This is a genomic window from Nocardioides alkalitolerans (assembly GCA_038184435.1).
GTDB lineage: Bacteria > Actinomycetota > Actinomycetes > Propionibacteriales > Nocardioidaceae > Nocardioides > Nocardioides alkalitolerans_A.
The window spans coordinates 1428676-1484959 of record CP116227.1; the positions used below are offsets into that span (position 1 = coordinate 1428676).

Here is a 56284-nt window from a genome sequence, read left to right on the forward strand (position 1 = left end):
GGCACCTCGCGCGGGGTGCTGCCGGCGACCGCGCGCGCGATCGCGCCGATGTGGGCCGGGGTCGTGCCGCAGCAACCGCCGACCAGGTTGACGAGGCCCGCCTCCGCGAACTCCGCGACGATGGCGGCGGTCTCCTCGGCGGCCTCGTCGTACTCGCCGAAGGCGTTGGGCAGGCCGGCGTTCGGGTACGCCGAGACGAAGGTGCCCGCCACCCGCGAGAGATCGGCGAGGAACGGCCGCATCTCCTTCGCGCCGAGGGCGCAGTTGAGCCCCACGAGGAGGGGCTGGGCGTGCTTGACCGAGTACCAGAACGCCTCGGTGGTCTGCCCGGACAGCGTGCGCCCCGAGGCGTCGGTGATGGTGCCGGAGATGATGACGGGCCACCGACGGCCGAGCTCCTCGAAGACCGTCTCGACCGCGAAGATCGCCGCCTTCGCGTTCAGCGTGTCGAAGATGGTCTCGATGATGATGATGTCGGAGCCGCCGTCGAGCAGACCGTGCGTGGCGGTCGTGTACGCCGCGACCAGCTCGTCCCACGTGACGTTGCGCGCACCGGGGTCGTTGACGTCGGGGCTGATCGACGCGGTCCGCGTGGTCGGGCCGAGCGCGCCGGCGACGTAGCGCGGGCGGTCGGGCGTCGCGCACGCGTCGGCGGCAGCGCGGGCGAGCCGCGCCGACTCCAGGTTGAGCTCGTAGGCGAGCTCCTGCATCCCGTAGTCGGACAACGAGATCGCGTTCGCGTTGAACGTGTTGGTCTCGATGATGTCGGCGCCGGCCTCGAGGTACTCCCGGTGGATGCCCTCGATGATGTCCGGCTGCGTCAGCGTCAGCAGGTCGTTGTTGCCGACGAGGTCGCTGGGCCAGTCGGCGAAGCGCTCGCCCCGGTAGCCCGCCTCGTCGGGACGGTCGCGCTGGATCGCCGTACCCATGGCTCCGTCGATGACGAGGATGCGCTCCCGCAGGGCGCGCGTGAGCTCGGCGGTGCTGTCGGGGCGGTGCTGACGGTCCGGCACGTGGTCCACCTTCCTCCTCGCTGTCCGGTTCGCGGACACCTGTGTCAGATCGTGACACTCGGCGCGACGCGACCGAAATCCGCGCGCACCCCTCGGCGGTACCCGATCCGCGGCCCCGGGAGCGCGGACTAGGCTGGAGCGGTGATCGAGTTCGACGACGTGGAGGGTCTGGTCGACCCGGTGGTGATCGCGGCCTTCGAGGGCTGGAACGACGCCGCCGATGCCGCGAGCGGCGTGGTCGACCACTTGATGGACGTCTGGAGCGCCCGCGTGGTCGGGGCCCTGGACCCCGAGGACTTCTACGACTTCCAGGTCAACCGTCCGGTCGTGGGCACGGACGAGAACGGGATGCGGCAGCTCACCTGGCCCACCACCCGGATCGCCGTCGCCTCGCCCCCGGGCTTCGACCGCGACGTGATCCTCGTGCGCGGCATCGAGCCCAACATGCGGTGGCGCCAGTTCTGCGGCGAGCTGCTCGCCGCCTGCGACGAGCTCGGCGGCACGATGGTCATCACCCTCGGCGCCCTCCTCGCCGACTCGCCCCACACCCGCCCCATCCCCGTCACCGGCTCGGCGTCCGAGCCCGACCTGGCGGACCGGCTCAAGCTCGACGAGTCGACCTACGAGGGGCCGACGGGGATCGTCGGGGTCATCCAGGACGCGTGCCAGCGCCTCGACGTGCCGTCGGTGTCCTACTGGGCCGCGGTCCCGCACTACGTCGCGCAGCCCCCGTGCCCGAAGGCGACCCTCGCCCTCATCGGCCACCTCGAGGACCTCCTCGGCGTCTCCATCCCGCTTGGCGACCTGCCCGAGGACTCCCGTGCCTGGGAGCGCGGCGTCGACGAGCTGGCCGAGGAGGACGAGGAGATCGCGGACTACGTGCGCGCGCTCGAGGAGAGCCGCGACACCGCCGACCTGCCCGAGGCGAGCGGCGAGGCCATCGCGCGCGAGTTCGAGCGGTACCTCAAGCGCCGCGACGACGACGCCTGAGCCCCCGCCTGGGGACGGTGGGCGGGCCGGTCGGGCTGGTCGGTTCCCCGGCTGACCGGGGAACACGCCACTTAGACCATCAAATTTGATGGTCTAAGTGGTTGGTTCCCCGGCTGACCGGGGAACCGACCGCTCCCTCCCAGACCCACCTGTGGAGGACGAGCGGGCCGGGGCCGGGTCAGAGCTGCAGGCCGAGGGCGGCGTCGACGAGCTCGCGTACGACGCGGCCGGCGTCCGGGTCGGACGTGTCGGCCAGGCCGGTCGAGCCCAGGGTGGCCTCGGCCCACGCCTGCACGGACGCGAGGGCCGTCGGGGCGTCGAGGTCGTCCGCGAGGGCCGTGAGCACCTGCTCGACGACCGGGCCCGACGGGGCGCCGGCGCCCAGCGAGACGGCCTTGCGCAGCAGGTTGAGGCGCTCGCCGGCCGACCACAGGAGCTCGTCGGTCCACTCCCAGTCGGAGCGGTAGTGCTGGCCGAGCAGCACGAGGCGGATCGCCATCGAGTCGACCTCGGAGAAGCGCAGCTGCGAGACGAAGACGAGGTTGCCCTTCGACTTCGACATCTTCTCGCCGTCGTAGGCCACCATCCCGGCGTGCACGTAGGCCTTCGCGAAGCGGTGGTCGGGCACGGCGGCCTGGGCCTCGGCGGCGCACATCTCGTGGTGGGGGAAGACGAGGTCGCTGCCGCCGCCCTGCACGTCGAAGGCCGCGCCGAGGTGCTTGAGGGCGATCGCGGTGCACTCGATGTGCCAGCCGGGGCGGCCCCGGCCGAAGGGGCTCTCCCAGGACGGCTCGCCCGGACGCTCGGCCATCCACACCAGGCAGTCGAGCGGGTCCCGCTTGCCGGGACGCTCCGGGTCGCCACCGCGCTCGCCGAAGATGGCCCGCATCGTCTCCCGGTCGGCGCCGGACACGGAGCCGAAGGTCGGGTCGGCCGCGACGGAGAAGTAGAGGTCGTCGTCGACGTGGTAGATCGCGCCCGTCTCGGCCAGGCGCTCGACCAGCTCGATGACCCACGGGATCGACTCGACCGCGCCGACGTAGTGCGCCGGCGGGAGCACCCGGAGCGACTCCATGTCGTCGCGGAACAGCTGGGTCTCCCGCTCGGCGATCGTCACCCAGTCCGTGCCCACCTTCGCGGCGCGCTCCAGCAGCGGGTCGTCGACGTCGGTGACGTTCTGCACGTAGGTCACGTCGTGCCCGGCGTTGCGCCAGGCGCGGACCAGGAGGTCGAACGCGACGTACGTCGCCGCGTGGCCCATGTGGGTCGCGTCGTACGGCGTGATGCCGCAGACGTAGAGCCGGGCCGCACCCTGCGGGTCGGTCGGCACGAGGCGGCCGGTGGCGCTGTCGTGGAGCGACACCTGCGGGCCCCGGACGGGGAGGGAGGGGACGTCGGGGGCGGACCAGGCGCGCATGGGAGCGAGCCTAGCCAACCGTCACGTCAGAACGGCGGCCAGGGGATGGCGGGCCACTCCCCCGACGGCACCGGGAGCTCCCCGGCTGCCAGGAGGGCGCGGCAGCGGTCGGCCGTCGCCCCGACCTCCTCGTCGGTGACGAGCTCCGCCAGCCGGTCGCCCAGCGCGCCGGCGAGCTCGACCACGAGGCGCTCGAGCACGGCGACCTCGTCCGCGGCGAGCCCGCGGCCCGCCCAGCCCCACAGCACCGTGCGCAGCTTGGGCTCGGTGTGGAACGTGAGGCCGTGGTCGACGCCGTACCGGTGTCCCGAGGCCATCTCCAGGACGTGCCCGCCCTTGCGGTCGGCGTTGTTGGCGACCACGTCGAAGACGGCCATGCGGCGCAGCGCGGTGGAGTCCTCGTGGACGAGCGCCACGGGCTGGTCCTGGGCGTCGAGCCCGTCGAAGACGTGGCACCAGCCCGACGGCACCTCGCCGGCGGGCACGATGTCGACCGCCGACTGCTCGGGGTCGGTGTGCTGCCAGAGCTGCACCATGCCGGGCCCGTGGGGACCCTCGCGCAGGATCGTCGGGGGCACGACGTCCCACCCCGTCGCCACCGACAGCTCGTAGGCCGCCACCTCGCGGCCCGCGAGGCTCTCGTCGGGGAAGTCCCACAGCGGCCGCTCGCCGCGGATCGGCTTGTAGACGACCTCGACACCGTCGACGTCGCCGACGAAGGTCGCGTTGGAGGCCGGCATGACGCGCCCGCGCAGGGTGAGCTCACCCCGGGCGAACGCGGCGGGGTCCGTCACGGATCCCGCCGACGGAAGCCGTTGGCGCGCACGCAGAGGTGACCGTCGGGATCGATGGGCTGCGCGCAGAACGGGCAGGCGGGACGACCCGCCTCGACGACGGCCAGCGCGCGGTGCACGAACGCCCGCGCGACCCCCGCGGGCATGCGCACGAGGAAGATCTCCTCGGGCTCCGGCTCGTCGATCTCCTCCTCGGGCTGTCCCGGGGAGATCACGGCCTCCTCGGTGAACGGGAAGACCTCGACGACCACGCGGTCGTCGGAGGGGTCCCACGACAGCGTCATGGTGCCGGCGCGGAACTCCTCCTCGATGGGCTGCTCGAGCGGCGCGTCGTCGCGCAGGTCGACGGGCGCGATCGCGGGCACGAGGTCGGAGTGCTGCTCGGTCTCCATGACCTCGTCGAGCAGCTCGTCGACGCGCTCGGCGAGCGCGATCACCTGCTGCTTCTCGACGCCGACCGAGACGAGGCGCGCGCCCGAGCGGGCCTGGAGGAAGAACGCCCGCGACCCGGGCTCGCCGACGGTCCCCACGACGAAGCGGTCGGGCGGGTCGAAGCGGTGCACGACGGGAGGCATGGTCGACAGCCTAGGACGTGGCCGTAGCCGGACCCGCCGGGGCGGCCGGGCCGCCCGGGCCGGCGCCACCCCCGACGTCGCCGACCGCCGGGGGACGGTCGAGCCACGACAGGTCGCCGGCGTGGGAGTTCGCCTGCAGCACGACGGGACGGGTGTCGCCGTACCGGATGATCGTGAGCGAGGCGGGGTCGGCGTGCAGCCGCTGGAACAGGTCGAGGTGCATCCCGAGGGCGTCCGCCAGGACGGCCTTGACGATGTCCCCGTGCGTGACGGCCAGCCACACCGCGTTCTCCCCGTGCTGCGCCTCGACGGCCGCGTCACGCTCGCGCACGGCGTCGACCGCCCGCCGCTGCATCGTGCGCAGCGACTCGCCGCCGGGGAACGCGGCCGCCGACGGCTGTCGCTGCACGACCTTCCACAGGTCCTCGCCCGCCAGGTCCTTGAGCAGCCGTCCCTGCCAGTCGCCGTAGTCGCACTCCGCGAGGCGGTCCTCCGTCTCCACCGTCAGCGCCCGGCCGCCCGCGGCGAAGGCCTCGACGACGTACGCCGCGGTCTCGGCGCACCGCTCCTGCGGGCTGGAGGCGATCGCGACGAGCGGTACCGCGCTGAGACGGGCCGCGGCGTCGCGGGCCTGGCCCTGACCGGTCTCGTCGAGGCGGACGCCGGGGAGGCGTCCGGCGAGCACACCGCCGGCGTTGGCGGTGGTGCGCCCGTGGCGCTGCAGGATCACGGTGGCCATGGGCCGAGCGTACGGCGTGGCGCCGCCGCCGCCGGCGCCCCGGCGGCGTCTATGTTGCACCCGTGATCGTCGACAACGCGCTCTACCGCGACGGGCGCCGGATCGACCCGGGCTGCGCGTCCCACGACCTGGCGGGCGTGCTGGCCGCGCGCCGCGACGGCGACGTCGTCTGGGTCGGGCTGTTCGAGCCCACCGCGGCCGAGATGGACTCCGTGGCGCAGCACTTCGGGCTGCACCACCTCGCGGTCGAGGACGCCGTGCACGCCCACCAGCGGCCGAAGCTGGAGCGCTACGGCGACCAGCTCTACTGCGTGCTCAAGACGCTCTGGTACGTCGACGCCTCCGACGACGTCGAGACGGGCGAGATCGGGATCTTCCTCGGCCCCGGCTTCGTCGTCCACGTGCGCCACGGCGAGGGCTGCGACGTGCGCGCGGTCCGTGCCGGGCTCGAGGACCGTCCGGCCGTGCTCGCGCACGGACCGGCGGCGGTGCTCTACGCCATCGCCGACCACGTCGTCGACGCCTACGGCGACGTCGCGGCGAGCCTCGAGGTCGACGTCGACGAGGTGGAGACCTCGGTCTTCTCCCCCGCCCGCACGGACGACTCCCCCCGGATCTACCGGCTCAAGCGGGAGCTGGCGGAGGTACGGCGCGCCGTCCTCCCCCTGCGGGAGCCGATGCGCCGCATGGCCTCCGGCGACGTGCCGGGCGTGCCGGAGCGCTCCGCGCCGTACTTCCGCGACGTGGCCAGCCACCTGGCGTCGGTCGCGGAGATCGTCGAGGGCCTCGACAACCTGCTGGCGGCGGCGTTCGAGGCGCAGGTCGCGCGCATCTCCGTCCAGCAGAACGAGGACATGCGCAAGATCTCCGCCGGGGTCGCGCTCGTGGCCGGGCCGACGCTGGTGGCCGGCATCTACGGCATGAACTTCACCCACATGCCCGAGCTGCACTGGACGTTCGGCTACCCGATGGCGCTGCTGCTCATGGTGCTGTGCTCCGGCGGGCTGTGGTGGTTCTTCAAGCGCTCCGGCTGGCTGTGAGCCGGGTCCCGGCCGAGGCTGCTGAGGGGGCCGCTCAGGTGGCGGTGAGCACGCCCGCGCCGAGCAGCCCCATGACGCCGAGGCCGAGGATCACCCGGTAGGTCACGAACGGCAGGTAGGACCGGGTCGAGACGTAGCGCAGCAGCCACGCGATGACGGCGTAGCCCACGACGAACGCCACCAGGGTGGCCGCGATCGTCGGGCCCCAGCCGTAGGGGTTGTCGCCGCCGGGCACGTCCTTGAGCTTGTAGACACCGGCGCCGACGACGGCGGGGATGGCCAGGAGGAAGGCGTACCGCGTCGTCACCGCGCGCTCGTAGCCGAGGGCGCGCCCCATCGAGATCGTGGCACCCGAGCGCGACACGCCGGGCACGAGCGCCGCCGCCTGCGCCACACCCATGAGCAGCGAGTCGCGGAGGGTGAGGTCCTTGAGGGTGCGCGAGGACGCGCCGTACCGGTCGGCCAGGCCGAGCACGATGCCCATCACCACGAGGGTCGAGGCGACCACCCACAGGCTGCGCAGCGCGCTGTCGATCGCGTCCTCGAACAGCAGGCCCAGCAGCACGATGGGCAGCGACCCGGCGATGATGAACCAGCCCATCCGCGCGTCGAGGCTGCCGCGGAGCTCCGGCTTGACCAGCGAGCGGAGCCACGCCGAGGCGATCCGCCAGATGTCCTTGCGGAAGTAGAGGAGCACCGCGACCTCCGTGCCGATCTGGCAGACGGCGGTGAACGCCGCGCCCGGGTCCTCCCACCCGACCAGCTCGGGGAAGATGCGGAGGTGGGCGCTCGAGGAGATCGGGAGGAACTCCGTGAGGCCCTGGATCACGCCGAGCACGACGGCTTGGAGGTAGTCCCACACGGGCGCCGACAATAGGCCACCGCCACCGTGCCGGGCGCCAGGACGGCCCGCCACGCCCGCGCGATGTGCGACACGTCCGGGGCCGGCCGCTAGGTTGACCCGCATGCAGCAGCGATCGGTCGGGGCCAGCGGCCTGCGGGTCTCGCGCCTCGGGCTCGGCACCATGACGTGGGGGCGCGACACCGACGAGCACGAGGCGCGCGACCAGCTCGTCGCGTTCGTCGGCGCCGGCGGCACGCTGCTCGACACCGCCGCGGCGTACGGCGACGGGGTCTCCGAGCAGCTGATCGGCAGCCTGCTGGGCGACGTGGTCGCCCGCGAGGACGTCGTGCTGGCCACGAAGGCCGGGCTCGGCCAGCGGCGCGCCCCCGGCCGACCCGGTGGCGGGGCGACCGGAACGTCCGGCGGGTCCGGGACCCGCGGTGCCGCCCGGGACACGTCGCGCCGCTCGATCCTCGCCTCGCTCGACGGCTCGCTGCGGCGCCTCGGCACCGACCACGTCGACCTGCTGCAGGTGCACGTGTGGTCCGACGCCACCCCGCTCGAGGAGACGTTGGCGACGCTGGACCACGTCGTGGCGACCGGCCGGGCGCGCTACGTCGGGGTCTCCAACTACACCGGCTGGCAGACCGCGCAGGCCGCGACCTGGCAGCGCGCGGTCCCGGGGCGGGCGCCGCTGGTGTCGACGCAGGTCGAGTACTCGTTGCTCAACCGCAACGTCGAGCTCGAGGTGCTCCCGGCCGCCGGGGCGCTCGGGATGGGCGCCCTCACCTGGTCGCCCCTGGGCCGGGGGGTGCTCACGGGGAAGTACCGCACCGGCACGCCGTCCGACTCGCGCGCCGCCACCTCCCACCTCGGCTCCTTCGTCGAGCCCTACCTCGACGAGCGCTCGCACGGCATCGTCGAGTCCGTGGTGAAGGCCGCCGACGGCCTGGGATGGACTCCGGCCGAGGTGGCGTTGGCCTGGGTGCGCGACCGCCCGGGCGTCGCCGCACCCGTGGTCGGGGCGCGGACGGCCGCACAGCTCCGGGCCCTCCTCAGCGTCGAGGAGAAGGCCCTCCCGATCGAGATCGCCGACGCGTTGGACGACGTCTCGGCGGTCGACTGACCCGCCCCGGAGGTGACCATCCGATGAGCAGGACCCGCACCGCCCTGTCCCGCGGCGTCGAGTGGGAGTTCCGCGACGTCGTGCTCTCCCGGCACCTGTCGCGCAACGCCGTGCGCCAGGCCCTCGTCGAGATGGCCGAGCACGGCGGCTGGGAGCTCGACCGGCTGCGCATCGGCAACGACGGCGTGCGCCGCGTCATCGTGCGCCGCAAGATCATCCGCCAGCGCCCGACGCTCTGGGCCAGCTGAGCGGCCGGCCGGCCGTCAGGCCGACCGTCAGGCGTCGCCCAGGAACCGGTCGAACACCCGCGCGCCGAACTGCAGCGCGTCGACGGGCACCCGCTCGTCCACGCCGTGGAACAGCGCGGTGAAGTCGAGGTCGGCGGGCAGCCGCAGCGGCGCGAACCCGTAGGAGCGCATCCCCAGCTTGCGGAAGTGCTTGGCGTCGGTGCCGCCACTCATGAGGTACGGCGCGACGAGCGCCCCCGGGTCCTCGGCCAGGAGGCTGCGGGTCATGGCGTCGACGAGGTGCCCGTCGTACGGCGTCTCCCACGGCTGCTGGTGCGAGACGAAGTCGATCTCCACGTTCTCGCCCGTCAGCTCGGCGAGCGTGGCGAAGAACTCGTCCTCGAAGCCGGGCAGGAACCGACCGTCCACGTGGGCGGTCGCCTCGGTGGGGACGACGTTGACCTTGTAGCCCGCCTGGAGCATCGTCGGGTTGGTCGAGTTGCGGATGACGTTGCCGAGCATGCGCGCCGCGCCGCCGAACTCCTCGACGAGGGCCGGCGCGTTCTCGGGGGTGGCCGGCGTGCCCGCCAGCTCGCCGATGGTCGCGAGGAGCACCTCCATGGTCGGGGTCAGGCGCACCGGCCACTCGTGGGCGCCGATCCGCGCGACCGCGGCGGCGAGGTCGGTGACGGCGTTCTCGGTGTTCACCATGGAGCCGTGGCCGGCACGGCCCCGGGCCGTGAGGCGCATCCACGCCATCCCCTTCTCGGCGGCCTCGATGAGGTAGACGCGACGCCCGCGGACCGTGGCGCTGAAGCCGCCGACCTCACCGATCGCCTCGGTGCAGTCCGCGAGCTCGTCCGGGTGGTCCTCGACGAGCACCTCGGCGCCCTGGTGGCCGCCGGCCTCCTCGTCCGCCGTGAAGCACAGCACCACGGGTCGCTTCGGCATGACGCCCGCGCGGGTGCGGGCGCGCACGACCGACAGCAGCATCGCGTCGAAGTCCTTCATGTCGACGGCGCCCCGGCCCCAGACGTACCCGTCCTGGACCTCTCCGGAGAACGGGTGCACCTGCCAGTCCTCGGCGGCGGCGGGCACCACGTCGAGGTGGCCGTGCACGAGGAGGGGGTCGCCCTCGGTGCCGCCCCAGCGGGCGATGACGTTGGTGCGCCCCGGTGCGCCCTCGTAGAGCCGCGACTCGATGCCGACCTCGTCCAGCAGGGCAGCGACGTGCTCGGCCGCCTTCCGCTCCCCCGGCCCCGAGTCGTCGCCGTAGTTCGAGGTGTCGATGCGGATCAGGTCGCGGCACAGCTCGACGACCTCGGCGGCGGGGTCGTAGGACGGCCCGTCCCCGCGTGCGGCGTCGGCTCCCGGAGTGCTCGTGTCCTCGCTCATGGGGCCATCCTGGCAAAGAGGCGGTGGGGTCAGTTGAGGGCACGCACGGAGTCGGGAACCCCGCCCCCCGCCTGCACGGACTCGACGAGCTCGGCCAGTGCCGTGAGGGCGACCCGCTGGGACATCGGTCCGTAGGACACCCGGGCCACCCCCAGCTCCTGCAGCCGCGCGAGCGACGGCGTGCCCGGCAGCCCGATGAGGGTGAGGCGCTGGGGCCCGAAGGCGTCGACCAGGGTGGCGACCTGCTCCTCGTCGAGACGTCCGGGGACGAACACGACCGGCGCGCCGGCGTCGAGGTAGGCACGGCCCCGCTCAAGCGCCACCTGCAGCGGGTCGTCGGCACCCTTCACGAACGCGTCGGTGCGGGCATTGAGCACGAAGTCCGGGACGCCCTCGGCCGCGGCCGCCCGCATGATGGCCTCGACCTGCGCGGCGGCCTCCGCGACGGGACGGAGCTGGTCCTCGATGTTGGCCCCGACGACCCCGACCCCGATGGCGCGGCGGACGGTGTCGGCCGCGTCGCCGTACCCGCCCTCCAGGTCGGCCGACACGGGCAGCGTCGTCGCCGCCACGATCCGGCGGACCTCCTCGAGCATCTCCTCGACGGGGATGTTCTCGCCGTCCTCGTAGCCGCGCGAGGCAGCGATCGAGTGGCTCGCCGTGGCCAGCGCCGTCGTGCCGGGGAGGTCGGTGACGACCTTCGCCGAGATCGAGTCCCAGACGTTGACGACCGTCAGCAGATCGGGCGCCCGGTGGAGGTCGAGGAGGGTGCGGGCGGTGTCGGCGAGGCTCATGGGAGCGAGCATGCCGCACCTCCGCACGGCGTGGAAAGCACTACGGCCCCGGGTCCCTGACCTGCAGGGACTCGGGGCCGATCGGTGTCCGAGGGGGGACTTGAACCCCCATGCCCAATAAGGGCACTAGCACCTCAAGCTAGCGCGTCTGCCAATTCCGCCACCCGGACGAGTGCGGGTGAAACAGTAGCAGGGGTCGGCCGGAACGACCGCATCGGGGGTCGGCGTCCGTTCACCCGCCGCCCAGGGCCTCGTCGAGCAGCGCCTGCGCGTCGCGGATCGCGCCGAGACCACGCGCGTACTGCTGCGACACGGCCGACGCACTCACCCCGACGGCGGCCGCCACGTCCCGCTGCGAGGACCCGTCGAGCCCCGCCAGGAGCATCGGGTGGGCGGTCGGGCCGACACGGTCGACGAGGGCGTCGCGGCAGAGCAGCAACGCGTTGACGACGTCGGGCGGGCAGGGCGGCGTGGTGCCCTCGGCCGCGACGAACCAGGTGCGCCGCCGTCGGGTCGCCGGGCGGCCGAGCTCGTCGATGGCCGCGCGTGCGCTCCACCAAGCGGAGCCGTCCTCGAGGGGCGGGGTGCGGCTCGCGTCGAGCACCGCCCGCTCGCCGTGGCCGAGGCCGTATCGCGTGTCGACCACGGGGCGCAGCAGCAGGCGCACGACGAGCGTGGCACGCAGGGCCGCCCCCAGGGACGGGTAGACCCCCTGGAACTCGTCCCCTACCGTCGGGTGGAGGCCGTCGAGCGACGGGACCCGCCGGTCGGCCTCGGCCAGCGCGTCCGCCAGGGCGGCCTGCACGGCGCCGCGGTCGTCGGATCGTCGAGACCCGACGAGGTCACCGATCAGGGCGTAGACCGTCATCACTGAAGCATATACCTTCATTTCGTCGAAATGAAGCATATCGCTGATGTCGTGCCCCAACGGGTCAGGCCAGCGCGATGAGACCGACGCCCGCGAGCGCCACCGACCAGCTCGCCAGGCTGCCGACCAGGAAGTACTCCGTCACGTCGCTCGGACCGCCGAAGCCCGACGCACCGTCCCGGGGCGCGCGCAGCTCGGGGAAGCGCAGCAGCGCCTTGGCCGCGACCACGAGGGAGGCGCCCGTCAGGCTGCCGGCGCCGCCGAGACCCACCACCAGGAGCCGCTCCATCGGACCAAGGACCCGGCCGCCCCGCAGCTGCTTCTCGTTGTCGTGCGCCGGGACGCCCACCAGGTCGAGCAGCAGCCGCACCAGGATGTTGGCGGTCGCGAGCTGCGCCACCGCCACGGCGAGGACGACGAGGAGCGCGTCGCCGTCGAACCGGCCGAGCACGCTGGCGTCGACGACGTCGTCCACGAAGACCGGCGCCCCCATCGCCGGTCCGCAGACCACGGTCGCCGCGATGCCGGTGCCGAACGCGCCGTACGCCGCCGCGAACCGCCACCGCCCGTGGAGGAGCGGCTGGCCAGGCGGTTGGACCTGGCCGCGCGCGAGGCCGGCGGACGACGCGGGGATCCACACGGCGACGGCCGCGGCGGCGAGGACCCAGCCCCACCAGCCGCGACCCGTGGGGTCGGACAGGAGGGCCGCGCCCACCACGGCGACGACGCCGACCACGGTCAGGACCCGCCGACGCAGGCGACTGGTGACGTCCCCGTCGGCGCGGAAGAGGTCGCAGAGACCCAGCACGAGCAACCACCACGCGACACCGGCCACGTTCCCACCCCTCCCGAGATCCGCCGGGGTCCACCCTGCCGTACGCCACCGACAGTCCTGGGCCACGCCCGGGCCGGCGCGGCGGCGGGGTGGGGACGTGATGTGCTGGCCCCGTGCCCACCACCTTCCGCCTCGCGTTCGTCACCGGAGCCACCCCCGACAAGTGGGCGGCGCGGTGGCGCGAGCGCCACCCGAAGGACCGCCTCGAGCTCGTCCCCGTCGAGCAGGCCGACCAGGAGCGCGTGGTGCGCGACGGCACGGTCGACATGTGCCTCGCGCGCCTCCCCGTCGACACGACGGGCCTGCTCGTCGTGCGCCTGTACGACGAGGCGCAGGTCGTCGTCGTCGACCGCGAGCACGTCGTGTCCGCCGTCGACCAGGTCGAGCTCGCCGACCTGGCCGACGAGCAGCTCGTCACCGACCCCGCCCGGGTGCCCGGGTGGACCGAGGTGGCGCGTGCCGACCGCCTCGACTGGCCCGCGATGACGGACCGCGAGGCGGTCGAGGTGGCCGCCAGCGGCGCGGGCGTGGCCGTGCTCCCCGAGTCCGTGGCGCGGGTGCTGCACCGCAAGGACGCCGTCCACCGGCCGGTCGTCGACCTGCCCCCGACCACCGTCGCGCTGGTGTGGCTCGCAGAACGCGACGACGAAGCGACCCAGGAGATGGTGGGCATCACGCGGGGTCGCACGGCCCGCAGCAGCCGCGGCTGAAGTTGCAGGACACAACCAACCTGCGGCAGGGTCGGACGGTTGCGTGTCGGTCCTCCCACGGCCGGCACGGCACCCGAACCGAGAGGAACACGTGACCGCACTCGACCCGAAGCACCCCGTCGACGCGCATCCCGACGAGACCCCCGAGGCGTTCGACGCCCCGGTCGAGGACTCGTCGACCCCCACCGACACGGGCGGCCACCCCGCCCTCGACGTGCCCCCACCCGTCGAGAGCCGGCCCCCGACGTCCACGCTCGACCCGGTCGTCTTCGGCGTCACGGCCGTCATCGCCATCGCGTTCCTCGTCTGGGGCTTCGCGAGCACCGACAGCCTGCGCGACACGTCCACCACGGCCCTCGGCTGGATCATCGACAACCTGGGCTGGCTGTTCGTCGTCTCCTCGAGCGGCTTCGTCGTCTTCGTCCTGTGGCTCGCACTGAGCCGGTTCGGCTCGATCCCCCTGGGCCGCGACGACGAGCAGCCGGAGTTCTCGACGACGTCGTGGATCGCCATGATGTTCAGCGCCGGCATGGGCATCGGCCTCATGTTCTACGGCGTGGGCGAGCCGGTCTCCCACTTCGCCACCGCGCCCCCGGGGACCGGCGGCGAGGAGGCCCAGAAGACGGCACTGGCGACCACGATCTTCCACTGGGGCCTGCACCCGTGGGCCATCTACGCCGTGCTCGGCCTCGCGGTGGCCTACGGCGTCTACCGCAAGGGCCGCCTGCAGCTCGTCAGCGCGGCGTTCGAGCCGCTGCTCGGTCGCCACGCCCACGGGCCGGCCGGCCGCGTCATCGACATCCTGGCCATCTTCGCCACCCTCTTCGGCTCCGCCGCCTCCCTCGGCCTGGGCGCGCTCCAGATCAGCAGCGGCCTCCAGATCGTCGCGGGCATCGGCGAGATCGGCAACGGCGTGCTCGTCGCCATCATCGCGGGCCTGACGGCGGCGTTCATCGCCTCCGCGATCTCGGGCATCGCGCGGGGCATCCAGTGGCTCGCCAACATCAACATGGTGCTCGCGATCGGGCTCGCTGTCTTCGTCTTCGTCGCCGGCCCGACCGTCTTCATCCTCGACATGCTGCCGAGCATGCTGGCCACCTACGCGGGCGACCTCGGCGAGATGGCCGCGCGCGTGCCGTCCGACCAGGCGACCACCGTGCTGCCCGACGGCACGGAGCAGACGACGGCCGAGTGGCTCTCCGGCTGGACCGTCTTCTACTGGGCCTGGTGGCTCTCCTGGACCCCGTTCGTCGGCCTCTTCATCGCGCGCATCTCGCGCGGTCGCACGATCCGCCAGTTCGTCGCCGGCGTGCTGCTCGTGCCGACCGCGGTGAGCCTCGTCTGGTTCGCCATCTTCGGCGGGGCCGCCATCCACCTAGAGGAGGCGGGACGCGACATCGCCGGGGCGGCCGGCATCGAGGACCAGCTCTTCACGGTGCTCGACAACTTCCCGTTCGCCACCGTCACCAGCGTCGTCGTGATGGTGCTCGTCGCCATCTTCTTCGTCTCGGGCGCCGACGCGGCCTCGATCGTCATGGGCACGCTCTCGGAGCGCGGCGCGTCCGAGCCGCGCCGCTTCACCGTCATCTTCTGGGGCGCCGCCACCGGCGCCGTGGCGGCGGTCATGCTCATCGTCGGCGGGAGCGACGCCCTCACGGGCCTGCAGAACATCACCATCGCGGCGTCCGTGCCGTTCGTGCTCGTCATGATCGGTCTCTGCGTCGCCCTGGTGCGCGACCTCCGCTCGGACCCCGTCGTGGTCCGGAAGGTCTACGCCGCGCAGGCCGTCGAGCAGGCCGTGATGGCGGGCGTCACCGAGCACGGCGACGACTTCGTCATCAGCGTCGAGTCCACGGAGCCCGGCGCGGGCGTGGGCGACTACATCGCCAACGGCCCGGCGCAGGCGCAGCCGTCGTCCGTGCAGGCCGCCCCCGGCAGCACCGGCGTCGCCGGAGCCCCGAAGCCACCGAAGGACTGATCCCGCACCCCCCGTACGACGAGGGCCCGGTCGCCGTGGGGCGGCCGGGCCCTCGTCGTACTCAGGAGGTCAGCGGCCCGGGTCGTTGGGATGGGTCTCCAACGGTTCGACCTCGATGCGCAGGTAGGGCGCGAACGGCAGGGTCGCCAGGGTGGCTCGGAGCTCGCCCTCGTCCCCGGCCGTCCAGAGGCCCACGTTGCGCCATCCGCCGCCGGCCGGTCTCCACACCCGGAGCAGCGTGCCCGTCGCCGCCAGCTCAGCAGCCCGGAGGGCCTCCGCGGCGCGGAGCCGGTCCAGCTCACCGGGGTCGAGGTCCGCGACGCCGGTGACCTCCATCCTGACGAGGAACTCGACGGGTGCGCTGCTCACGGCGCCGGCGCCGTCGAGTCCCGCACGACGAGCTCGATCGGCGCGTCGACGACCTCGGCGACGGGTTCCTGGGGGCTGAGGGTCGTCAGCAGCTCGATGGCACGGGCGCCGAGCTCCTGCAGCGGCATCCGCACCGTGGTCAGTCGCGGCAGGACGTACTCCGCGATCTCCGCGTCGTGCACGGCGACGACGGAGACCTGCGCCGGCACCGTGACCCCGGCGTCGCGCAGCCCCTCGAGCGCACCGATGCCCGAGGGCAGGTTCGCCGCGACCACGCCGGTGACCGGGCTGCCCACGAGCGACGCCGCCGCGGCCCGCCCCCCGGTCGCCGTGTAGTCCCCGGGCAGGAGCAGGGCCGACGCGCCCGGCGTCGCCTCGACAGCCACGCGGAACCCCGCCCACCGCCGGGCGGCCGTGTCGGCGTCGACGGGCCCCCCGACGAACGCCAGGTGGCGGTGCCCGAGCCCGAGCAGGTGCCGGGCGGCCTCCCCCGCTGCTCGCTCGTCGTCGAGCACCAGGTGCCGCTCGACCCCGGGCACGCTGCGGTTGACGAGCAGGTAGGGCACACGCAGGCTCGTGAGATCCACCGCCGACCCGCCGGCGACGAGGAGACCGTCGACCCGGCCCGAGTCCAGGGCCTCGTACCAGGCCTTGCGGTCCCATCCCTCCCCGCTCGACGTCATCATCACGGAGCCGTGGCGGGCCGCGGCGCTCTCTGCCCCGGCGATGATCTGCGCGTAGACGGGGTTGCTGAAGTTGGGGATGACGAGCCCGAAGGCACCGGCCTTGGCGGACCGCAGGCTCCGCGCGATCGCGTTGGGTCGGTAGCCCAGCTCGCGGGCGTGGTCGTGGATGCGCTGCTTGGTCTCGTCCAGGACCTTGACGTCGTGACCCCGCAGGACGCGCGACACGAGGGAGACGTCCACGCCTGCGGCCCGGGCGACGTCGGCCAGGGTGACACGCTGCGGGCGGCTCATGGTGCCACCCTCCCCCATCAGGACCGGTCCGGGCGAGGAGGGACCTGGACGAGCTCGAGCGTGATGCCGTCGGGGTCGAGGAAGTAGCAGGTGTACCCGCCTCGGTTGACCCCCGCGGTGATCGCCTGGGGAGGCGAGACGAAGGTGACACCGGCGGCCCGCAGGCGCTCGTACGTCGCGGGCGCGTCCGCCACCGCGAACGCCAGGTGGGCCGACCCCGGTCGGTTGCGCGTCGTGTCGGTCGGCTCCGCGCGCGGGACGACGTACTCCACGAGCTCGAGGTCGTGGCTGGAGACGCCCCGCGGCTGTCCGGGCACGGCCAGCTGCGCCACGCGCAGGCGGGCGTCGGGGAACCCGACGAGGCTCCGCGTGTACGCGTTGTCCTGCTCCTGGCGGTGCACGAGCTCCATGCGGAGCAGGTCCGCGTAGAAGGCCACGGAACGGTCGAGGTCCGCGACGGTGAAGCTGAAGTGCCAGACCCCGATCACGACGCCCCGCTCCCGACGAGGTCGCGCAACGCGGTCTCGACGTCGCCCGTCTGCGGCAGCAGCGCGGCGGCGAGCTGCGGGGCCGAGGGGATGCGGGAGTCGTCCAGCGCCACGCGACGGGGCGCGGCGCGCAGCGGCACGCCCGACTCGGCGACGCGCGCGATGACCTCGGCGCCGAAACCGCCGGTGCGGGCCGCCTCGTGCACGACGAGGAGGCGTCCGGTGCGACCGACGCTGTCGAGCACCGCCGGCCAGTCGAACGGGTTGAGCCACACCATCTCGAGGACGTCGACGGTGATCCCGTCCGCCTCGAGGCGGTCGACCGCGTCCAGCACCTTCGCCGTCACGGCACCCCACACCACGACGGTGGCGTCGGAGCCGGACCGCAGCGCCCGGTGCCCCCCGATCGGACGGACCGGGCCGCCGACCTCGACGGTGTCCTTCGGCCCGGCGTACAGGGTGCGGTTCTCGATGACCACGGTCGGGTCGTCGCAGGCCACGGCGGAGAGCAACAGGTCGTAGGAGTCCTGCGGAGTGCGCGGCATCGCCACCCGGATGCCGGGCACGTGCAGCAGCAGCGCCTCGAGGTTCTGCGAGTGCTGGGCGCACGCGCCGGGCGCGTTGCCCTGCTGCGTGCGGATCGTCAGGGGCGCGGACGAGCGGCCAGCCGAGACGTAGCGGACGTTCGCTGCCTGGTTGACGATCTGGTCGAACGCGACGAGCGAGAAGTCGATCCACATGATCTCGACGATCGGGCGGCGACCGAACGTCGCCGCGCCGACCGCGGCGCCGAGCATCGCGGTCTCGCTGATCGGGGTGTCGAAGACCCGGTCGCCGAACCGCTTGGCCAGGCCGCGCGTCACGCCGAACACGCCGCCGGGCAGGGCCACGTCCTCGCCGTACAGCAGCGTCTCGGGCATCTCCTCGAGCGCCCGGGCCAGGGCGGCGTTCACGGCACCGCCCACGTTGAGCTTCACGATCTCAGGCATAGAGGTGGTCCTTCGCGGTGGCGGGGTCGGTGAGCGGGTCGGCCAGTGCCGCGGCGGCAGCGGCGTCCATCTCGGAGCGGGCCCGCTCCTCGCAGCGCGCGACCGCCTCGGCCGCGACACCCTCGGCGAGCAGCTCACGGGTGAGGCGGGCGATCGGCTCGAGCCGGAGGTCGCGGTCGAGCTCGCCGGCGGGGCGGTACTGCTCGGCGTCCCCGATGTAGTGGCCCACGATCCGCTGCGTGTGCGCCTCGATGAAGGAGGGTCCGCGGCCGGCCACGGCCGACTCGACGGCGAGCCGCGTCGCGGTGCGCACCTGGGCGAGGTCGTTGCCGTCGACGCGCACGGCGGGGATCCCGAGCGCGGTGGCGCGCTGGGACAGGTCGGGCTGGGCCACCATGGCGTCGATCGGCGTCAGCTCGGAGTAGCGGTTGTTCTCGCACACGAAGACCACGCCGAGCGAGAACGCGGCGGCGAAGTTCATCGCCTCCGTCACCGCGCCCTGGTTCATCGCGCCGTCGCCGAAGACGGTGAGCGCGATGCGACCCGTGCCGTCGTGCCGGCCCGCCAGGGCCGCACCCACGGCGATCGGCGCACCGGCACCGACGATGGAGTTCTCGCCGTGGAAGCCGTGCTGCGGCGCCGAGAAGTGCGCGGAGCCGCCGCGACCGGCGTTGACGCCGGTGACGCGGCCCATCAGCTCGGCGAAGATCTCGCGGGGCGGCACCCCGCGGGCGACGGCCCAGCCGTGGCCCCGGTACGTCGCGTAGACGGCGTCGTGCGGCCGCAGCTGGCTGCACGCACCGACGGCGACGCTCTCCTGACCGTTGGACAGGTGCACCGACCCGACGATCGGCCCCTCCAGCCGGAGATCGCGGATCTTCTCCTCGAGCGCGCGGATGCGCCACAGGGCGAGGAGGTCGTCGAGCTTCATGCGTGGTCCTTCCAGGGCCGGGGGTGGGTCGAGAGGGTGTCGTTCCAGCCGGACAGCGCGGCCCGGCTGACGACGACGGCGTCGCCGACGGCGCCACCGTCCGTGGACACGTCGATCGACGGCAGCGCGGGGTTCGCGGCGGACCAGTCCTGGAGCACCGCGGAGAGCGTGCTCCGCTCGGACCGCGTCCGGAGCGCGAGGTCGTAGACCACGTCGTGCGCCGCCTCGCGGCCCAGGCTGGCCGCGAGCCGGATCATCGCGTGCTCGCTCATGATCAGCCCGCCGTCGGCGGCCAGGTTCTGGCGCATCCGCTCGGGATACACGGCCAACGACGACACGAGCTCACCGGCGAGCAGCAGCGCGGAGCTCGCGTTGGCGAAGAGGGCGGGCAGCAGGACCCACTCGACCTGCCACTCCCCCGCAGACCGCTCGTGACCGGCTTCCGCTGCCCGGGAGAGACCGGGCAGGGCGGTGCGGGCCGAGATCGCGAAGCCGATGATCGACTCGCTCGTGATCGGGTTCGCCTTCTGCGGCATCGTCGAGGACGCGCCGCGGTGGTGCCCGACGGTCTCGCCGATCTCGCCGATCTCGGTGCGGGACAGGTCGGTGACCTCGCGCGCCAGGCGCGCGGTGGTCGTCGCGGCGCCGACCACGATGCCGGCGACGTGCACGATCGAGTCGCGGGCGACGTGCCACGGCACGCCCGCGTCGACGAGACCGAGCCGGTCGGCGACGAGCGAGCGCACCCTGGCCGCGTCGGGACCGAGCGCCGCGGAGGTGCCGCCGGCACCGAAGAGCGAGATCCGACGCACCTCGTCGCGCGCCGCGACCAGCCGGACGCGGTGGCGGGCGACCTCGTCGAGGTAGACCGCGAGCTTCGCGCCCAGGGTGGTCGGCACGGCCTGCTGGCCGTGCGTGCGGCCCGGCATGATCGTGTCCTCGTGCGCCGCCACCAACGTGGCGAGCGCGTCGCCGAGGGTGCGCAACCGCGCCTCCAGGAGCGCCATCGCCGCGTCGAGCTGGAGAGCGAGGCCGGAGTCCATGATGTCCTGCGTCGTCGCGCCGAAGTGCACGCTGCCGCGCAGGGGCTCGGGCAGCGCGGCGTCGACCTGGCGCACGAGGTTGAGGATCGGGTACCCGACGTTGCGGGCGCCCTCCCACAGCGCCGTCAGGTCGATGAGCGCCGGGTCGGCGCACGCCTCCCGGATGGCCGCCGCTCGCGCGGCGTCGACGAGGCCGAGCTCCGCCTGCGCCTCGGCGAGCGCGCCCTCGACCCGCACCCACGCGGCGACCGTCGTCTCCGCCGAGAAGACGGTCGCCATCTCCTCGTCGCCGTAGAGCTCCCACAGGAGGTCGAACGGGCTGGTCCGTCCACCCATCAGTCCATCTCCAATCCGCCGTCGACGTTGATCGCCTGGCCGGTCACGAACGAGGCCAGCGGGCTGGCCAGGAACGCGACGACGCTGGCCAGCTCGGTCGGCTCGCCCACCCGGCCGAGAGCCGTGCGGGCGCCCTGCTCCTCGAGGTAGGCGGCACCGGCACCGGGGCCGAAGCGCTCGTCGCGGTCACGCATGATTTGCGCCCACATGTCGGTCAGGAACACGCCGGGGCACACGGCGTTGACCCGGATCCGGGGCGCCAGGGCGAGGGCCGCCGACTTCGTCAGGGAGAGCAGGGCCGCCTTCGTCGCGGCGTAGTCCGCGGCGTTCGCCCGTCCCGAGCGCCCGGCGACCGAGGCGACGTTGACGATGCTGGCCCCCTCGCCCATGAGCCGCGCCGCCGCCTGCGTCGTCGCGAAGACGCCGGACAGGTTGATGGCGAGCGTGCGGTCCCACTGCACGAAGCCGAGATCGTCGAGCGGCGTCGTGCGCATGACGCCGACGGCATTGACGAGCACGTCGAGCCCCGCGACACCGGCCTCCGCGCACGCGAGGCCCGGGAGCTCGGCGGCCGCCTCCTTCGTGGAGAGGTCCAGCACGACCGCATGCACGCGACCGGGGTACGCCGCGCCCAGGGCGGCCGCGACCTCGGTCACCGGCGAACCGGGTGCGTCGGCCAGCACGACTTGTGCGCCGCCGGCGAGGAACGCCTCGGCGCACGCGCGGCCCAGCCCGCCGGCGCCGCCCGTCACGAGCGCGCGCCGACCCGTGAGGTCGACGACCGGGGCGCTCATCGGTCGACCTTCTCGGCCTGCCCGCTCGCGACGGATGCGTAGAGCGCCTCCACGAGCCGCAGGGTGCCGACGTTGTCGGCCGCCGAGGTCGGAGCCGGCTCGCCCGTCGCGATCCAGCGCAGCAGGCCCTGCATCGGCCCCGCGAAGGCGTCGGGGATCCAGCGCCGGGTCACCGGGTAGGGCACCCAGCCGTCGGTGGGGACGACGCGGCTGAAGACCTCGACCGTGTCGGGGCGACCGTGCGGGTAGTCGTAGAGCAACCCGAACGTCCCGCGGACCGAGCCCTCGGACCCGTCGAGGCGGAACTCGGCGCGGACGTCGCCCCCGATGTTCTCGTGGTTGACGTGGAGACCTGCGCTCGCGCCGGACGCGAACCGCAGCGTGGACATCGTGCGCGTCTCGGCCGCGGGGGCCTGGCCGGGACGGCGACCCGCGGCGCAGAACACGGTCTCCGGGTCCCCCAGGATCGAGCGGATGGCGTCGAGGTAGTGAATCGAGTGGTAGGCGATCTCGAGCCGGTCGGAGACGAGCAGCCAGGGCCAGGCACCGAAGTCGGTGGCGATGTCGACGTGCACGGTCAACGCGGTCGGCTGACCGATCCAGCCGGCCTCCGCGACGGCCCGCGCGACGGCGATGCCCTCGTCGAAGCGCAGCTGCTGGTTGACCGCGACGCACACGCCGGCCTCGTCGGCGAGGTCGCGCAGCTCCTCGGCGGTCGCCAGGTCGGGCGCGAAGGGCTTCTGGCAGAGCAGGTGCTTGCCGGCCGCGACCGCCGCCCGCACGATGGCCGGCTGCGCGGTCGCCACGACGGCGACGTCGATGACCTGCACGTGGGCGTCCGCCAGCACCTCCTCGAGGCTCGCGTAGACGCGCTCGATGCCGTGGCGCCGCGCGACCTCCCTCGCCCGCTCGGTGTCGATGTCGAAGATGCCGACGACCTCGAGCCCCGCGGCGCGGTACGCCGGCAGGTGGGCCGTGTCGACGATCGCACCGGCACCCACGACGGCGATCGGCACGCGGTGCTCGGGCGGGACCCGCAGGTCGACGGCCGTGGCGACTCCCGCCCACAGCTCGGCGCCCGTCGGCCCGGTCGCCCCGGTGGGGTGGTTCATGCCTTCTCCTCGATCCCGTAGAAGTCGCGAGCACTGGCGCCGAGGACGGCGACCTGCTCGTCGGGGCTGAGCGGCGCGACCAGCTCGGTCACGACGTCCCACCACCGGGCGTAGCCGCCCGCGAGCGTGCTGACCGGCCAGTCCGAGCCGAACATCAGGCGCTCCGGCCCGAACAGGGCGAGCGCGTGCTCGACGTACGGCGCGAGGTCGCCCGCGCCGTACCCGGGGCCGGCGGCCGTGTCGAGTCCCGAGAGCTTGGCGCTCACGTTGGGTCGCTCGGCGGCCTCCCGCAGCAGCCCCGCCCAGGGTTCCCAGCCGCCCGCGGCCACCGGCGGCTTGGCCAGGTGGTCGATGACGAGCCGGAGGTCGGGGTGCCGGTCGGCGAGCGTCGGCACGTGCTCGAGGTGCCGGGGCACGACGGCCACGACGTCGTAGGTCAGGCCCGCCGCCGCCACGGCGCCGAGGCCCGCGAGCACCGGTTCCCGGACGACCCAGTCGGCGTCGGGCTCGTCGTGGATCTGGTGCCGCAGACCGACGACCCGGCGGTCGGCGGCGTACCGCTCGAGCGTCGCCGCGAGGGCGTCCGGCACGTCGAGCGGGGCCCAGCCGACGACCCCGGCCACGCGGGGCCAGCCGTCGGCGATCGCGAGCATCGCGTCCGTGTCGGCGACCGTGCCGTCCGCCTGGACGAGCACGACGTCGTCGACGCCGCTCGCCGCGACCTGCGGCTCGACGTCGGCCACCCCGAAGCTGGCGTGCAGGGGTCCGGCCTCGGGCGTGAGCCACGCGTAGGCGTCGGGACCGAGCTGCCAGAAGTGCTGGTGCGCGTCGAGCACGCGTCGTCCGTGGATCATCCCGGCTCCTCCTCGAGCGCCTCGGCCACCTGTCTCCGCAGCGTCCACACCAGGGCGGGGCGCTCGAGGGCGGGCACCGTCGTGACCGGACGAAACCCCTCGACGTGCTCCGCCATCCGCTCCTGCCACCGCAGGTTCGCGGGGTCCGCGGCGATGCGCGCCGCCAGGTCGTCGTAGTCGTCGACGTCCACGACGTGGAGCAGGTCGCGGCCGTCCCGCCAGATCGCCCAGTCCCGGACGCCGGCGGCCGACAGCGTGGCGAGCAGATCGGCGGGCACGAGGCGGTGCTCCGCCTCGTACGCCTCCTCCCGACCCGGCCGCAGCACGCTGTGCAGCACGGTCGCACGCAGGCTCACCGGCGGCCCGTCCCAGCGCCCGCGGCCACGGGCTCGGCGTGCTCCGCCGGCTCGGCCGACGGGTCCGGGGAGGACACCGGGGGCTCGGTGCTGCGCAGCGTCGCGCGCTGCTTGCGGCGCAGGGCGACGGTGTACATGCCCGCGGCCACGATGAGCACCACGCCCTCGATGAGGCCCTGGTAGTTCGCCCCCAGGTTGAGGATGTTGAAGCCGTTGGCGAGCGTGACGAGGATCAGTGCGCCGACCAGCGACTTCGCGACGCTGCCGAGGCCACCGAACAGCGAGGTGCCGCCGAGGATCGCGGCCGCCAGGGCCGTGAGCTCGAAGCCGCTGAGCCCGGTCGGGTTGATGGAGCCGAGCCGGCTCGCGTAGAGCACCCCGACGAACGCGGCGGCCGTGCCGTTGAGCACGAACGCCATCACCCGGTAGCGGTCGACCGCGACGCCCGAGAGCCGGGCGGCCTCGGCGTTGCCACCCGTGGCGTAGAGCCGACGGCCGACGGTCGTGTAGCGCAGGACCCACGCGGCGACGGCGACGAGCACGAGCATGTAGAGCGCGCGCTGGCTGAGGCGGACCGTGAACACCGCGAGCGGGGACGCGGCGAGCAGCACCACGCCGGCGACGAGCGGCAGGTACGTCGCGGGACGACGCAGCGCGTCCGTCTGCGTCCGGCGGGCCCACAGCCGCCACGCGCCGAGGGCGACCAGCGCGAGCCCCGCCAGCAGGTAGAGGTTCGGGGTCACCCAGCGCGAGCCGTCCAGCGCCCGCAGCGCGTCCCGGTCGGGACCCTCGCTCGCGGTCACGGTGCGCCCGTCGGTGATGATCAGCACCAGGCCGCGGACGGCGGTGAGGGTGCCGAGGGTGACGATGAAGGCGTTGATGCCGACGTACTGCACGACCAGGCCGTTGAACAGCCCGATCCCCGCACCCGCCAGCAGGGCGACCGCGAACGCGCCGTAGAAGCCGAGGGACGGCATCAGGGCCAGGCAGGTCGCGGCCCCCAACGCGGCCACGGACCCCACCGACAGGTCGAAGTTGCCCGAGATCAGCACGATCGTCGAGGTGACGACCAGGATGCCCAGCAGGGCCGTCTGGTCGAGGATGTTGGAGACGTTGGTGGGCGAGACGTACGTCGGGCGCCCCGCGCTCGCGGTGGCGAGGCTGAGCACCACGACGAGCGCCGCGAAGGCGTAGACGACGCCCGCGTTGCTCGGGTGCAGCCACGAGGGCACCCGCGACCGGTTCGCGGTGCGGGACAGGACCTGGTCAGACATGGACGACCTCTCGGCTTCCGGCGCCCAACCCGTGGGCGAGCATGATGAGTTGTTCCTCGGTGGTCTGGTCGGCCGGCACGTCCTCGACGATCCGGCCTCCACGCACGACGAGCACGCGGGTCGCGACGGAGAGCAGCTCCTCGAAGTCGCTGCACGCGATCACGACGGCGCGGCCCTCGGCCGCGAGCCGCCGGACGAGCTGGAGGATCTCCGCCTTCGCACCGACGTCGACACCGGCCGTGGGCTCGTCGAGCAGCCAGACGACCTTGTCGGCGTAGAGCCACTTGGCGAAGACGACCTTCTGCGCGTTGCCGCCCGACAGCTCGCTCGGCAGGGCATCGGGGCCCGACGCGACGATGCCGAGGTCGACGATCGCGCGCTCCGCGAGCTCGCGCTCCCGGGCCTCCTGCGGCAGGAGCCTGCGCAGGGAGAGCCGGCCGAGGTCGGGGAGGCTGATGTTCTTCCAGAGCGGTTGGTCGGGGTGGAGGCCCTGGCTGACCCGGTCCTCCGGGACGTAGGCGCAGCCCGCTCCGACGGCGGACCGCGGGTTGCGTCGTAGTCGCTTGCCGTCGACCTCGACGGTCCCGGTGGCCTTGCCGTCGGCGCCGAAGATCCCGTCGAGGATCTCCGAGCGTCCTGACCCGAGGAGGCCCGCCAGACCGACGATCTCGCCGGCCCGCACCTCGAACGACACGTCGCGCACCCCGACGGGGGCCCTCAGGTCCCGGACGTCGAGGAGCACCTTGCCGTCGACGACGTGGGCCGATCCGGCGCGCTCGACGGCGAGCAGCTCGCGACCGGCGATGGCCTGCACGAGCCGCTCCTCCGTCAGCGTCGCCGTGGGCTCGTCCAGGATCGCGCGTCCGTCGCGCAGCACCGTGACGTGGTCGGTGATCTCGAGGATCTCGTCGAGGAAGTGGGAGATGAAGACGAACGTGGTGCCGTCCGCGGCGAGCCGCTGCACGGCGTCGAGGACGATCCGGCGCTCGGCCTCCGAGAGCGAGGCGGTCGGCTCGTCCATGATGACGAGCTGCGCGCCCAGGGCGAGCGACTGCAGGATGGCGATCATCTGGCGCGTGCCGATCGGCAGGCTGGCGACCTGCACGTCGGGGTCGATCTCGTAGCCGAGCCGCTCCACCAGCCGGTCGAACTCGCGCCGCATCTCCGGCGTGCTGCGCCAGGGGCCACCACGCCAGAGGAAGACGTTCTCCAGCGCCGACAGCGTCGGCACGAGCGGCACGTGCTGGTGGATGGTGGCCAGCCCCGCGCCCTGCGCGTCGCCCGGGTCCTTCCACACGCGCGGCTCGCCCGCCCAGCTGATCGTCCCGTCGGTGACGGGCTGGACGCCGCTGACGCACTTGATGAGCGTGGACTTGCCCGCACCGTTGGCGCCGACGAGGCCGTGCACCGCTCCGCGCCGTACGGCGAGGTCGACGCCCTTCAGCGCCTGCGTGCCGTTCGGGAACCGCTTGGTCACGCCCCGGAGCTCGAGCAGGACCTCGCCTGCAGCACCGTCCTTCATGGTCTCGCCCCTCCTGGAGGTCTCGGGGGCCACGACGTCACCGTCGCGGCCCGGGGCTGTGCGCGCACCGGCGGGCGCGCACAGCCCGGTCCGGGGGGATCACCCCCGGTCGGTCACCACTGCGGGACGCAGTCGTCCACGTTCTCCGCCGTCACGGCGGGCGTGTCGTAGGAGACGAACTCCGACTCGCGGGACTCCTCCCCCGTCAGGTGGTCGTAGATGACCTGCATCGCGAGCTCGCCCAGGTCACGCGGCTTGAAGCAGACCGTGCCGTAGACCGTGCCGGCCTTCACGCCGTCGATCCCGAGCTGGGAGCCGCCGATGCCGATGACGACGGCGTCCGAGCCGGCCGCGTCCACGGCCTCCGCGCAACCGACCGCCATGTCGTCGCTCTCGGCGTAGAGCACGTCGATGTCGGGGTCGCCCGCGAGGAGGTTCTGGCACGCCCCCTGGGCGCCCTCGACCGTCCAGTCCCCCGGCTGGCGGGCGACGACGTCGAAGGTCACGCCGGCCTCCTCGGCCGGGTCGAGGAACTCCGCGAAGCGCAGCTCCACCTCGGCGAACCCCGCCGCACCCTCGACGACGGCGAGCTTGCCGCCCTCCGGGAGCGCCTGCAGCGCCAGCTCGCCCGCCGCGCGACCCGCGGACAGCTCGTCCTGGGTCACCAGGGCCACCAGCTCCTCGTAGACGTCCTCGAGGTCGCGCTCGCTGGGGTCGCCGACCTGCGAGGCCACGGCCACGGTCGGGATGTCGGCGTCGGCGAGCTGGTCGACGAGCCCGACCGCCACGCCGGAGTCCACGGGCAGGATGAGGACCCCGTCGGGCGCCTGCCCGATCAGGTCCTGCACGTCGTTCGACTGCTTCTCCGTGTCGCTCTGGGCGTCCAGCTCGACGATGGTCACGCCCAGCTCGTCGGCCCGGGCCCTGATGCCCTCACCGATGGCGGACGGGAAGGGGAAGCTCAACCCGAGGTTCGAGACCCCGATCGTCAGGTCCTCCGAGCCGGAGCCCGATGCGCTCTCGGCGCCGTCGACCTCGCCGCACGCAGCGAGGCCCAGTGCCATCACACACGCCAGTCCACCGAGAAGCGGGCGTCGGTTCATGTTGTTCTCCCTTGCCGGACGCGGCGTCGTCGCCGGTCCCGTCGGTGACACCACCACCGGGGAAGAAGCGCGCATCGAGCGCGCTCGGCGGGGCGTTCAAACGTTTGAGTGAGAGGAACATACGTGACGGCGCTCTCACTGCGCAAGGGTTTGCAGGCATCGATTCATACGTTTGAACGATGCGGCACGCGGAGCCGGTCCCGCCGCACCGTGGTCCACCCGCACCCGGTCATTGAACCGTTTCAAGCGGAACCGCGCCAGAGGTCGACCCGAAGCGCGTCCCCGTGACGAGCGTCAGCCCAGGGCGTCCTCGAGCCACTCCCCCAGCACGACGGCGCTCGCGGCGACCTGCGCCGGCCAGTCCCAGGCGGACTCGTCGGCGGCGTCGGAGACGTGCTTGACGAGCGTCACGCGGGCGCCGGCGGCCTGCGCGGCCCAGGCCACGGCGTACCCCTCCATGTCCACCAGCGTCGCCCGCCGCGCGAGGGCGTCGCGGACGGCGGGGTCGGTGACGAAGACGTCCCCGCTGGCGAGCACGGTGCCCGCGTCGCCCGTGCCGAGGGCGAGCAGCTCGTGGGGGTCGTGCCCGAGCTGACGGATCGCCTCGGCGCTGAGGTCGTGGTTGAGCACCGTGCCGGGGAGGTACAGGCCCGTGACACCGGGGCGCAGCGCCCCGGCGGTGCCCACGTTGACGACGTGCACCACCGTCGGGTCGGGGACGCGGGCGAGGGCGGCGGCGACGGCGGCGGCCGCCGGCACCTTGCCGATGCCGGTGACGAGCAGCGGGTAGCGCTCGGGCACCCCCGCGGCCTCGGCACGCGTCGCGGCGACGACGAGGACGTCGGTACGCCGCGGGGAGGCGCTCACCAGCCCGCCGGCAGCGGTCGACCCTCGTGGAAGCCGGCCGCCGACTGCACGCCCACCACGGCGCGCTCGTGGAGCTCGGCGATGTTGCGCGCACCCGCGTAGGTGCAGGCGGACCGCACGCCGGCGCTGATGTGGTCGATGAGGTCCTCGACGCCGGGGCGCGCCGGGTCGACGTACATCCGCGACGAGGAGATGCCCTCCTCGTAGAGACCCTTCCGCGCCCGGTCGTAGGCCGACTCGGTCGACGTGCGGTGGGCGACGGCGCGGGCCGAGGCCATGCCGAACGAGACCTTGTAGGCCCGGCCGTCGGAGTCGACCTGCAGGTCGCCCGGCGACTCGTGCGTGCCGGCGAACCACGAGCCGACCATCACCGACGACGCACCGGCGGCGAGGGCGAGCGCGACGTCGCGCGGGTGCCGGACGCCACCGTCGGCCCACACGTGCGCGCCCTCGGCAGCGGCGGCCTCCGCGCATTCGAGCACCGCGGAGAACTGCGGCCGCCCGACGCCCGTCATCATGCGCGTGGTGCACATCGCGCCCGGTCCGACACCGACCTTGACGATGTCGGCACCGGCGGCGACGAGCTCACGCGTGCCCTCGGCCGAGACCACGTTGCCGGCGGCGACCGGCACCTGCGGGTCGAGCGCCCGCACGGCCTTCAGCGCGTCGAGCATCCGGTCCTGGTCGCCGTGGGCCGTGTCGACGACGAGGGCGTCGACGCCGGCCTCGAGCAGGGCGGCGGCGCGTCCCGCCACGTCGCCGTTGACGCCGATCGCCGCCGCGATGCGGAGGCCACCCCGCGCGTCGACCGCCGGGGTGTAGAGCGTGGCCCGCAGCGCGCCGGTGCGCGTGAGCACGCCGAGCAGCCGACCCTGGCCATCGACCGCGGGCGCGAGGCGCACCCGCGCGCGGTCGAGCAGGTCGAACGCCCGACGCGGGTCGGTGTCCGCGCCCAGCGTCACGAGCGACGTCGACATGACGTCGCGCACCTGGGTGAAGCGGTCCACGTCGGTGCAGTCGTCCGCCGCGACGACGCCCACGGGGCGACCGTCCTCGACGACCACCGCGGCGCGGTGCGAGCGCTTGGGGATGAGGGCGAGCGCGTCGCCCACCGTCTGGGTCGGCGCGAGCTCGATCGGCGTGTCGAAGACGTGGTGGCGGGCCTTCACCCAGCCGACCACCTCGCGCACCACGTCGAGCGGGATGTCCTGCGGGATGACCGTGATGCCGCCGCGGCGGGCCACCGTCTCCGCCATCCGGCGGCCGGCGACGGCCGTCATGTTGGCCACGACGATCGGCAGGGTCGCCCCGGTGCCGTCCGTCGTGGCGAGGTCGACGTCGAAGCGGCTGGCCACCGTGGAGTGGCGCGGCACCATGAAGACGTCGTCATAGGTCAGCTCGTGCGGAGGCACGCGGTCATGGAGGAAACGCACGTGGACCCACGATAGCCGTCCTGGCGTCGATCTACTCGACGTCGACCCAGCCGAGGGTGCGGTCGACCGCCTTGCGCCAGCCGGCGTGCCCCTCGGCGCGCTGCGCGTCGTCCCAGGTCGGCTCCCAGCGCCGCGACTCGTGCCAGTTGGCCCGCAGCTCGTCCGTGTCCTTCCAGAACCCGACGGCCAGTCCCGCGGCGTACGCCGCACCCAGCGCCGTCGTCTCCGCGACCTCCGGCCGGCTCACCGGCACGCCGAGCACGTCGGCCTGGATCTGCATGCACAGCGCGTTGGCGGTGACGCCACCGTCGACCCGGAGCACCTCGAGGCGCACGCCGGAGTCCTGCTCCATGGCGTCGACCACGTCCTTGCTCTGGTAGCAGATCGCCTCCAGGGTCGCCCGGGCCACGTGGGCGTTCGTGTTGAAGCGCGAGAGGCCGACGATGGCGCCGCGGGCGTCGCTGCGCCAGTACGGCGCGAACAACCCGGAGAAGGCCGGCACGAAGTACACGCCGCCGTTGTCGTCGACCTGGCTCGCCAGGTGCTCGGAGTCCGCGGCGCCGGCGATGATCCCGAGCTGGTCGCGGAGCCACTGCACCGCCGAGCCCGTGACCGCGATGGAGCCCTCGAGCGCGTAGACGCAGGGCTCGTCGCCGAGCTGGTAGGCGGGCGTCGTGATCAGCCCGGCCTGCGACCGCACGATCTCGGTGCCCGTGTTGAGCAGCATGAAGTTGCCGGTGCCGTAGGTGTTCTTGGCCTCCCCCGGCGCGAAGCAGACCTGGCCGACCGTCGCCGCCTGCTGGTCGCCGAGGATGCCGGTGATCGGCACCTCGCCGGCGAACGGGCCGCTGGCCCGGGTCACGCCGTACGCGTCGGCCGACGACGACGGACGGATCTCCGGCAGCATCGCGCGGGGAACCCCGAAGAAGCCGAGCAGCTCCTCGTCCCAGTCGAGGGTCTCCAGGTCCATCAGCATCGTGCGGCTGGCGTTGGTGACGTCGGTGAGGTGGAGCCCGCCGTCACGGCCGCCCGTCAGGTTCCACAGCAGCCAGGTGTCCGTCGTGCCGAAGAGCGCGTCGCCGCGCTCCGCCGCCTCCCGCACCCCCGGCACGTTCTCGAGGATCCACTGGATCTTGCCGCCGGCGAAGTACGTCGCGGGCGGGAGCCCGGCACGGTGCCGGATCACGTCGCCGCGGCCGTCGCGGTCGAGGGCGGTCGCGATCCGGTCCGTGCGGGTGTCCTGCCAGACGATCGCGTTGTGGAGCGGCCGCCCGGTGCGCCGGTCCCAGATGACGGTGGTCTCCCGCTGGTTGGTGATCCCCACGCCGGCGAGGTCGTCGGCGCACAGACGCGCCTTGCCCAGGGCGGTCTGCACCACCGAGCTGGTGCGCTCCCAGATCTCGACGGGGTTGTGCTCGACCCACCCGGCGCGGGGCAGCACCTGCTCGTGCTCGAGCTGGTGCCGGGCCACCTCGGCCCCGTCGTGGTCGAAGATCATGAACCGCGTGCTCGTCGTGCCCTGGTCGACGGCTCCCACGAACTCGGCCACGCGGCTCCTCCTCGTCGGGTCGCGCCGGGGGCGCGGGTTGTGTGCGTGCGAACTATCCGATCATGCCGCGCCGGCCGACGACCGCGTGTGCGCCGCGCTCGTCGTCCGCCCGCGGCTCGGCGGTGAACCCGGCGCTGGCCAGCGCGCCCCGCAGCACCGGAAGCTGGGCCGGCGCGCACTCGACGACGACCCGGCCACCATCGACGAGCCAGTCGAGCGCCCCCGCGACGACCCGCTGCTGGAGGTCCGTCCCGTCGACGCCCCCGTCGAGCGCGGCGAGCGGCTCGTGGTCACGCGCCTCCCGCGGCATGGCGGCGATCCGCTCGGTCGGCACGTACGGCGCGTTGGCCACCACCACGTCGAACCCCCGGTGCAGCGTGGGCGGGAGCGCGGCGTACAGGTCGCCGGTGCGCACCATCGCCCGACCCTCGTACGGCGCGAGGTTCGCCCGCGCGCAGGCCGAGGCGCGCTCGTCGAGGTCGGTGCTCACGACCGTCGTGTCGGGCCCGCGGGCGGCGACGACGGCCGCGACGGCCCCGACCCCGCCGCAGAGATCGAGCACACGGCCGCCGGAGGGGAGCGCCTCGAGGGCGAGGTCGACCAAGAGCTCGGTGCGGACGCGGGGCACGAAGGTGCCGGGCGCGACCACGAGGCGGAGCCCCCCGAACACGACCTCGCCCACCACCAGCTCGAGGGGGCGTCCCGCCACCCGCTCGACCACTGCGTGCTCCAGCCAGTCGTCGCCCCGACCGGCGCGCTGCGCGGCGCGGAGCAGCTCCGCCGCCTCGTCCTCGGCGAAGACGCAGCCCGCCGCACGCAGCCGTGCGACCAGGTCCGCACTCCTCGGATCGGTGGGCGGGACCTCAGGACCACTTGAGTACGCGGACGGAGGCCGCGGGGCATCGTCCCCGGGCAGGGTTCTCGTCATGAGCACTCCTCCTCTCCCCGCCGGTCCGTCCACCAAGAACACCAACGCGTTCTTCCTCCAGGCGGGTCTCGCCTTCGGCGTCGCGCTCCTCACGATGGTCGTCGCGATCATCTTCGTCCCCGTCGACCCGTGGATCCGGGCGTTCCTTGCCCTCGGGACCCTCTTCCTCGTCACCTCGTCGTTCACGCTCGCCAAGTGCGTCCGCGACGCCCAGGAGACCACCCAGGTCGTCGCGCGTCTCGACCAGGCCCGCGTCGACCGCATCCTCTCCGAGCACGACCCGTTCCGCAGCGTGGCCTGACGACCCCTCCTCCGGACCGGCCCGCCCGACGCTGGGAAGTGGGCAGCTGGGGCAGGTCCCGGTCGATGCGGACCGCGCCCACCGCACAGTTCGGGCGCCTGCCCGCTCACCCCCCCCGGACGACGACCAGGACCCACCTCAGGCGAGCGACCTGAGGTGGGTCCTGCCGCACGACGTCGACGGATCGGTGAGCGGTCGCGGCGCGCAGATTCGCTGGGTAAAGCGCATTGCGATCTCGCCCGGAAACGCCCTAGGGTCGACGGCGCAGGGGCGGTCCACACCTCGGGGGGCCCGCCCGCGACGCCGTTGTCCTGTGACCCGAGCAGCGATCTGTCCTCGGGGGGAGAGATGGTCCAGAGGGTCTCGACGCGCAGCGTGTCCGCGGCACGGTCGGCACACACGCACGACATGCGTCCCGCGACGCCACCCCCCGCCGTCACCCTCGACGGCAATGCCCCCACGGTCGGCCCGGACGGTCGATGATGGAGACAGTCGCCCTGCTGGTGAGCGTGGCCGCTGGTCTGGCAGTCGGCCTGACGCGCTCCGGCAAGCTGGTGGCATCAGGCGTCGCGGTACCCGTGCTGGTGCTGATGTGGTTCAGCCTGCAGCCGCTCGGCAGCAACGACGGTGCGCTGCTGTTCCTGCTGGGCGGCACCGCGTACGGCGGACTCACCGCCCTGGCTCTGCGCCCGGCCCGTCGCGCTACCTCCACGCCCGCCCGACGCTGAGAAGTGGGCAGCTGGGGCAGGTTGCGGTCGATGCGGTCCGCGCCCACCGCACAGTTCGGGCGCTCGACCGACCACCTGACGCATCCCGCACCCCTGGGCGACGACGCGACGACGCGACGACGCGACGACGCGACGACCCCCGATGCCAGCACGGCACCGGGGGTCGTCGTGCGTGCGGCCCCTGGGGCGGGGCCGCACGCGGTCGGCGGCTCAGCGGGTCACTTGAGCTGCGCGCTCGTCAGGCCCAGGATGCGCCGGGCCACGATGAGCTGCTGGATCTGCTGCGTGCCCTCGAAGATGTCGAGGATCTTGGAGTCGCGGGCCCACTTCTCGAGCAGCTCGGACTCGCTGTAGCCGAGCGTGCCGCAGAGCTCGACGCAGCTGAGGGTGATGTCGGAGCCGACGCGGCCGGCCTTCGCCTTCGCCATGGAGGCCTCGAGCGAGTTGGGCTTGCGGTTGTCGGCCATCCACGCCGCCTGCATGGTGAGCAGCTGGGCGCCCTCCCAGTCCGCCTCGAGCTGGAGGAACTTGGCCGCGGCGGCGGACTGCAGGTGGGCCGGCCGGTCGTAGTCGACCTCGACGCCCGCCTGCGCCAGCAGGTCCCGGGTGAGGTCGAGCGAGGCACGCGCGCAGCCGACGGCCATCGCCGCCACGAGGGGCCGGGTGTTGTCGAAGGTCGCCATGGCGCCCGCGAAGCCCTGCTTGACGTCGACCTCGGGCGAGCCCAGGAGGTTCTCGGCGGGCACCCGGCAGTCCTCGAAGATGATGACCGCGGTGTCGGAGGCCCGGATGCCCAGCTTGTGCTCGAGGCGCTCCACCCGCATCCCGGGCGTCCCCTTCTCGACCACGAACGACTTGATGGCGGCGCGGCCGAGCGACTTGTCGAGCGTCGCCCAGACCACGACCGAGTCGGCGCGGTCACCGGAGGTGACGTAGATCTTCTCGCCGTTGATGACGTAGTGGTCGCCGTCGAGGCGGGCCGTCGTCGTGATGTTGGCGGAGTCCGAGCCCACGCCGGGCTCGGTGATCGCCATCGCCGCCCAGGTGCCCTTGAAGCGCTCGAGCTGCTCCTCGTTGGCGACCGAGGCGATGGCCGAGTTGCCGAGGCCCTGGCGGGGCATCGACAGCAGCAGGCCCGTGTCGCCCCAGCACATCTCGGCGATGGACATCACCGAGGCGAGGTTGGAGCCGTTGCGGACGCCGCCCTCGTCCTTCTTCTCGTCGCGGCGGACACCGGTCGCGCCGGCGCCCTCGGCCGCGCCCGACTCGGACAGGCCGTCGATCATCGCGGCCAGCATGTCGAGCTCCTTGGGGTAGGAGTGCTCGGCGCGGTCGTACTTGCGGGAGATGGGCCGCAGCATGTTCATGGCGACCTGGTGCGCCTGGTCGACCAGGGCGCGGTGCTTCTTGGGGGTCTCGAGATTGATCATGGTGTGTCGTCCGTCCGGAGCCCGGGGGCTCAGACCAGGACGCCTCCTTCCATCACGCCGAGGGCCCGCAGGTCGCGGTACCACCGCTCCACCGGGTGCTCCTTGACGAAGCCGTGGCCACCGAGCAGCTGCACGCCGTCGAGACCGATCTGCATACCCTTGCTGGCGCAGAGGTTGCGCGCGAGGGCGACCTCGCGGGCGAAGTCCTTGCCCTGGGCGGCGCGGGACGCCGCCTTGTAGGTCACGAGCCGCATCGCCTGCAGCTCGATCGCGATGTTGGCGACCATGAAGGCCACCGACTGGCGGTGGGCCACGGGCTCGCCGAACGCCTCGCGCTCCTTCACGTACGGCGTCACGTAGTCGAGCACGGCCTGCGCCGTACCGATCGCGAGGCCGCACCAGGCGAGCCGCGAGAGGCGCACGCACTCGACGTACGTCGAGCCGTCGGTCTCACCGAGGACGGCGTCCGCGGGGACCTCGACGTCGGTGAGGTGCAGCTTGGAGAGCGTCGCAGCGCGCACGCCCATCGACGGGTCGGCCTCGACCCGCAGGCCCTCGGTGCCGGCCTCGACGAGGAAGAGCACCGGCTTGCCGTCGAGGGAGGCGCCCACGACGAAGAGCTCGGCGTCGCCGCCGCGCGGGACGCCGGCCTTGACGCCGTTGAGCACGTAGCGGTCGCCGCGCCGTACCGCCGTGGCGCCGGGCTGCAGCACGTCGAACAGCACGGTGGGCTCGCTCAGGGCGAGCGCGGCCGCGGGGACGTCGTCGCCGGTGAAGGCGGGCAGGTAGGTCGCCTGCTGGGCGTCCGTGCCCCACAGGGAGAGCGCCGTGGCGACCGCGCCCGGCGCCAGCGTGGCGACCGCGAGGCCCATGTCGCCCTTGGCGAGCGCCTCGGCCACGAGCGTGCCGGCGACCGCGGACCGCTCCTCGGAGATGCCACCCAGCTTCTCGGGGACACCCAGGATCGGCAGGCCGATCTCGAGGCTCGACTTGAGGAGGGCGACCGGCGCCTCGCACGCCTCGTCCGCCTCGCTGGCCGCGGGTCGCACGACCTCCGTGGCGAACTCGCTCACGACGTCGACGAGCATCTGCTCGTCCTCGGTCGGCGTCAGGTCGAAGACCCCGCTCGCCCCGGCCGTCGGCACCCGCATGCCCGGCTTCTGCGCGCCGCGCTTCGCGAAGGTGCGGCCGGCCTTGGTGACGACCGCGAAGCCGCCCCGGGTCGAGGTGAACACGGCCTGCTCGGTCTTCTTGCGCAGACCGAGCCGGTCGATGAGGTCGCTCTGGGCGACCACGTTGAGAGCGGCGACCGCGTAGCCGATCGGGTCGCGGCTCTCCTTGCGCGCGAGGCCGTTGCGCCCGCCCGGCCTGAGGCTGTTCGTCAGGGACATGCCGCCTAATGTAACTCGCAGTTACACACAGCGCCACACTTTCGTCGGAGAACGTGCCGCGTCGCTTTCGTCACGCCTCTCCTACGATGCGGGGCATGCCCGACGACGCCGCTGCACCCGCCCCTGCCGAGACGCCCGACGGGCCTGACGAGACGCCGTACGGCCCGCTCCCGACGGGGGGCACCGTCCGCCCGATCACCCGCTGGGGGACACCGGTGATGCACGCGCCGCAGCGCCGCGTCACGGAGTTCGACGACGACCTGCGGGCACTGGTCGCCGACATGACCGCGACGATGTACGCCGCGGACGGCGTCGGGCTCGCGGCGTGCCAGATCGGCGTCGACCTGGCCGTCTTCGTCTTCGACTGCCCCGACGCGTCCGGGCGCCGGGTCGCCGGCGTCGTCTGCAACCCCGACGTCACCACCCCGGAGGGCACCGAGCGACGGCTGGACGACAGCGAGGAGGGCTGCCTCAGCTACCCCGGCGCGTTCGTCGACTGCGCGCGACCCGACCGGGCCACCGTCGTGGGCGTCGGTCTCGGCGGCACGCCCGTGCGGTTCGAGGGCGACGGCCTGCTGGCCCGCTGCCTCCAGCACGAGACGGACCACACCCTCGGCACGGTCTTCGGCGACCGGATCGGCACGAAGGCGCGCAAGAAGCTGGCCAAGCAGCACGACAAGGCAGCCGAGGACTACCCGCTGGCCTGGCCCGCCTGAGCCGTCAGGCGGGGTCGAGCACCAGGCGCTCGATCGCGCGCCGTACCCACTGCTGGTAGCGCTCGGCGCTCCAGCCGCGCTCGACGACGAAGTGGCGGTAGGGCTCGGCACCGGCGACGTGGCTCCACGTCGCGGCCCGCTCCTCTGCCGAGGCGTCACCGGTGAGCAGCCCCTGGGCGTCCGCCCAGGCGACCGCGGCGGCGCACGCCTCGTCGTTCGAGCGCTCGGCGGCCTCGAAGGCGGTCGCGGCCTCGGGGTCGGTCCCGGCCGCCTCGCGCAGCGAGAACCACAGGCCCACCGAGCGGGCGTGCACCTGGCTCAGCCACGCGGCGTACGCCGGGAGGGCCTCCTCGGGCGGCAGCTTCATGAGCTCCTGCAGCTCCGACGACTCGCTGATCGGCTGCTCCGGGGTGGTGCCCGCGCGGCGCTGGTAGGCCTCGACGAGGAGCGCCGGCTTCGAGCCGGAGAGGTTGACGCGCGGCACGGACACGCCGGCGCGGGCCGCGATCGCGGCCAGCGTCGTCGAGCGGTATCCCTCGGTGGAGAAGAGCTCCGCAGCGGCGTCGACGATCCGGCCGTGGGTGGCGACCAGGGCCGCCTCGCGCACGGGCGAGACGTAGCGACGTCGGGGACGGTCGGGGTCCTTCGGCAACTCGAGACCTTCTTCGTGTCGAATCCTGTCCCCCGACCGGCGCAGGATAGCCGCCCGCGACAAGGGTGGTGGCGAACCGGGCGAGTACGGTTCTCGATCGTGGCCGTCCCGCCCCCGCCCCCGGCCGTGCGCCTCCGCGTCGCACTCCCCCTGGTGTTCCTCGGCGGCACCGTCGGGACCCTCGCGCGCCACCTGCTCGCCGAGCTCGTGCCCGAGGTCGGCGACCTGCCCCTGACGATCGGTGCGGTCAACGTCGCCGGGGCGTTCGCGCTGGGCCTCCTGCTCGGCGGCCTGCGCGGTGGCCCGCTCACGCACCGGCCGCACGTGCGCCTCCTCGTCGGCACCGGCGTGCTCGGCGGCTTCACGACCTACAGCGCGCTCGCCGTCGACAGCGTGCGGCTCGCGCGGGACGACGTGGCGCTCGCCGCGGCGTACGGCGTCGGGAGCGTGCTGCTCGGGCTCCTCGCGGCCGCCCTGGGCGTCGCCCTCACCCAGCGCCGCCGGAGCCGCGCGTGAGCGCCCTCGACCCCGGCGTGGTGGCGGGGGTCGGCCTCGCGGGCGGGCTGGGCGCGACGCTGCGCTACCTGGTGGACGCGGCGGCACGCCGGGTCGTGCCGGGGTACCCGCTGGGGACGCTGGTGATCAACGTCTCGGGCGCGTTCCTGCTCGGGCTGGTGACGGGCCTGCTGGCGAGCGGTCACCCCGGCGCGTCCGTCGCATCGGTGCTCGGCGCGGGACTGCTCGGCGGCTACACCACCTTCAGCACGGCGAGCGTCGAGGCCGTGGTGCTGCTCGAGGAGCGCCGCCGGTCGGCCGCACTGCTCCACGCGGCGGGCATGCTGCTGCTCGGGGTCGCCGCGGCGGCCGCGGGGTGGTGGCTGGGCGTCTGAGCCCCTCGGGGCCCAGGCCGTGCCGCCTCAGGCCGTGCCGGTGGCGCCGTCGGGCTCCTGGTAGCCGGTGAGGTACGCCGCGACCTGCGCCGCGCTGGTGACCGGCCGGACGTCGTCGGCGTGGCGGCCGACCCACCCGACGCCGGGCTCGAGGTGGCGGACGACGCGGGCCGGCACCCCGGCCACCACGCTGTGGTCGGGCACCGTGCCGCGCACGACGGACCCGGCGGCCACGACGACGTTGCGGCCGATCGTGGTGCCCGGGAGCACGATGGCGTGGTGCCCGATCCAGGAGCCGGCGCCGATCCGGACGGGCTGGTGGCGGCCCAGCTGGCGCCCGACGGGGGTGTCGGGGTCCTGGTACCCGTGGCTCGCGTCGGAGATGAAGACGCCCTGGCCGCACCAGACGTCGTCCTCGAGCGTCACCGACTCGTGCGCCGTGATGGTGCTGCGCGCGCCGACGACGCAGCGGTCGCCGATGACGAGGCCCCGCTCCGGTGGCACGTCGCCGGGCCCGACGTAGCCCACCGTGAGGGTGCAGGCGCGTCCCACCAGGGTGCCGCGACCGACGTGGATCCCCGCCTCCCCCACGATCGTGGCTTGCGGGAACGCGATGCACGCCCCCTCGCCCAGCGACCCGAAGCGGTCCCCGGCGACGGTGCCGGGCGAGATCGCGCCGTACCACTCGACGCGGCGGCGCACCTCGTGGACGGCGGCGCCGAGCAGGCGGTGGACGACGTGGGGAAGGCGGGCGGGCACCCGGGGAGGCTAGCGGCGGCCGCTGAGGCGCACCCAGAGCGGGTCCGCCTCACCCAGGGCCGCGACGATCCGGAGCACGCCGGCGAGCTGACCGGCCCCGGAGGCGAGACCGAGCGCGCCGACGGCAGCCGCGGCGCCGGTGAGGGCGCTCATCCCCTGCACGAGGTCGCGGGCGGTCAGCGCCACCCCGGCGACACCGACGAGGAGGGCCAGGGCGCCGGTGGCGAGCCGGGCGAGCACGCGCGCCTCCAGGTTCACCGTGCGCGCCCGCACCCAGCCGGCGGCGTCGGGTGAGCGCAGGCCCGCGGCGTACGGCGCCCGCAGCCACGCCGCGGCCGCACGGGTGAGCCGACGTCCGGAGCGGGCGAGCCGCACGAGGACCGTCAGCCCCGCCAGCGCCAGGGCCAGCGCCGCGAGCACGACGCCGACGTCGAGCGGGCCCGCGCGGCCCAGGTCGATGATGGCACCCACCACGCCGACGGCGACGAACACGCCCACGACGGCCGCCCCGAACGCCCCGACGCCGAGCACCCAGCGAGACCAGCGCCCCGCGTCGGCCCGCAGCACGGCGACGGCGCGGTCGGTCTCCCCGAGACGGGACGGCGTCGGACCGGCGACGTACGGCGCGGAGTCGGGGGTGGTCCAGGCGTACCCCACGGCGCTCAGTCGACGTGCTTCGCCCAGGCGAAGCAGAAGAGGCCGAAACCGATGATGCCGACGCCGATCGCCCCGAGCAGGACCGGACCCCCGGGCGCCTGGAGCACGGTGAGCAGCGCCGAGTCGAGGCCACCCGACTCGTCCGGGTCGTGGTCGATCGCCGCGAAGCAGAAGAGCACGCCGACGGCGCCGATCGCGACGCCCTTGGCGGTGTAACCGGCCCGTCCGCACCACGTGTACGCCGTGCCTGCGGTCCCCCGGCCGCTGTGGCGGAGGTCCTCGAGGAACTTGTCGGTGACGCCCTTGACGACGTGGTAGACGCCCACGGCCAGGATCACCACCCCGACGATGCCCACGAGGACCTGGCCGAACGGCAGGTCCAGGAGCTTCGCGGTGAGGGTGTCGGCCTGCCCCTCCTGGCTGCTGCTCCCGGCTCCGAGCACGATCCGGGCGGCCGTGACGCCCAGCGCGGCGTAGAGCGCCGCCTTCGCCGCGGCCGTGCCGCGGTGGCGCAGCTGGTCGTCCTTGTCCTCGGTGCGGTGGTCGAGGACCGCCTCCGCACCCTGCCAGAGCGCGAGCAGGAACATGCCCACCGCGACCGCCCCGACCATCACGCCGCCGAACGGTTGCTGCGCGAGCTGCTGGATCGCACCGGTCGTCGACGCCTCGCCCTCACGGTCGCCGAGGGCGAGCTGCAGGGCCAGCCAGCCGAGGAGGAGGTGGACGACGCCGTAGGCCACGAGCCCCACACGGGCGAGGTGGTCGCGGTCGGCGGTGGTGGGGCGCATCCGGCCAGCCTAGGACTGTGGAGAACCGGTACCGGCGGGCACTCGACCGTCGCCGTCCAACTGGCGCTTCACGTCGTGCTCAGCCTCACCGAGGACGCGGTGCGATCGGTGCGACGCCGACGCGGCGAGGACCCCCGACCGGACGCGGTCTAGGTTCGACCCTGCGGCCGGGGGTACCGGGCGCCGCCGTGACCCGCGCTCGTGCCCCGAGGAGATGCCCGATGGCCAAGATGGAGATCTCGCTGGACGGTCGCGTCTTCACCGTGCGCGGCACCGACGCCGAGCTGGGCACCCAGCTGCGCGTCGTCAACCAGAACTTCGTGTCCGACGGCGGCACGTGGATGACCTTCGACGTCGGAGCGGCCACCGAGCACATCCGCTGGATCCCGCGCACGGCGAGCGTCGCCGTGTGGTTCGACGACCCCGCGCCGTGGCGCGACCCGTCGACACGGGGCTGAGCCTGGCGCGGCCGGTCCCGGGCCTTCCCGACAGCGAGGCCGGCCAGCGCCACCACCAAGGCCACCCGGATGGACGTGGCATCGAGGACGAACCCCGTCGCGTCGCCGACGAAGAACACGGCCGGGCCGATCACGACGGCCCCGAAGACGACCTTGGCAACGGACGACCCACCGATGGACAGCCGCTCACCTCGGCGACGCCGGTAGAGCGCGATCCCGGCCAGCACGACGGCTGCTAGCCCGACCTGGAGGGCCCCGTCCGTGATCGCCCAGCCGTCGGCAATCGCTCGGACGAGGAGGCTGATCACCAGCGACAACGCGAGCAGCTGCACCACCACGACGGCCAGCAGTCGGGGAGTCGTGCGCGCCGCGAGATCCTCGTGCACCGGTCGGCCTCCGCTCTCGGGCGGGCGGCACGCGCCTCGCGTCGCCTCGCTGAGGCCGAGCGTAGCCAATTTGCCAACCATGAGACGGCGTCCAGACGGCGGGGTCGAGCCGGGTTCGACGTGCGCGCCGCTCGCCCGACGCATCTCAGGAGTTCCTCGCGCTCCAGCTCGTCGATGGGCCCGATGAGACCGACGATGAGCTCCGTCGTTCACCAGATGGATGTGGGGGCAGACCGCTGCACGAGGTGGTCCGTGGCGGGTCGCTCCCAGCCCTCAGATGATCCAACCGAGCCGGAGCGTGAACGCCAAGGGCTTCCAGCCGGGCTTCGCCACCGTGACTCCGACCACGAGATCGCCCGCCTGGTTCGGCGTCCAGGTGGGCCCGGTCGCGCCGGGCGCTGCGACTCCGTCGACGAACCAGCGGTAGTGCACCGTCGCGCCCGATGCGATCGCAGTATGGGTGAGGGCCGGGCCGCGGACGGTGAGGGCGCGACCGAAACGCGCGGGCCCGTCCACCCTCGGCGAGGCGGAGACCCAGCCGGCGGGCACGGCCCGCAGGGCGACCACGCCGAAGTGGAACGTGCCCGCGCGCGGCGCGTAGCCCGGCGCCGTGAAGGCGATGTCCAGCGTCAGCCGGCGGCCCAGCGCCTCAGGACCGGGGACGGTAGTCGGGTCGGTCTCGCCGCTCACGGGCCGGCCGTCGAGCATCCACTGGTACGTCGCACGCGTGCCTCGTACCACCGCCGTGTGGGTGAGGTGCGGGGCCGAGACGCCGACGACGGAGTCGAGGGTCGGGGTGCCCGACTTGGTGCCCGGCGAGACGATCCACCCGGCCGGAACGGGTGGGGCGCCGGGCTCCGCGATGGCCTGGGGCATGTCGGGCGCCAGCACCGAGGACGTGGATGCGACGTCTCCCGCCGCTGAGGCGGAGTACGGCAGCAGGGCGACGAGCCCCACGACCGACAGCACCACGGTTGCGGCGGCTCCGGCCGCCCTGACGATCGTCGAACTGCGCACGTTTGTCGCCCCCAGGATTGACTGCTCGGAGCGTACAAGAGCCTCAGGCCCGGGCAGTGCCGAACAGACGATGCCGCGTTCGAGCGGCGTTTCGGCCGACTCTGGGCTGCGACGCCCAGCGTCAGGGTCTCGCCCCACGTGATCGTCGGCGGCTTCTACTACCGCTACGTCACGCCGGGGATCTCTCGACCGTCCCGCAGCCGCCGCAGCCGCCGCATCTTGGACGTACGTTCACACTCAGCGTCCGGCGGTCGAGGAGCCAGTCCGCTCGCTGCAGGAAGCGGGACGTCGACCCGGCCGGCCCCGCCCGCCAGGAACCGAGGAGCGTTGCTCCCGACGCGCTCCCCCAGACACAGAAGAGGCCGCCCCCGCTATCCGCGGAGACGGCCTCTGACCTGCTCGTTCTTCGGTCGGGCTGACAGGATTTGAACCTGCGACCCCTTGACCCCCAGTCAAGTGCGCTACCAAGCTGCGCCACAGCCCGAAGCCCGCCCAGGGTCACCGGGCGGAGCGGTCGGAACATTACCCCAGCCCCGCCGTACCCCCCGCATCGGGTCCGCGGGTGCGCGCGGCGAGGGCGACGGCGTCGTGCGGGGCGAACCCGCGGGCGTCGTTGTCGAAGTAGACGTAGACGTCGCGGGGGCGCCCGTCAGGTGTGTCGGCGCCGGTCGCCCAACCCTCGATCCGCGCCGCCCACGCGGCGAGCTCCTCCGGCGTGTAGCCGCTCGCGTACAGCGCCGTCGACCCGTGCAGCCGCACGTAGACGAAGTCCGCCGTGACCTGCCCGAACATCGGCCAGCGCCCGGCCGTGTCCGCGACCGCGAGGGCCACCCCGTGATCGCGGAGGAGGTCGTCGACCACCGGGGACACGAACGACAAGGCTCGCGGCTCGAACGCGTGCCGCAGCGGACGGTCCTCGTCGATCTCCAACCACGCCCGGTCGTCGAGCCGCGCATCGTGGTGGCGCGCCAGGTCCAACGCCTCCCCGGTCGTCCTCGGCAACGCGTCGAGGAAGCGGGCGAGCTGGTCGACGTCCAGCTCGTGGCGTTCCGGCAGCTGCCACAGGACCGGGCCGAGCTGGTCCCCGAGCGCCAGCACCCCGGACGCGAAGAAGTTCGCCAGGGCCTGGTCCACCTCGCGCAGCCGCAGCATGTGCGTGATGTAGCGCGACCCCTTCACCGCCAGCACCACGTCGGCCGGCACCTGGGTGCGCCACCGCTGGTAGCTCGTCGGGCGCTGCAGCGAGTAGAACGAGCCGTTCAGCTCGACGGTGTCCATCCGCTCGGCGATGTAGGTCAGCTCCAGCCGCTGGGGCAGCCCCTTCGGGTAGAAGTCGCCGCGCCACCGGGGGTAGCGCCAGCCGGAGACCCCGACGCGCACCCGCCCGCGGCGTACGGCGGTGGGCTCCGTCATGCGGGCCGCCTCAGGCGTCGCCGGGCGCCGGGTCCGGGTCGCTGGCCGGCTCGGAGTCGGGGTCGAGCTGGCTCGTGTCGGGCTCCTGCCCGTCCGACGTGGGCGGCTCCGCGTCCTGGTCGCGATCTTCGTCGGGGTCGGCCTGCACGGGGTGGTCGCTGGGGTCACTGGTCATGCGGGGCCGGTACCCCGCCACGGGGGCCCGACCCGCGCCGTACGGTGGCTCCCAGCACCGGAACCGACCCGCGGCACCCGCGCCGCGAGCAGAGGAGACCCGTGAAGTTCACCGAGCGCGAGATGACCGTCGCCGTCGAGGCCGTGGCCGCGCGGTCCTTCGAGGCGCTCCCCCGGCTGCTGCGGAGCCGGGCGGGCGGCACGTCGTGGGACACGTTGTCGAAGGGCGACCGCTACCCGTTGCTCGCCGCCTCCGGCGACCTCGTGCTGCCGGCGCTCACCGCGCTCCCCGAGCGCCCGACGGTGGGCGCGACGCCGGAGTTCACGGACGCGGAGTACGAGACCGCCGCCGAGGAGGCGCTCCGCCAGCGTGCGGACCGCAACGAGCCCGGCTCCTGGGACGCCACCGCGGAGCGCAAGCGCCGCAAGGCCGTCGCGGCCGGCGCGGCCGTCCTGCGGATCGCGGTCGCCGCCATGCCCGTGCGCCAGGACCCCGACGCGCTCATCGTGCCGGACCACCTCTGACCCGCCCCACCCCGAGGCCGGGGCCGGGGCCGGGGCCTAGACGACGTCGGGCTCGTCGGTCGTCGCCAGCGTCAGCACGGCCTCCTCGACCATCGGGCTGCGCTCGAGCTCGGCCTCCAGCGCCCGGAGGCGGCGCGCCACCTCGGGCTCCGGGGCGTCGCCCACCAGGTCGACGGCCGCGACCATGAAGACCCGCCGCGGCCCGACGTACTCGAGGTGCAGGTAGGTCACCCGCGCGACCTCGCGGTGGCCGCGCACCTCGTCGAGCAGCCACGTCCGCAGAGCCGGTGGCACGCCCTCGCCGAGCAGGTAGTCCATGTTGCGCCGGATCAGGAACAGCGCAACCACGCCCAGCAGCACACCGACGGCGATGGAGCCCAGCGCGTCCCACAGCGGGTCGCCGGTCAGCTGGTGGGCGAGCACGCCGCCTGCGGCCAGCACGAGACCGATGAGCGCGGACGAGTCCTCGAGGAAGACCGCACGCAGGGTCGGGTCCGACGTCCGGTAGACGAAGGACAACGGCCGCAGGTGCCACCGGGCCGACTCACGACGCACCTGCCGCAGGGCCTGGAGGAACGAGATGCCCTCGAGCACGAAGGCCACGCCGAGCACGATGTAGTTGAGCGTGTACGCCGGCGCCTCGGCCTCCGCCGTGCCCTGCAGCGACGCCCACAGCGAGGTCGCCCCGTGCCACAGCGAGAGCACCGAGCCGGCCGTGAACAGGCCGAAGGCCGCGACCAGGGACCACAGGTACGCCGCGCGTCCGTAGCCCAGCGGGCGGGCGGCGTCACGCGGGCGACCGCCGCGGCGCTCGGCGGCCAGCAGCGCGACCTCGTTGCCCGTGTCGGCCCAGGAGTGCGCGGCCTCGGCCACCATCGACGCCGACCCCGTGATGGCGGCCGCGACCGACTTCGCGACCGCGATGAGGGCGTTGGCCGCGAGCGCGACGAGCACCGTCACCAGGGACTCCCCGCCCTGACCGGGTGGGTCCACCGAACGGACGGCCGCCGCGGTCGGGTCGCTCTCGTGCTGGTCGGGTTCCGCCACGCGCTCACTCTGCCACCGCGGCCCAGCGGGCGTCAGCGATCAGTTGTAGCCTCAACTGTCATGAGCACCTCCGCGGTCACGGAAGCGACGACGAGCTGGGAGGGCGGCGAGCACGACGGCCGGCCGACCGTGGTGCTCGCCCACGGGTACGGCGCGCACGAGGGCACCCTGCTCGGCGTCGCGCGCCTCCTGCCCGACGGCGTCGCCTGGGCCCTGCTCCGCGCCCCGCTCGTGCTCGCGCCCGGCAGCTACGCGTGGTTCCCGATCTCGACGCCGGGCACGCCCGACCCGGCCGACGTCGCCCCCGGTGTCGACGGCGCGCACGCCTGGGTCGCGGAGCACGTGCCCGACGCTGCGGCCGTCCTCCCCGTCGGGTTCTCGCAAGGCGGGCTGGTGGCGTCCCAGCTGCTCCGGACCCGGCCGGAGCGGTACGTCGGCGCCGGCCTCCTCGGCGCGTTCGTGCTGCAGGGCGAGGTGGCGGGCGACGCGGCCCTGCGTCGTACCCGCCCACCCGTCTTCTCCGGCCGGGGCGACGCCGACACCGTCATCGCGCCGCACGCCGTGGCCCGCACCGATGCCTGGCTCCCCGAGCACACGACGGCCACGACCGCGTCGTACCCCGGCCTCGGCCACACCATCTCGGCCACCGAGGCGCGCGACCTCGCCCGCTTCGTGGCGGGCGTGCTGCTCTAGCCCGCGCGGCCGGGTAGCGTCCCGGCACGTGCCCACCTCCGCGACCCCGTCCTCGCCCCTGCGCGCCGTCGCCGTCTTCTGCGGGTCGTCCTTCGGCGACTCCCCCGCGTTCGAGGAGGCCGCGCGCCTCGTCGGGCGCACGCTCGCCGAGCGCGGGATCACCGTGGTGTACGGCGGGGGCCGCGTCGGTCTCATGGGTGCGGTCGCGGACGCCGCGCTCGCGGCCGGGGGCGACGTCGTCGGTGTGATCCCCCGGGCGCTCGACGCGCGCGAGCTCAGCCACACGGGCTGCACCGAGCTGCTCGTCGTCGAGACGATGCACGAGCGGAAGGCGCTCATGGCCGAGCGGGCCGACGCCTTCCTCACCCTGCCCGGTGGGGCCGGCACGCTCGAGGAGGTGGCCGAGCAGTGGACGTGGGCGCAGCTGTCCATCCATGCCAAGCGCAGCGGTTTCCTCGACGTGGACGGGTTCTGGGCGCCACTGCAGCAGATGCGGGACCGGATGGTGGAGCGCGGGTTCGTGCGACCCGCCCAGGGCGAGATCGTGGCGTTCGACGACGACCTCGACCGCCTGCTCGCGACCCTGGCCTCACCGCCGACCTGGTCCGACAAGTGGGGGGCGCCGCGCGAGGTGCCGCCGCCGGTCTAGCTGCTGCTCGCCGCGCCGGTCCCGCCACCCGGGTGCGGCTCGGCGCGCCACGACCACACGGCCGCCGCGAGGGCCGCGAGCAGCAGGGCGGTCGACGTGCCGATCCCCCACCGCAGCGCCAGGTCCGTGTCGTCGAGCCGCTCGGCCGCCACCTGGTAGGCCGTCATCGTCACGGCAGCGCCGATGGCCGCACCGATCCGCTGCCCGGTCTGGAGGGCGCCGCCGGCGGCGCCGCCCATCCGCGTGGGCACGTCGGCGAGCGAGAGGGTCATGTTGGGCGAGACCACCGCACCACCGCCGGCCCCCGCGACCAGCAGCGGCACCGACAGGGCGAGCCACAGCGGCAGCCCCGCCGGCACGACCACGGCCAGCACGACGAGCGCGCCCAGCATCACGACGAGGGCGCCGACGGTGAGCACGCGACCGACGCGGTCCACCACGCGGCCGGCGATCGGCGAGGCCACAGCGGACCCGATGGCGAACGGGCACAGGAGGAGTCCCGCCTGCAGGGCGGTCAGCCCCCGCCCCTCCTGCAGGAACACGCTCAGCACGAGGAAGACACCAGTGAACCCGGTGAAGTAGAGGGTGCCGATGGTGACGCCGCTCGCGTAGCCCGGCGTCCGGCGCAGCAGGCTCACGTCGAGCAGCGGGGCTCCCCCGCGCCGTACGACGCGGTGCTCCCACCGCACGAACGCCACGGCGAAGACGGGTACGAGCACGAGGAGCGGCAGGAGGGTCACCGTGCCGCCCTCCACGTTCACCACCGGGATGAGCACCGCCAGGACCGTCGCGCCCAGCAGCACTGCGCCCAGGAGGTCGAGGTGGACGCGGCCGGTGCCCGCGGACGGGTCCCGCCCGGGGACCAGCCGCAGGATGGGGACGAGCAGCACCAGCCCGATGGGGACGTTGACGAGGAAGATCCAGCGCCAGCCGTCCTCCGTGCCGGCGATGGCGATGATGAGACCGCCCAGCACCGGGCCCAGCGCCGACGAGACGGAGACGACGAGGCCGAAGGTGCCGAAGGCGACACCGCGCTCCCGACCGCGGAAGAGGGTCTGGATGAGGCCGGAGTTCTGCGGCGTCAACAGGCCCGCCGACGCGCCCTGGACGAGCCGGGCCACGACCAGCCAGGTGGCGTCGGGCGCGAGTCCCGCGGCGGCGCTCGCGGCGACGAAGCCCAGGAGGCCGACGACCATGAGCCGCCGACGACCGTAGGCGTCACCGAGGCGACCGCCCGTCACGAGGGTGAGGCCGAAGGCGAGGGCGTAGCCCGAGACGACCCACTGGATCGTGCCCGGGGCCGCCTCGAGACCCGACCGCATCGAGGGCACCGCGACGTTCACGATCGTGACGTCGAGGAGCACCATGAAGCCGACGACGAGGCTCACCCCGAGGATGCGCCACCGGCGAGGGTCCGGCTGTCCCTGGTCGTCGGCCTCGACCGCTGCGCCCGCTCCGTGCTCGGCGCCGGTCGCCGGGGTCGTCTCCGTCACCCGGTCACGCTAGCGCCGGGGCCCAACGGGTCGGGCAGCGCGAACTGGATGCGCTGGATCGACGCCGAGATCGGCGCGAACAGCTCCTCGCGGATGCGGTTGTGCTCGGGGTCCCGGTCGTAGCGTCGGTAGTCGTCGTCGCTGGCGAAGTCGACGGTGAGGGCGTAGGAGGCGTTCCCCAGGCGCAGCCCCGGTCCACCCCCGCGACGAGACGGAGGTCGAGGCCGTCCACCCGCAGGTCGCGGAGTGCCTGCAGCGCCTCCTCGACCTTGTCGATGGTCACACCCGGATGAACGACACCCACGACGACGTTGCGGATCATGCAGCCATGCTGCCCGGTGGCGCCCCGGACCGGGACCGCCGGAACAGAACGAGGAAGGGAACCGATGACCGACGCCACGTCCACGACCGCCACCAGCACCCAGGTGCAGCTCGTCCGCCGCCCCCAGGGCTGGCCCGACGACGCCGACTTCCGGACGGTCGAGGTCGAGCTGCCCCCGCCGGGCGACGGCGAGGTGCGCGTGGCCAACGAGTTCATCTCGGTGGACCCCTACATGCGGGGACGGATGAACGAGGGCAAGAGCTACATCCCCCCGTTCGCGCTCGGCGAGACCATGACGGGCGGCGCGGTCGGCCGCGTCGTCGCGTCGCGGGTCGACGACCTCCCCGTCGGCACCGCCGTGCGGCACGAGCTCGGGTGGCGCGACGTCGCCCAGGGACCGGCCGCGTCGTTCCGACCGGTGCGCGAGGTGCCGGGCACCTCGCTCTCGGTCCACCTCGGCGTGCTGGGGATGACCGGGCTGACCGCCTACGTCGGTCTCACGGCCATCGCCGGGATCCAGGAGGGCGACACCGTGTTCGTCTCCGGCGCCGCGGGCGCGGTCGGCAGCACGGCGGGCCAGCTGGCCCGGCTGCTCGGCGCCGGACGCGTCATCGGCTCGGCAGGCGGTCCCCAGAAGGGGCGCCTGCTCACGGAGCGCTACGGCTACGACGCCGCGATCGACTACAAGGCGGGGCCGGTGACCGAGCAGCTCGCCGCGGCCGCGCCCGACGGCGTGGACCTGTACTTCGACAACGTCGGCGGCGACCACCTCGAGGCCGCCCTCGGCGCGATGAACCGGGGCGGGCGCGCTGCGCTGTGCGGTGCGATCGTCGGCTACAACACCGAGGTGCCCGTGCCCGGTCCGCGCAACATGTTCCGGATCATCACCCAGGGCCTGACGCTCCGGGGGTTCACGCTCGGCGACTGGGGCCACCTCTCGGGCGAGTTCGGCGAGCGGATGGCGGGATGGTTCGCGGACGGTCGGATCACCCACGACGAGACCGTCGTGGACGGCATCGAGAACGCCGTCGAGGCGTTCCGCTCGATGATGCGCGGCGGCAACGTCGGCAAGATGGTCGTGCGCACGGGAGGCTGAGTCGCCCCGGGACGACGTCCGCGCGACGGTGCGCTGGACCCGGTGGCTGCGTCTGCGGTTTGATGCGGCGGCCGGGGGCAGCGTGCCGCCCGGCGGGAGGGGATCGACATGCTGGTGGCGGGGCTGGCCCTGACGGGTCTGGCAGCACTCATCCACGTCTACATCTTCCTGCTGGAGTCGGTGTGGTGGAGGTCCCGCGCCCGCGAGGTCTTCGGCACCACCCCCGAGCAGGCGGAGCAGACCGCCGAGATGGCCTACAACCAGGGCTTCTACAACCTGTTCCTCGCGGTCGGGATCGCGGTCGGGACCGTGCTGGTGGCGCTCGACGAGCGCACCGTGGGGCTGACGCTCGTGCTGTTCGCCGCCGCATCGATGGTGGCCGCCGGGCTCGTGCTGGTGCTCAGCTCGCCGGCCAAGGCGCGCCCCGCCCTCATCCAGCTGACCCCGCCGCTGATCGGTGGCGTGCTCCTGGTGGTCGACCTGCTCTGAGGCGGCGCCCGGGCCGACCGGTCTCGCCCTCATCGGAAGTCCCGCGAGCGGGCTCGGGCCTGGAGCACCTGGCCCGCCCCGGGAACGACGACGTCGATCGCCTCGATGCGGTCGGCGACGAGGTTGGTGACACCGTCGTTGCGCTCCACCACCCCCCGGATGACCACGGCCACCCGGTTGCGCGCCGCGTGACGGTGACGGGTGAACACGCCCACCGAGCACACGACGTTGAGCATCCCCGTCTCGTCCTCCAGGTTGAGGAACGTGATGCCCTGCGCCGTGCCGGGACGCTGCCGGTGGGTGATGAGCCCGGCGACGTGCACGCGACGACCGTGCTCCACGCCCCCCGTCTCCACGGGACCCGTGAGGTCGGTGACCGCCCGCACCCCCGCCTCCCGCAGCAGCTCCCGGAGGTGCTCGACCGGGTGGCGCTCCGGCGAGATGCGCGTCGCCCAGAGGTCGGCGAGCGTCTCCTCCACCTCGGTCATGCCCGGCAGCACCGGCGCGGCGGGCGCGGGTGTCGTGCCCGGCAGGTGGTCGCCGCTCTCGGCGTACCCCGACGCCCACAGCGCCTCCCGTCGGCCCAGCCCGAACCCGGCCAGCGCTCCCGCCGTCGCCAGGGCCTCCAGCTGCGTCGTCGTGAGGTCGACGCGCCGTGAGAGGTCGGTGACGTCCCGGTACGGCGCCGCCCGTCGCTCCTCGACGATCCGTCGCGCCACCTCGAGACCGATGCCCTTCACCTCGTCGAGCCCGAGCCGCACGGCGAAGTCGCCGTCGAGGCGGTGCTCGACCTGCTCGGGGAAGGCCGTCGGCGGCACCTCCGCGTCGGGGGCGAGCCGCTCGAGGTCGGCCTGCGCCGACGAGCGCAGCACGTCCGGGCGGAGCACCTTGACCCCATGGCGCCGGGCGTCGGCGACGAGCGACTGCGGCGAGTAGAAGCCCATCGGCTGGTTGCGCAGGAGACCGGCGAGGAACGCCGCCGGGTGGTGCAGCTTGAACCACGACGAGTGGTAGACCAGCAGCGCGAAGCTCAGCGCGTGCGACTCGGCGAAGCCGAAGTTGGCGAACGAGAGGATCTGGGCGTAGATCGCGTCGGCCTTGCGGCCCGTGATCCCCCGGCGCTCCATCCCCGCGTAGAGCTTCCCCTTCACCGACTCGATGCGCTCCACGCCGCGTTTCGACCCCATCGCACGCCGCAGCAGGTCGGCGTCGTCGTGGCTGCAGTCACCGATCGCGACCGCCATCGCCATCAGCTGCTCCTGGAAGAGCGGCACGCCCAACGTGCGCTCCAGCACGGGCTCGAGATCGGGATGGTCGAAGGACACCGGCTCCTTGCCCGTCGCCCGCCGCACGTAGGGGTGGACGGCACCGCCCTGGATCGGTCCGGGACGGATGAGGGCGATCTCGATCGCGAGGTCGTAGAAGCAGCGGGGCTGCAGCCGCGGGAGCGTGCCGATCTGCGCCCGGCTCTCGACCTGGAACACCCCGATCGAGTCGGCGCGGCACAGCATGTCGTAGACCTCGGGCTCCTCGCGCGGCACCGTGTCGAGACGCCACCGCACCCCGGTGTGCTCGTGCACGAGCCGCATCATGTGGTCGAGCGCGCCGAGCATGCCGAGGCCGAGCAGGTCGAACTTGACCAGGCCCATCGTCTCGGCGGCGTCCTTGTCCCACTGGATGACGGTGCGCTTGTCCATCCGGGCGCGCTCGATGGGCACCACCTCGCCGATGGGCTGCTCGGTGAGCACCATGCCGCCCGAGTGGATCCCCAGGTGGCGAGGGGCGCCGACGAGCTCCTCCGCCAGGTCGACCACGGCGGTGGGGATGTCGAGGCTGCGGTCCACCTCCCGGCCCCAGCCGTCGACCTGCTTGCTCCAGGCGTCCTGCTGACCCGTGGAGTGGCCCAGTGCCTTCGCCGCATCGCGCACCGCCATGCGCGGCCGGTAGGTGATCACGTTGGCCACCTGGGCGGCGTTGTGACGCCCGTAGGTGTCGTAGACCCACTGGATCACCTCCTCCCGGCGGTCGGAGTCGAAGTCGACGTCGATGTCGGGCTCCTCGTCGCGGTGCACGGAGATGAACCGCTCGAACGGCAGTCGGTAGAACACCGCGTCCACCGCCGTGATCCCCAGCGCGTAGCAGACCGCCGAGCTGGCGGCACTCCCCCGTCCCTGGCAGAGGATCTCCTGCTCCCGCGCGAACGCGACGATGTCGTGGACGATCACGAAGTAGCCGCTGAAGCCCTTGTCCTCGATGACCCGCAGCTCCCGCTCGATGCGCTCCCGCGCCTCGTGCTCGACGTCGCGACCCGCGTAGCGCCGGGCGAAGCCGCGGTCCACCAGCTCCCGCAGCCAGCTCGCCGCCGTGTGCCCGGCCGGGATGCCGCGCGTCGGCAGCCGGGGCTTCGCCTTCTGCAGGTCGAAGCCGAGCTCGTCGGCGAGGGTCACGCTGCGGGCGACCGCCCCGTCGTACCGCCCCAGCAGGCGCATCATCTCGGCCCCGCTGCGCAGGTACGCCGCCGGACCGGCCGGGAGCCAGCCGTCCATGTCACCCAGGCTGCGCCGCGCGCGCACCGCCGCCATCGTCCCCGCGAGCCGGTGCCCCGCCGGGGTCGCGTGGTGCACGTTGTTGGTGGCCACGACCGGGAGGCCGACCTCGGCGGCGACGGCCGCCAGCAGGTCGTTGGTCTCCCGGTCGGACGGACGCCCGTGGTGGGAGAGCTCCACGGTGACGTTGTCCGCACCGAACCGTGCGACCAGCCGCTCGACCTCCGCCCTCGCGGCGCGAGGCCCGCCGACGGCCAGGGCGGCGCGCACCGTGCCCTTCCGGCAACCGGTCAGCACCATCCAGTGGTCCCGCCCCCGCTCCGCGAGCTCGTCGAGGTCGTAGACCGGACGCCCCTTCTCGTCACCACGCAGGTGGGCGTCCGTCATGGCGGCCGCCAGGCGGTGGTAGCCCTCCACCCCGCGGGCCAGCACCAGCAGGTGGGCGCCCTCGGGGTCGGCCACCCCGTTCTGCGGACCGCTCAGCCCGAGGGACAGCTCCGCGCCGTACACCGTCCGCAGGACGCCCCCCTCCACCGCCGCCGCCGCCTCGGCCAGCATCGGAGCCCCGTAGAACCCGTCGTGATCGGTCAGCGCGATCCCGTGGAGCCCGAGCCGGGCGGCCTCGACGACCAGCTCCGCCGGCGAGCTCGCCCCGTCGAGGAAGCTGTAGTGACTGTGGCAGTGCAGCTCGGCATAGGGCACCGCACCCACCGGCGCCTCGACCGCGACGCTCTCCGGCCGACGGCGACGCCGACGCGAGATCGGCGCGTCGTCGGCACCGGGGCGCGCCGAGAGCCGCCGCTCCAGCTCGCTCCACGGCACCGCCGGGTTGTTCCATCCCATGGGCGCACTTTATCGAACATGTGTTCGGGGCGGGATCGTTCGTTCACAGGGGTACGGCGCTGCTTCCTTCCCCCTCAGAACTGTCGGTGGGTCCGGGTTGAGTGGTCGCCATGACGGGGGTCAGCTCGACGGGCGACGCCGGTGGCTTCGGGCCACCGGTGCCGGAGCCGCCTGCCGAGCTCCTGGTCGACGAGCCGGTGCCGGACTGGTTGGAGCACGCGTTCGCCACGGGCGAATGGCCGGTCGAGCCGACGCGGGTGCCGGATCGTCTCGCTCGGCGAGGGTCAGTACGACGCGTCCGAGCCCGCCGCGGATGCCGAACCCGGATGGGTGGTGCCCGGTGTCGACGTGGGCCATCCCCTGCTGGAGGCGATCCGGGTGGCCACCGCTGTGCTCGCGGCCGACGGCCGCACGGGGCTCGGGTGGCTGAGCGCACCGCAGACCGGGATCGCGTTGGTCGATGCGCACCGGCTCGTCGCGCGCGCGTCGGCGCTGGTCGCGGTGTTGGTGCGGCACGCCGAGGAGGTCGAGCTCCACCGGCAGAACGGCGCCTCGAGCGCTGCGGTGTGGTTGGCGAATGCGAGCGCCCTCACCCGGCGGGACGCCTACCGGATCGCCAGGATCGGTGAAGCGATCTCGAACCGCCACACCATCTATCTCCGGCCCGGGTGCGAGACCGGAGCGGTGAACACCGAACAGGCCGACGTCATCCTCAAGGCTCTCGACGCGCTACCCGACGACCTGCAAGCCGACCTGCGCGTCGAGGCAGAGAGGGTGATGGTCGGTCTCGCCGTCGACCACGACGCGAAGGCCCTGCGCGCGATCGGCAAGAAGATCCTCACCGTCATCGCCCCCGACGTCGGCGAAGCCCACGAGGCGGCACTGCTGGAACGCGAGGAACGGCAAGCACGGGCCACCTCACGGCTCAGCATGGTCTCCGACGGACTCGGCCGCATCTGGGGACGATTCGTCATCCCGGAGCTCCATGGCGCCATGCTCCGCAAAGCCCTCGACGCCTACGCCGCACCACCGCACCTCAACACCAACGACGACCCCGACCAACGCTTCCGGCGCGACCGCTCCACCCCCGAGCGCTACGGACAGGCCTTCCAACAGCTGCTGGAGATGCTCGACCAGAAAGACCTGCCGAACGCTGGGGGCACCGGCGCCACCGTCGTGGTGACGATGACCCTGCAGTCGCTCCTCGGCGGTCTCGCATCGGCCTCCCTCGACACCGGCCTCCAGATCAGCGCCGGCGAAGCCCGACGCCTCGCCTGCGCAGCCGGCCTCATCCCCGCCGTCCTCGGCACCAACAGCGAGGTCCTCGACCTCGGCCGCACCGCCCGCTTCCACACCCGAGCCATGCGCACCGCCATGGCCATCCGCGACGGCGGCTGCGTCGCCGAAGGCTGCACGAGACCACCCCACCAGACCCACGCCCACCACCTCACGGAATGGTCGAAGGGAGGCCACACCAACGTCGACGACGGCTGCCTCCTCTGCGACCAACACCACCACCAGGTCCACGACCCGCTCTACCTCGTCGAACGCCTCGGCACCGGCAAGCTCCGCTTCACCAGCCGCGAGTGAGCGAGTGAACGGAGCGCGGCACTAGCCTGGTCGCGTGACTGCGCACGAAGCCCTTCCCGGGCTCTGGGAGCTGCCGCTCGAGCCAGCGGCGGACGCGTCGGCGCTCATCCCGCCGGGCCTGGAGGCGACCGTCGGTCACCCGCTCGGCGTGGGGCACCTCCACCACGTGCAGGGGATGCTGGGCGTCGTCCACGGGCTGCGCTTCTCGCCGCTGCCGACGCCGGCGGACTGGACCTACCTGACGTGCAGCCGCGGCGAGGTGCTGGTGCTCGTGGCGGACGTGCGCGTGGGGTCGCCGTCGTTCGGCCGGCACCGCGGAGTACGCCTGACGTCCGGTTCCCCAGGGACGACCGGACCGGACGCGGACCCACCGGTCGCCGGGCTCTACGTCGGACCCGGCCTCGCGCACGGCTTCACGGCCCTGGTCGACGACAGCGCGCTCACCCACCTCGGTCCGCGCGGGCGCCGGCCGGAGAACGACCGACTGGTCCACGCGTTCGACCCGACCCTGCGGCTGCCCTGGCCGATCGACACCGGTGCGGGCAACGACACCGGCGCGAGCAACGGCAGCTCCGCGCTCACCCTCCCGCCCGAGGGCGCCGACGCCCCGCTGCTCGCCGCGCTCCGGAAGGCCTCCCGCCTGCCGACCTGGGCCGACTGGCGCAGCCACAACTCCACCCCGCGCGGCTGACACCGAGGGTCGCACCCCGATGGACAACCACGACCTCAAGAAGGACCCCCGGCTCCCCTACCGCGCCACGACGAGGATCGAGGTCGTCGACGTCCCGTCGATCGCGTTCCTCGCCGCCGTGGGCGAGGGCGATCCGAACACGTCGCGGCTCTACGCCGACGTGGTCGAGGCACTCTACGCGTCGTCGTACGGCGTGCGAGCGGTCGCGATCGAGGAGCTGGGCCGCAAGCACACCGTCGCCCCGCTCGAGGGACTGTGGTGGGCCGACGA

At 73.6% G+C, this 56284-nt stretch carries 59 protein-coding genes and 2 tRNA genes (2 of these 61 running past the window's edge); 20 read left to right on the forward strand and 41 right to left on the reverse strand.

Annotated elements, in window-relative coordinates; all coding sequences use genetic code 11:
• Positions 1–1022, reverse strand: the start of a protein-coding gene (gene metH / locus PIR53_06870; GenBank protein ID WZH53711.1) for a methionine synthase. Its footprint begins 2716 nt before the window's first position; the window shows 1022 of its 3738 coding nt (coding positions 1–1022); it begins with the start codon at positions 1020–1022; the stop codon falls past the left edge of the window.
• Between the two features lie 132 nt (positions 1023–1154).
• On the opposite strand from metH, the gene PIR53_06875 reads away from it, so the two are divergent.
• Positions 1155–2003, forward strand: coding sequence for a PAC2 family protein (locus tag PIR53_06875; GenBank protein WZH53712.1), 849 nt, complete (start codon positions 1155–1157; stop codon positions 2001–2003).
• Positions 2004–2181: 178 nt separating this feature from the next.
• Here PIR53_06875 and mshC read toward each other — a convergent pair whose 3' ends face one another.
• From mshC to PIR53_06895, 4 genes are read right to left on the reverse strand one after another with little or no spacing between them, the layout of a single operon-like run.
• Positions 2182–3420, reverse strand: a complete 1239-nt coding sequence (mshC, locus tag PIR53_06880) for a cysteine--1-D-myo-inosityl 2-amino-2-deoxy-alpha-D-glucopyranoside ligase (protein WZH53713.1) — start codon at positions 3418–3420, stop codon at positions 2182–2184.
• A 26-nt stretch (positions 3421–3446) separates the two neighbouring features.
• Entirely contained in the window at positions 3447–4214 is a 768-nt protein-coding gene (locus PIR53_06885) for an SCO1664 family protein (GenBank protein ID WZH53714.1), read from the reverse strand.
• A complete protein-coding gene (locus PIR53_06890) occupies positions 4211–4789 on the reverse strand; it encodes a DUF3090 family protein (GenBank protein WZH53715.1) in 579 nt (192 codons plus the stop codon). The genes PIR53_06885 and PIR53_06890 overlap by 4 nt, the downstream gene beginning before the upstream one ends.
• A gap of 10 nt (positions 4790–4799) precedes the next feature.
• On the reverse strand, positions 4800–5528 hold the full coding sequence (locus tag PIR53_06895; protein WZH53716.1) for an MSMEG_4193 family putative phosphomutase: 729 nt from the start codon (positions 5526–5528) through the stop codon (positions 4800–4802).
• A 62-nt stretch (positions 5529–5590) separates the two neighbouring features.
• Here PIR53_06895 and PIR53_06900 point away from each other — a divergent pair, with 62 nt between their 5' ends.
• Positions 5591–6568 (forward strand): magnesium and cobalt transport protein CorA, encoded by a 978-nt coding sequence (locus PIR53_06900; GenBank protein ID WZH53717.1) that lies wholly within the window; start codon positions 5591–5593, stop codon positions 6566–6568.
• A gap of 34 nt (positions 6569–6602) precedes the next feature.
• On the opposite strand, the gene PIR53_06905 is transcribed toward PIR53_06900, so the two are convergent.
• Positions 6603–7430: an undecaprenyl-diphosphate phosphatase gene (locus PIR53_06905; GenBank protein ID WZH53718.1), complete on the reverse strand. Its 828-nt coding sequence runs from the start codon at positions 7428–7430 to the stop codon at positions 6603–6605.
• A 103-nt stretch (positions 7431–7533) separates the two neighbouring features.
• Between PIR53_06905 and PIR53_06910 the strand changes: the two genes are divergently transcribed.
• Together PIR53_06910 and PIR53_06915 are read left to right on the forward strand one after the other, a co-directional pair.
• Positions 7534–8538, forward strand: coding sequence for an aldo/keto reductase (locus tag PIR53_06910; GenBank protein WZH53719.1), 1005 nt, complete (start codon positions 7534–7536; stop codon positions 8536–8538).
• Positions 8539–8561: 23 nt separating this feature from the next.
• On the forward strand, positions 8562–8786 hold the full coding sequence (locus PIR53_06915; protein ID WZH53720.1) for a DUF5703 family protein: 225 nt from the start codon (positions 8562–8564) through the stop codon (positions 8784–8786).
• Positions 8787–8813: 27 nt separating this feature from the next.
• On the opposite strand, the gene PIR53_06920 is transcribed toward PIR53_06915, so the two are convergent.
• The 5 genes from PIR53_06920 to PIR53_06940 all read right to left on the reverse strand — a co-directional run bounded on the left by PIR53_06920 (position 8814) and on the right by PIR53_06940 (position 12657).
• Positions 8814–10160, reverse strand: a complete 1347-nt coding sequence (locus tag PIR53_06920; GenBank protein WZH53721.1) for a M20/M25/M40 family metallo-hydrolase — start codon at positions 10158–10160, stop codon at positions 8814–8816.
• A 29-nt stretch (positions 10161–10189) separates the two neighbouring features.
• On the reverse strand, positions 10190–10954 hold the full coding sequence (locus PIR53_06925) for an isocitrate lyase/phosphoenolpyruvate mutase family protein (protein ID WZH53722.1): 765 nt from the start codon (positions 10952–10954) through the stop codon (positions 10190–10192).
• An 85-nt stretch (positions 10955–11039) separates the two neighbouring features.
• Positions 11040–11124, reverse strand: a tRNA-Leu gene (locus PIR53_06930).
• A 62-nt stretch (positions 11125–11186) separates the two neighbouring features.
• Entirely contained in the window at positions 11187–11822 is a 636-nt protein-coding gene (locus PIR53_06935) for a SatD family protein (GenBank protein ID WZH53723.1), read from the reverse strand.
• 64 nt (positions 11823–11886) lie between these two features.
• Entirely contained in the window at positions 11887–12657 is a 771-nt protein-coding gene (locus PIR53_06940) for a hypothetical protein (GenBank protein WZH53724.1), read from the reverse strand.
• A gap of 113 nt (positions 12658–12770) precedes the next feature.
• Between PIR53_06940 and PIR53_06945 the strand changes: the two genes are divergently transcribed.
• Together PIR53_06945 and PIR53_06950 are read left to right on the forward strand one after the other, a co-directional pair.
• Positions 12771–13367 (forward strand): LysR family transcriptional regulator substrate-binding protein, encoded by a 597-nt coding sequence (locus PIR53_06945; GenBank protein ID WZH53725.1) that lies wholly within the window; start codon positions 12771–12773, stop codon positions 13365–13367.
• A gap of 214 nt (positions 13368–13581) precedes the next feature.
• Positions 13582–15345, forward strand: coding sequence for a BCCT family transporter (locus tag PIR53_06950; GenBank protein WZH54415.1), 1764 nt, complete (start codon positions 13582–13584; stop codon positions 15343–15345).
• 69 nt (positions 15346–15414) lie between these two features.
• Here PIR53_06950 and PIR53_06955 read toward each other — a convergent pair whose 3' ends face one another.
• The 17 genes from PIR53_06955 to PIR53_07035 form a co-directional block, all read right to left on the reverse strand.
• Complete coding sequence (locus tag PIR53_06955; GenBank protein ID WZH53726.1) at positions 15415–15714, reverse strand: muconolactone Delta-isomerase family protein; 300 nt, start codon at positions 15712–15714, stop codon at positions 15415–15417.
• Complete coding sequence (locus PIR53_06960) at positions 15711–16691, reverse strand: LacI family DNA-binding transcriptional regulator (GenBank protein WZH53727.1); 981 nt, start codon at positions 16689–16691, stop codon at positions 15711–15713. Before PIR53_06960 ends, PIR53_06955 begins: the two co-directional genes overlap by 4 nt.
• A 17-nt stretch (positions 16692–16708) precedes the next feature.
• A complete protein-coding gene (locus PIR53_06965; protein ID WZH53728.1) occupies positions 16709–17179 on the reverse strand; it encodes a VOC family protein in 471 nt (156 codons plus the stop codon).
• Positions 17176–18168: a transketolase C-terminal domain-containing protein gene (locus tag PIR53_06970; GenBank protein ID WZH53729.1), complete on the reverse strand. Its 993-nt coding sequence runs from the start codon at positions 18166–18168 to the stop codon at positions 17176–17178. The genes PIR53_06965 and PIR53_06970 overlap by 4 nt, the downstream gene beginning before the upstream one ends.
• On the reverse strand, positions 18161–19099 hold the full coding sequence (locus PIR53_06975) for a thiamine pyrophosphate-dependent dehydrogenase E1 component subunit alpha (protein ID WZH53730.1): 939 nt from the start codon (positions 19097–19099) through the stop codon (positions 18161–18163). The genes PIR53_06970 and PIR53_06975 overlap by 8 nt, the downstream gene beginning before the upstream one ends.
• On the reverse strand, positions 19096–20478 hold the full coding sequence (locus PIR53_06980; GenBank protein WZH53731.1) for a lyase family protein: 1383 nt from the start codon (positions 20476–20478) through the stop codon (positions 19096–19098). The genes PIR53_06975 and PIR53_06980 overlap by 4 nt, the downstream gene beginning before the upstream one ends.
• Positions 20478–21272: an SDR family oxidoreductase gene (locus PIR53_06985; protein ID WZH53732.1), complete on the reverse strand. Its 795-nt coding sequence runs from the start codon at positions 21270–21272 to the stop codon at positions 20478–20480. Before PIR53_06985 ends, PIR53_06980 begins: the two co-directional genes overlap by 1 nt.
• Entirely contained in the window at positions 21269–22384 is a 1116-nt protein-coding gene (locus tag PIR53_06990) for a Gfo/Idh/MocA family oxidoreductase (GenBank protein WZH53733.1), read from the reverse strand. Before PIR53_06990 ends, PIR53_06985 begins: the two co-directional genes overlap by 4 nt.
• A complete protein-coding gene (locus PIR53_06995) occupies positions 22381–23238 on the reverse strand; it encodes an amidohydrolase family protein (GenBank protein WZH53734.1) in 858 nt (285 codons plus the stop codon). The genes PIR53_06990 and PIR53_06995 overlap by 4 nt, the downstream gene beginning before the upstream one ends.
• Positions 23235–23594 (reverse strand): L-rhamnose mutarotase, encoded by a 360-nt coding sequence (locus PIR53_07000; protein ID WZH53735.1) that lies wholly within the window; start codon positions 23592–23594, stop codon positions 23235–23237. Before PIR53_07000 ends, PIR53_06995 begins: the two co-directional genes overlap by 4 nt.
• Positions 23591–24868 (reverse strand): ABC transporter permease, encoded by a 1278-nt coding sequence (locus tag PIR53_07005; GenBank protein WZH53736.1) that lies wholly within the window; start codon positions 24866–24868, stop codon positions 23591–23593. Before PIR53_07005 ends, PIR53_07000 begins: the two co-directional genes overlap by 4 nt.
• Entirely contained in the window at positions 24861–26390 is a 1530-nt protein-coding gene (locus tag PIR53_07010; GenBank protein WZH53737.1) for a sugar ABC transporter ATP-binding protein, read from the reverse strand. Before PIR53_07010 ends, PIR53_07005 begins: the two co-directional genes overlap by 8 nt.
• A 113-nt stretch (positions 26391–26503) precedes the next feature.
• Positions 26504–27454, reverse strand: a complete 951-nt coding sequence (locus PIR53_07015; protein WZH53738.1) for a sugar ABC transporter substrate-binding protein — start codon at positions 27452–27454, stop codon at positions 26504–26506.
• 333 nt (positions 27455–27787) lie between these two features.
• Positions 27788–28360 (reverse strand): nucleosidase, encoded by a 573-nt coding sequence (locus tag PIR53_07020; protein WZH53739.1) that lies wholly within the window; start codon positions 28358–28360, stop codon positions 27788–27790.
• Entirely contained in the window at positions 28357–29793 is a 1437-nt protein-coding gene (locus PIR53_07025) for a GuaB1 family IMP dehydrogenase-related protein (GenBank protein ID WZH53740.1), read from the reverse strand. The genes PIR53_07020 and PIR53_07025 overlap by 4 nt, the downstream gene beginning before the upstream one ends.
• 31 nt (positions 29794–29824) lie before the next feature.
• The gene (gene glpK / locus PIR53_07030; protein WZH53741.1) at positions 29825–31342 is read right to left on the reverse strand and encodes a glycerol kinase GlpK; all 1518 of its coding nucleotides are present in this window, start codon (positions 31340–31342) and stop codon (positions 29825–29827) included.
• A 52-nt stretch (positions 31343–31394) separates the two neighbouring features.
• A complete protein-coding gene (locus tag PIR53_07035; protein ID WZH53742.1) occupies positions 31395–32270 on the reverse strand; it encodes a methyltransferase in 876 nt (291 codons plus the stop codon).
• Between PIR53_07035 and PIR53_07040 the strand changes: the two genes are divergently transcribed.
• Together PIR53_07040 and PIR53_07045 are read left to right on the forward strand one after the other, a co-directional pair.
• Positions 32269–32571 (forward strand): YiaA/YiaB family inner membrane protein, encoded by a 303-nt coding sequence (locus PIR53_07040; GenBank protein ID WZH53743.1) that lies wholly within the window; start codon positions 32269–32271, stop codon positions 32569–32571. The genes PIR53_07035 and PIR53_07040 overlap by 2 nt on opposite strands.
• 479 nt (positions 32572–33050) lie before the next feature.
• Positions 33051–33299, forward strand: a complete 249-nt coding sequence (locus tag PIR53_07045) for a hypothetical protein (protein ID WZH53744.1) — start codon at positions 33051–33053, stop codon at positions 33297–33299.
• A gap of 218 nt (positions 33300–33517) precedes the next feature.
• On the opposite strand, the gene PIR53_07050 is transcribed toward PIR53_07045, so the two are convergent.
• Positions 33518–34729 carry an acyl-CoA dehydrogenase family protein gene (locus PIR53_07050; GenBank protein WZH53745.1) on the reverse strand — a complete coding sequence of 404 codons (1212 nt, stop codon included), beginning with the start codon at positions 34727–34729 and terminating at the stop codon, positions 33518–33520.
• Positions 34730–34758: 29 nt separating this feature from the next.
• On the reverse strand, positions 34759–36120 hold the full coding sequence (locus PIR53_07055; GenBank protein ID WZH53746.1) for an acyl-CoA dehydrogenase family protein: 1362 nt from the start codon (positions 36118–36120) through the stop codon (positions 34759–34761).
• A gap of 95 nt (positions 36121–36215) precedes the next feature.
• Between PIR53_07055 and def the strand changes: the two genes are divergently transcribed.
• On the forward strand, positions 36216–36836 hold the full coding sequence (def, locus tag PIR53_07060) for a peptide deformylase (GenBank protein ID WZH53747.1): 621 nt from the start codon (positions 36216–36218) through the stop codon (positions 36834–36836).
• Between the two features lie 4 nt (positions 36837–36840).
• On the opposite strand, the gene PIR53_07065 is transcribed toward def, so the two are convergent.
• Complete coding sequence (locus PIR53_07065) at positions 36841–37488, reverse strand: helix-turn-helix domain containing protein (GenBank protein WZH53748.1); 648 nt, start codon at positions 37486–37488, stop codon at positions 36841–36843.
• Between the two features lie 99 nt (positions 37489–37587).
• Between PIR53_07065 and PIR53_07070 the strand changes: the two genes are divergently transcribed.
• Positions 37588–38004 (forward strand): CrcB family protein, encoded by a 417-nt coding sequence (locus PIR53_07070; protein ID WZH53749.1) that lies wholly within the window; start codon positions 37588–37590, stop codon positions 38002–38004.
• The gene (locus tag PIR53_07075; protein ID WZH53750.1) at positions 38001–38378 is read left to right on the forward strand and encodes a CrcB family protein; all 378 of its coding nucleotides are present in this window, start codon (positions 38001–38003) and stop codon (positions 38376–38378) included. The genes PIR53_07070 and PIR53_07075 overlap by 4 nt, the downstream gene beginning before the upstream one ends.
• A 27-nt stretch (positions 38379–38405) precedes the next feature.
• Here PIR53_07075 and PIR53_07080 read toward each other — a convergent pair whose 3' ends face one another.
• The 3 genes from PIR53_07080 to PIR53_07090 are packed head-to-tail and all read right to left on the reverse strand — an operon-like array spanning position 38406 to position 40582.
• Entirely contained in the window at positions 38406–39137 is a 732-nt protein-coding gene (locus tag PIR53_07080) for an acyltransferase (protein WZH53751.1), read from the reverse strand.
• A 9-nt stretch (positions 39138–39146) separates the two neighbouring features.
• Positions 39147–39794 carry a hypothetical protein gene (locus PIR53_07085; protein WZH53752.1) on the reverse strand — a complete coding sequence of 216 codons (648 nt, stop codon included), beginning with the start codon at positions 39792–39794 and terminating at the stop codon, positions 39147–39149.
• 5 nt (positions 39795–39799) lie between these two features.
• Positions 39800–40582, reverse strand: coding sequence for a DUF1206 domain-containing protein (locus PIR53_07090; GenBank protein ID WZH53753.1), 783 nt, complete (start codon positions 40580–40582; stop codon positions 39800–39802).
• Between the two features lie 221 nt (positions 40583–40803).
• Between PIR53_07090 and PIR53_07095 the strand changes: the two genes are divergently transcribed.
• Positions 40804–41040 (forward strand): hypothetical protein, encoded by a 237-nt coding sequence (locus PIR53_07095; protein ID WZH53754.1) that lies wholly within the window; start codon positions 40804–40806, stop codon positions 41038–41040.
• A gap of 659 nt (positions 41041–41699) precedes the next feature.
• On the opposite strand, the gene PIR53_07100 is transcribed toward PIR53_07095, so the two are convergent.
• The 4 genes from PIR53_07100 to PIR53_07115 form a co-directional block, all read right to left on the reverse strand.
• Entirely contained in the window at positions 41700–42443 is a 744-nt protein-coding gene (locus PIR53_07100; GenBank protein ID WZH53755.1) for a hypothetical protein, read from the reverse strand.
• Between the two features lie 410 nt (positions 42444–42853).
• Positions 42854–42927 (reverse strand) — tRNA-Pro (locus PIR53_07105).
• Positions 42928–42965: 38 nt separating this feature from the next.
• Positions 42966–43856 (reverse strand): DUF72 domain-containing protein, encoded by an 891-nt coding sequence (locus PIR53_07110; GenBank protein ID WZH53756.1) that lies wholly within the window; start codon positions 43854–43856, stop codon positions 42966–42968.
• 10 nt (positions 43857–43866) lie between these two features.
• A complete protein-coding gene (locus tag PIR53_07115; protein ID WZH53757.1) occupies positions 43867–44031 on the reverse strand; it encodes a hypothetical protein in 165 nt (54 codons plus the stop codon).
• A 101-nt stretch (positions 44032–44132) separates the two neighbouring features.
• Here PIR53_07115 and PIR53_07120 point away from each other — a divergent pair, with 101 nt between their 5' ends.
• Entirely contained in the window at positions 44133–44555 is a 423-nt protein-coding gene (locus PIR53_07120) for a hypothetical protein (GenBank protein WZH53758.1), read from the forward strand.
• A gap of 36 nt (positions 44556–44591) precedes the next feature.
• On the opposite strand, the gene PIR53_07125 is transcribed toward PIR53_07120, so the two are convergent.
• Entirely contained in the window at positions 44592–45602 is a 1011-nt protein-coding gene (locus PIR53_07125; GenBank protein ID WZH53759.1) for a cation diffusion facilitator family transporter, read from the reverse strand.
• Positions 45603–45662: 60 nt separating this feature from the next.
• Between PIR53_07125 and PIR53_07130 the strand changes: the two genes are divergently transcribed.
• Positions 45663–46295, forward strand: coding sequence for a hypothetical protein (locus PIR53_07130; GenBank protein ID WZH53760.1), 633 nt, complete (start codon positions 45663–45665; stop codon positions 46293–46295).
• A 28-nt stretch (positions 46296–46323) separates the two neighbouring features.
• A complete protein-coding gene (locus PIR53_07135; GenBank protein WZH53761.1) occupies positions 46324–46944 on the forward strand; it encodes a TIGR00730 family Rossman fold protein in 621 nt (206 codons plus the stop codon).
• Here PIR53_07135 and PIR53_07140 read toward each other — a convergent pair.
• Positions 46941–48437 carry an MFS transporter gene (locus tag PIR53_07140; GenBank protein WZH53762.1) on the reverse strand — a complete coding sequence of 499 codons (1497 nt, stop codon included), beginning with the start codon at positions 48435–48437 and terminating at the stop codon, positions 46941–46943. The genes PIR53_07135 and PIR53_07140 overlap by 4 nt on opposite strands.
• Before the next feature lie 386 nt (positions 48438–48823).
• On the opposite strand from PIR53_07140, the gene PIR53_07145 reads away from it, so the two are divergent.
• Both PIR53_07145 and PIR53_07150 read left to right on the forward strand, forming a co-directional pair.
• Complete coding sequence (locus PIR53_07145; GenBank protein WZH53763.1) at positions 48824–49855, forward strand: NADP-dependent oxidoreductase; 1032 nt, start codon at positions 48824–48826, stop codon at positions 49853–49855.
• A gap of 108 nt (positions 49856–49963) precedes the next feature.
• Positions 49964–50344, forward strand: coding sequence for a DUF1304 domain-containing protein (locus PIR53_07150; GenBank protein WZH53764.1), 381 nt, complete (start codon positions 49964–49966; stop codon positions 50342–50344).
• A gap of 29 nt (positions 50345–50373) precedes the next feature.
• Here PIR53_07150 and PIR53_07155 read toward each other — a convergent pair whose 3' ends face one another.
• Positions 50374–53733 (reverse strand): error-prone DNA polymerase, encoded by a 3360-nt coding sequence (locus PIR53_07155; GenBank protein ID WZH53765.1) that lies wholly within the window; start codon positions 53731–53733, stop codon positions 50374–50376.
• Between the two features lie 333 nt (positions 53734–54066).
• Here PIR53_07155 and PIR53_07160 point away from each other — a divergent pair, with 333 nt between their 5' ends.
• The 3 genes in view from PIR53_07160 to PIR53_07170 are tightly spaced (at most 34 nt apart) and all read left to right on the forward strand, a layout consistent with a single transcriptional unit that may run on beyond the window.
• Positions 54067–55323: a DUF222 domain-containing protein gene (locus PIR53_07160; protein ID WZH53766.1), complete on the forward strand. Its 1257-nt coding sequence runs from the start codon at positions 54067–54069 to the stop codon at positions 55321–55323.
• A 34-nt stretch (positions 55324–55357) separates the two neighbouring features.
• Entirely contained in the window at positions 55358–56014 is a 657-nt protein-coding gene (locus PIR53_07165; GenBank protein WZH53767.1) for a dTDP-4-dehydrorhamnose 3,5-epimerase family protein, read from the forward strand.
• 19 nt (positions 56015–56033) lie between these two features.
• On the forward strand, positions 56034–56284 hold the beginning of the coding sequence (locus PIR53_07170) for a GyrI-like domain-containing protein (protein WZH53768.1). It continues 403 nt past the right edge of the window; the window shows 251 of its 654 coding nt (coding positions 1–251); the start codon lies at positions 56034–56036; the stop codon falls past the right edge of the window.

Coding starts and splice junctions, on each gene's coding strand:
- mshC (WZH53713.1), bottom strand. CDS start 3,420: ATGCGCGCCTGGTCCGCCCCCGACGTCCCCTCCCTCCCCGTCCGGGGC.
- PIR53_06890 (WZH53715.1), bottom strand. CDS start 4,789: ATGCCTCCCGTCGTGCACCGCTTCGACCCGCCCGACCGCTTCGTCGTG.
- PIR53_06895 (WZH53716.1), bottom strand. CDS start 5,528: ATGGCCACCGTGATCCTGCAGCGCCACGGGCGCACCACCGCCAACGCC.
- PIR53_06910 (WZH53719.1), top strand. CDS start 7,534: ATGCAGCAGCGATCGGTCGGGGCCAGCGGCCTGCGGGTCTCGCGCCTC.
- PIR53_06915 (WZH53720.1), top strand. CDS start 8,562: ATGAGCAGGACCCGCACCGCCCTGTCCCGCGGCGTCGAGTGGGAGTTC.
- PIR53_06920 (WZH53721.1), bottom strand. CDS start 10,160: ATGAGCGAGGACACGAGCACTCCGGGAGCCGACGCCGCACGCGGGGAC.
- PIR53_06925 (WZH53722.1), bottom strand. CDS start 10,954: ATGAGCCTCGCCGACACCGCCCGCACCCTCCTCGACCTCCACCGGGCG.
- PIR53_06935 (WZH53723.1), bottom strand. CDS start 11,822: ATGACGGTCTACGCCCTGATCGGTGACCTCGTCGGGTCTCGACGATCC.
- PIR53_06960 (WZH53727.1), bottom strand. CDS start 16,691: ATGAGCCGCCCGCAGCGTGTCACCCTGGCCGACGTCGCCCGGGCCGCA.
- PIR53_06970 (WZH53729.1), bottom strand. CDS start 18,168: ATGCCTGAGATCGTGAAGCTCAACGTGGGCGGTGCCGTGAACGCCGCC.
- PIR53_06975 (WZH53730.1), bottom strand. CDS start 19,099: ATGAAGCTCGACGACCTCCTCGCCCTGTGGCGCATCCGCGCGCTCGAG.
- PIR53_06980 (WZH53731.1), bottom strand. CDS start 20,478: ATGGGTGGACGGACCAGCCCGTTCGACCTCCTGTGGGAGCTCTACGGC.
- PIR53_06985 (WZH53732.1), bottom strand. CDS start 21,272: ATGAGCGCCCCGGTCGTCGACCTCACGGGTCGGCGCGCGCTCGTGACG.
- PIR53_06990 (WZH53733.1), bottom strand. CDS start 22,384: ATGAACCACCCCACCGGGGCGACCGGGCCGACGGGCGCCGAGCTGTGG.
- PIR53_06995 (WZH53734.1), bottom strand. CDS start 23,238: ATGATCCACGGACGACGCGTGCTCGACGCGCACCAGCACTTCTGGCAG.
- PIR53_07005 (WZH53736.1), bottom strand. CDS start 24,868: ATGTCTGACCAGGTCCTGTCCCGCACCGCGAACCGGTCGCGGGTGCCC.
- PIR53_07010 (WZH53737.1), bottom strand. CDS start 26,390: ATGAAGGACGGTGCTGCAGGCGAGGTCCTGCTCGAGCTCCGGGGCGTG.
- PIR53_07015 (WZH53738.1), bottom strand. CDS start 27,454: ATGGCACTGGGCCTCGCTGCGTGCGGCGAGGTCGACGGCGCCGAGAGC.
- PIR53_07040 (WZH53743.1), top strand. CDS start 32,269: ATGAGCACTCCTCCTCTCCCCGCCGGTCCGTCCACCAAGAACACCAAC.
- PIR53_07035 (WZH53742.1), bottom strand. CDS start 32,270: ATGACGAGAACCCTGCCCGGGGACGATGCCCCGCGGCCTCCGTCCGCG.
- PIR53_07045 (WZH53744.1), top strand. CDS start 33,051: ATGATGGAGACAGTCGCCCTGCTGGTGAGCGTGGCCGCTGGTCTGGCA.
- PIR53_07050 (WZH53745.1), bottom strand. CDS start 34,729: ATGATCAATCTCGAGACCCCCAAGAAGCACCGCGCCCTGGTCGACCAG.
- PIR53_07055 (WZH53746.1), bottom strand. CDS start 36,120: ATGTCCCTGACGAACAGCCTCAGGCCGGGCGGGCGCAACGGCCTCGCG.
- def (WZH53747.1), top strand. CDS start 36,216: ATGCCCGACGACGCCGCTGCACCCGCCCCTGCCGAGACGCCCGACGGG.
- PIR53_07090 (WZH53753.1), bottom strand. CDS start 40,582: ATGCGCCCCACCACCGCCGACCGCGACCACCTCGCCCGTGTGGGGCTC.
- PIR53_07095 (WZH53754.1), top strand. CDS start 40,804: ATGGCCAAGATGGAGATCTCGCTGGACGGTCGCGTCTTCACCGTGCGC.
- PIR53_07110 (WZH53756.1), bottom strand. CDS start 43,856: ATGACGGAGCCCACCGCCGTACGCCGCGGGCGGGTGCGCGTCGGGGTC.
- PIR53_07115 (WZH53757.1), bottom strand. CDS start 44,031: ATGACCAGTGACCCCAGCGACCACCCCGTGCAGGCCGACCCCGACGAA.
- PIR53_07130 (WZH53760.1), top strand. CDS start 45,663: ATGAGCACCTCCGCGGTCACGGAAGCGACGACGAGCTGGGAGGGCGGC.
- PIR53_07145 (WZH53763.1), top strand. CDS start 48,824: ATGACCGACGCCACGTCCACGACCGCCACCAGCACCCAGGTGCAGCTC.
- PIR53_07150 (WZH53764.1), top strand. CDS start 49,964: ATGCTGGTGGCGGGGCTGGCCCTGACGGGTCTGGCAGCACTCATCCAC.
- PIR53_07155 (WZH53765.1), bottom strand. CDS start 53,733: ATGGGATGGAACAACCCGGCGGTGCCGTGGAGCGAGCTGGAGCGGCGG.